Origin of the sequence: Bacillus sp. DX4.1 (genome assembly GCF_030348195.1) — a bacterium.
Classification (GTDB): Bacteria; Bacillota; Bacilli; order Bacillales; family Bacillaceae_G; genus Bacillus_A.
Genome location: NZ_JAUCFT010000007.1, coordinates 57,265 through 114,935 on the forward strand (window position 1 = coordinate 57,265; position 57,671 = coordinate 114,935).

At 35.2% G+C, this 57,671-nt stretch carries 54 protein-coding genes and 11 pseudogenes (1 of these 65 running past the window's edge); 50 read left to right on the forward strand and 15 right to left on the reverse strand.

What is annotated here, in order from left to right; genetic code table 11:
* Positions 1-167 precede the first annotated feature (167 nt).
* Positions 168-653 carry a hypothetical protein gene (locus QUF99_RS02335; protein WP_289368474.1) on the reverse strand — a complete coding sequence of 162 codons (486 nt, stop codon included), beginning with the start codon at positions 651-653 and terminating at the stop codon, positions 168-170.
* A 398-nt stretch (positions 654-1,051) separates the two neighbouring features.
* On the opposite strand from QUF99_RS02335, the pseudogene QUF99_RS02340 reads away from it, so the two are divergent.
* The 24 genes and pseudogenes from QUF99_RS02340 to QUF99_RS02465 all read left to right on the forward strand — a co-directional run.
* A pseudogene (locus QUF99_RS02340) lies at positions 1,052-1,171 on the forward strand (IS6 family transposase); the annotation flags it as partial.
* A pseudogene (locus QUF99_RS28670) lies at positions 1,154-1,336 on the forward strand (hypothetical protein); the annotation flags it as partial. The pseudogenes QUF99_RS02340 and QUF99_RS28670, both read left to right, overlap by 18 nt.
* Positions 1,337-1,563: 227 nt before the next feature.
* Positions 1,564-2,073, forward strand: a complete 510-nt coding sequence (locus tag QUF99_RS02345) for an ankyrin repeat domain-containing protein (protein ID WP_289368475.1) — start codon at positions 1,564-1,566, stop codon at positions 2,071-2,073.
* Between the two features lie 232 nt (positions 2,074-2,305).
* Positions 2,306-2,824, forward strand: a complete 519-nt coding sequence (locus QUF99_RS02350; RefSeq protein ID WP_289368476.1) for an Imm6 family immunity protein — start codon at positions 2,306-2,308, stop codon at positions 2,822-2,824.
* Between the two features lie 347 nt (positions 2,825-3,171).
* On the forward strand, positions 3,172-3,639 hold the full coding sequence (locus tag QUF99_RS02355; protein ID WP_289368478.1) for a DUF6985 domain-containing protein: 468 nt from the start codon (positions 3,172-3,174) through the stop codon (positions 3,637-3,639).
* A gap of 160 nt (positions 3,640-3,799) precedes the next feature.
* Positions 3,800-4,450 carry an SMI1/KNR4 family protein gene (locus QUF99_RS02360; protein ID WP_353958381.1) on the forward strand — a complete coding sequence of 217 codons (651 nt, stop codon included), beginning with the start codon at positions 3,800-3,802 and terminating at the stop codon, positions 4,448-4,450.
* A 162-nt stretch (positions 4,451-4,612) separates the two neighbouring features.
* Positions 4,613-5,058 (forward strand): annotated as a pseudogene (locus QUF99_RS02365) (SMI1/KNR4 family protein).
* A 374-nt stretch (positions 5,059-5,432) separates the two neighbouring features.
* The gene (locus QUF99_RS02370; RefSeq protein ID WP_289368482.1) at positions 5,433-5,939 is read left to right on the forward strand and encodes an ankyrin repeat domain-containing protein; all 507 of its coding nucleotides are present in this window, start codon (positions 5,433-5,435) and stop codon (positions 5,937-5,939) included.
* Positions 5,940-6,167: 228 nt separating this feature from the next.
* Positions 6,168-6,674 (forward strand): hypothetical protein, encoded by a 507-nt coding sequence (locus tag QUF99_RS02375; protein ID WP_289368483.1) that lies wholly within the window; start codon positions 6,168-6,170, stop codon positions 6,672-6,674.
* A 93-nt stretch (positions 6,675-6,767) separates the two neighbouring features.
* Positions 6,768-7,123, forward strand: a pseudogene (locus QUF99_RS28445) (hypothetical protein).
* A 295-nt stretch (positions 7,124-7,418) separates the two neighbouring features.
* Positions 7,419-7,886 carry a DUF6985 domain-containing protein gene (locus QUF99_RS02390; protein ID WP_289368486.1) on the forward strand — a complete coding sequence of 156 codons (468 nt, stop codon included), beginning with the start codon at positions 7,419-7,421 and terminating at the stop codon, positions 7,884-7,886.
* A gap of 84 nt (positions 7,887-7,970) precedes the next feature.
* On the forward strand, positions 7,971-8,399 hold the full coding sequence (locus QUF99_RS02395) for an SMI1/KNR4 family protein (protein ID WP_289368487.1): 429 nt from the start codon (positions 7,971-7,973) through the stop codon (positions 8,397-8,399).
* A gap of 383 nt (positions 8,400-8,782) precedes the next feature.
* Positions 8,783-12,211, forward strand: a complete 3,429-nt coding sequence (locus QUF99_RS02400; protein WP_289368488.1) for a DUF4132 domain-containing protein — start codon at positions 8,783-8,785, stop codon at positions 12,209-12,211.
* Positions 12,212-12,226: 15 nt separating this feature from the next.
* Positions 12,227-13,333, forward strand: a complete 1,107-nt coding sequence (locus QUF99_RS02405; RefSeq protein WP_289368489.1) for an ATP-binding protein — start codon at positions 12,227-12,229, stop codon at positions 13,331-13,333.
* The gene (locus tag QUF99_RS02410) at positions 13,294-15,600 is read left to right on the forward strand and encodes a DUF5682 family protein (protein WP_289368490.1); all 2,307 of its coding nucleotides are present in this window, start codon (positions 13,294-13,296) and stop codon (positions 15,598-15,600) included. Before QUF99_RS02405 ends, QUF99_RS02410 begins: the two co-directional genes overlap by 40 nt.
* Positions 15,590-16,696 (forward strand): VWA domain-containing protein, encoded by a 1,107-nt coding sequence (locus QUF99_RS02415; protein ID WP_289368491.1) that lies wholly within the window; start codon positions 15,590-15,592, stop codon positions 16,694-16,696. Before QUF99_RS02410 ends, QUF99_RS02415 begins: the two co-directional genes overlap by 11 nt.
* Positions 16,672-18,309 (forward strand): SWIM zinc finger family protein, encoded by a 1,638-nt coding sequence (locus QUF99_RS02420; RefSeq protein WP_289368492.1) that lies wholly within the window; start codon positions 16,672-16,674, stop codon positions 18,307-18,309. The genes QUF99_RS02415 and QUF99_RS02420 overlap by 25 nt, the downstream gene beginning before the upstream one ends.
* A complete protein-coding gene (locus QUF99_RS02425) occupies positions 18,281-18,559 on the forward strand; it encodes a hypothetical protein (protein WP_289368493.1) in 279 nt (92 codons plus the stop codon). Before QUF99_RS02420 ends, QUF99_RS02425 begins: the two co-directional genes overlap by 29 nt.
* Before the next feature lie 353 nt (positions 18,560-18,912).
* Complete coding sequence (locus QUF99_RS02435) at positions 18,913-19,353, forward strand: hypothetical protein (protein ID WP_289368494.1); 441 nt, start codon at positions 18,913-18,915, stop codon at positions 19,351-19,353.
* A 379-nt stretch (positions 19,354-19,732) separates the two neighbouring features.
* Positions 19,733-20,134 carry a PH domain-containing protein gene (locus QUF99_RS02440; protein ID WP_289368495.1) on the forward strand — a complete coding sequence of 134 codons (402 nt, stop codon included), beginning with the start codon at positions 19,733-19,735 and terminating at the stop codon, positions 20,132-20,134.
* A gap of 406 nt (positions 20,135-20,540) precedes the next feature.
* Entirely contained in the window at positions 20,541-21,236 is a 696-nt protein-coding gene (locus QUF99_RS02450) for an endonuclease V (protein ID WP_289368497.1), read from the forward strand.
* Between the two features lie 78 nt (positions 21,237-21,314).
* A complete protein-coding gene (locus tag QUF99_RS02455) occupies positions 21,315-21,530 on the forward strand; it encodes a hypothetical protein (RefSeq protein ID WP_289368498.1) in 216 nt (71 codons plus the stop codon).
* 202 nt (positions 21,531-21,732) lie between these two features.
* Positions 21,733-21,951, forward strand: a complete 219-nt coding sequence (locus QUF99_RS02460; protein ID WP_483298584.1) for an SMI1/KNR4 family protein — start codon at positions 21,733-21,735, stop codon at positions 21,949-21,951.
* A gap of 19 nt (positions 21,952-21,970) precedes the next feature.
* The gene (locus QUF99_RS02465; RefSeq protein WP_289368499.1) at positions 21,971-22,441 is read left to right on the forward strand and encodes an SMI1/KNR4 family protein; all 471 of its coding nucleotides are present in this window, start codon (positions 21,971-21,973) and stop codon (positions 22,439-22,441) included.
* Between the two features lie 799 nt (positions 22,442-23,240).
* Here QUF99_RS02465 and QUF99_RS02470 read toward each other — a convergent pair.
* Complete coding sequence (locus tag QUF99_RS02470; protein WP_289368500.1) at positions 23,241-23,669, reverse strand: hypothetical protein; 429 nt, start codon at positions 23,667-23,669, stop codon at positions 23,241-23,243.
* Between the two features lie 1,008 nt (positions 23,670-24,677).
* Between QUF99_RS02470 and QUF99_RS02475 the strand changes: the two genes are divergently transcribed.
* The 4 genes and pseudogenes from QUF99_RS02475 to QUF99_RS02495 all read left to right on the forward strand — a co-directional run.
* Entirely contained in the window at positions 24,678-26,147 is a 1,470-nt protein-coding gene (locus QUF99_RS02475) for a TROVE domain-containing protein (RefSeq protein ID WP_289368501.1), read from the forward strand.
* 449 nt (positions 26,148-26,596) lie between these two features.
* On the forward strand, positions 26,597-27,466 hold the full coding sequence (locus QUF99_RS02480; protein ID WP_289368502.1) for a DnaD domain-containing protein: 870 nt from the start codon (positions 26,597-26,599) through the stop codon (positions 27,464-27,466).
* Positions 27,463-27,618: pseudogene (locus tag QUF99_RS02485) on the forward strand (DnaB-like helicase N-terminal domain-containing protein); the annotation flags it as partial. The gene QUF99_RS02480 and the pseudogene QUF99_RS02485, both read left to right, overlap by 4 nt.
* A 136-nt stretch (positions 27,619-27,754) precedes the next feature.
* Positions 27,755-28,036, forward strand: a pseudogene (locus QUF99_RS02495) (DUF6985 domain-containing protein); the annotation flags it as partial.
* A gap of 87 nt (positions 28,037-28,123) precedes the next feature.
* Here QUF99_RS02495 and iscB read toward each other — a convergent pair.
* A complete protein-coding gene (gene iscB, locus QUF99_RS02500) occupies positions 28,124-29,371 on the reverse strand; it encodes an RNA-guided endonuclease IscB (protein ID WP_289368503.1) in 1,248 nt (415 codons plus the stop codon).
* A gap of 258 nt (positions 29,372-29,629) precedes the next feature.
* On the opposite strand from iscB, the pseudogene QUF99_RS02505 reads away from it, so the two are divergent.
* The 6 genes and pseudogenes from QUF99_RS02505 to QUF99_RS02530 form a co-directional block, all read left to right on the forward strand.
* Positions 29,630-29,818: pseudogene (locus QUF99_RS02505) on the forward strand (DUF6985 domain-containing protein); the annotation flags it as partial.
* Positions 29,819-29,965: 147 nt separating this feature from the next.
* The gene (locus QUF99_RS02510; protein ID WP_289368504.1) at positions 29,966-30,379 is read left to right on the forward strand and encodes a hypothetical protein; all 414 of its coding nucleotides are present in this window, start codon (positions 29,966-29,968) and stop codon (positions 30,377-30,379) included.
* A gap of 482 nt (positions 30,380-30,861) precedes the next feature.
* On the forward strand, positions 30,862-31,650 hold the full coding sequence (gene imm47, locus QUF99_RS02515) for an Imm47 family immunity protein (RefSeq protein ID WP_289368505.1): 789 nt from the start codon (positions 30,862-30,864) through the stop codon (positions 31,648-31,650).
* Between the two features lie 185 nt (positions 31,651-31,835).
* Positions 31,836-32,144, forward strand: a complete 309-nt coding sequence (locus QUF99_RS02520; protein WP_483298585.1) for a DUF6985 domain-containing protein — start codon at positions 31,836-31,838, stop codon at positions 32,142-32,144.
* A 70-nt stretch (positions 32,145-32,214) separates the two neighbouring features.
* Entirely contained in the window at positions 32,215-32,529 is a 315-nt protein-coding gene (locus tag QUF99_RS02525; RefSeq protein ID WP_289368507.1) for a hypothetical protein, read from the forward strand.
* Positions 32,530-33,200: 671 nt separating this feature from the next.
* The gene (locus tag QUF99_RS02530) at positions 33,201-33,857 is read left to right on the forward strand and encodes a DUF7018 domain-containing (lipo)protein (protein ID WP_289368508.1); all 657 of its coding nucleotides are present in this window, start codon (positions 33,201-33,203) and stop codon (positions 33,855-33,857) included.
* Here QUF99_RS02530 and QUF99_RS02535 read toward each other — a convergent pair.
* The 4 genes and pseudogenes from QUF99_RS02535 to QUF99_RS02550 all read right to left on the reverse strand — a co-directional run.
* Positions 33,846-33,989, reverse strand: a pseudogene (locus QUF99_RS02535) (transposase domain-containing protein); the annotation flags it as partial. The gene QUF99_RS02530 and the pseudogene QUF99_RS02535 overlap by 12 nt on opposite strands.
* Positions 33,990-34,604: 615 nt before the next feature.
* Positions 34,605-34,754: a hypothetical protein gene (locus QUF99_RS02540; RefSeq protein WP_289368510.1), complete on the reverse strand. Its 150-nt coding sequence runs from the start codon at positions 34,752-34,754 to the stop codon at positions 34,605-34,607.
* Positions 34,738-35,139, reverse strand: a pseudogene (locus QUF99_RS02545) (transposase); the annotation flags it as partial. The pseudogene QUF99_RS02545 and the gene QUF99_RS02540, both read right to left, overlap by 17 nt.
* Entirely contained in the window at positions 35,067-36,029 is a 963-nt protein-coding gene (locus QUF99_RS02550) for a helix-turn-helix transcriptional regulator (RefSeq protein ID WP_289368511.1), read from the reverse strand. The pseudogene QUF99_RS02545 and the gene QUF99_RS02550, both read right to left, overlap by 73 nt.
* 110 nt (positions 36,030-36,139) lie before the next feature.
* Between QUF99_RS02550 and QUF99_RS02555 the strand changes: the two genes are divergently transcribed.
* From QUF99_RS02555 to ppsA (QUF99_RS02565), 3 genes are all read left to right on the forward strand, one after another.
* The gene (locus QUF99_RS02555; protein ID WP_289368512.1) at positions 36,140-36,619 is read left to right on the forward strand and encodes a GyrI-like domain-containing protein; all 480 of its coding nucleotides are present in this window, start codon (positions 36,140-36,142) and stop codon (positions 36,617-36,619) included.
* A gap of 22 nt (positions 36,620-36,641) precedes the next feature.
* Positions 36,642-37,106: a phage tail protein gene (locus QUF99_RS02560; protein WP_289368513.1), complete on the forward strand. Its 465-nt coding sequence runs from the start codon at positions 36,642-36,644 to the stop codon at positions 37,104-37,106.
* A gap of 1,152 nt (positions 37,107-38,258) precedes the next feature.
* Positions 38,259-40,874, forward strand: a complete 2,616-nt coding sequence (ppsA, locus tag QUF99_RS02565) for a phosphoenolpyruvate synthase (RefSeq protein WP_289368514.1) — start codon at positions 38,259-38,261, stop codon at positions 40,872-40,874.
* Positions 40,875-41,297: 423 nt separating this feature from the next.
* On the opposite strand, the gene QUF99_RS02570 is transcribed toward ppsA (QUF99_RS02565), so the two are convergent.
* Positions 41,298-41,738, reverse strand: a complete 441-nt coding sequence (locus tag QUF99_RS02570) for a YaiI/YqxD family protein (RefSeq protein ID WP_098183962.1) — start codon at positions 41,736-41,738, stop codon at positions 41,298-41,300.
* Positions 41,739-42,251: 513 nt separating this feature from the next.
* Between QUF99_RS02570 and QUF99_RS02575 the strand changes: the two genes are divergently transcribed.
* The 5 genes from QUF99_RS02575 to QUF99_RS02595 all read left to right on the forward strand — a co-directional run bounded on the left by QUF99_RS02575 (position 42,252) and on the right by QUF99_RS02595 (position 46,732).
* Positions 42,252-42,959 (forward strand): DNA alkylation repair protein, encoded by a 708-nt coding sequence (locus QUF99_RS02575; protein ID WP_289368515.1) that lies wholly within the window; start codon positions 42,252-42,254, stop codon positions 42,957-42,959.
* 301 nt (positions 42,960-43,260) lie between these two features.
* Entirely contained in the window at positions 43,261-43,575 is a 315-nt protein-coding gene (locus tag QUF99_RS02580; RefSeq protein ID WP_289368516.1) for a DUF3892 domain-containing protein, read from the forward strand.
* A gap of 285 nt (positions 43,576-43,860) precedes the next feature.
* Positions 43,861-44,187: a hypothetical protein gene (locus QUF99_RS02585; protein ID WP_289368517.1), complete on the forward strand. Its 327-nt coding sequence runs from the start codon at positions 43,861-43,863 to the stop codon at positions 44,185-44,187.
* Between the two features lie 1,201 nt (positions 44,188-45,388).
* Positions 45,389-46,000, forward strand: a complete 612-nt coding sequence (locus tag QUF99_RS02590; protein WP_289368518.1) for a recombinase family protein — start codon at positions 45,389-45,391, stop codon at positions 45,998-46,000.
* Between the two features lie 72 nt (positions 46,001-46,072).
* Positions 46,073-46,732 carry a protein kinase family protein gene (locus QUF99_RS02595; protein ID WP_141497420.1) on the forward strand — a complete coding sequence of 220 codons (660 nt, stop codon included), beginning with the start codon at positions 46,073-46,075 and terminating at the stop codon, positions 46,730-46,732.
* 210 nt (positions 46,733-46,942) lie between these two features.
* Here QUF99_RS02595 and QUF99_RS02600 read toward each other — a convergent pair whose 3' ends face one another.
* The 3 genes from QUF99_RS02600 to QUF99_RS02610 form a co-directional block, all read right to left on the reverse strand.
* Entirely contained in the window at positions 46,943-47,116 is a 174-nt protein-coding gene (locus QUF99_RS02600; RefSeq protein WP_289368519.1) for a hypothetical protein, read from the reverse strand.
* Positions 47,079-47,678 carry an undecaprenyl-diphosphatase gene (locus QUF99_RS02605; protein WP_242274723.1) on the reverse strand — a complete coding sequence of 200 codons (600 nt, stop codon included), beginning with the start codon at positions 47,676-47,678 and terminating at the stop codon, positions 47,079-47,081. The genes QUF99_RS02600 and QUF99_RS02605 overlap by 38 nt, the downstream gene beginning before the upstream one ends.
* Positions 47,679-48,122: 444 nt before the next feature.
* A complete protein-coding gene (locus QUF99_RS02610; protein WP_033708081.1) occupies positions 48,123-48,290 on the reverse strand; it encodes a type 2 periplasmic-binding domain-containing protein in 168 nt (55 codons plus the stop codon).
* Positions 48,291-48,658: 368 nt separating this feature from the next.
* Between QUF99_RS02610 and QUF99_RS02615 the strand changes: the two genes are divergently transcribed.
* The 5 genes from QUF99_RS02615 to QUF99_RS02635 all read left to right on the forward strand — a co-directional run bounded on the left by QUF99_RS02615 (position 48,659) and on the right by QUF99_RS02635 (position 51,519).
* On the forward strand, positions 48,659-49,075 hold the full coding sequence (locus QUF99_RS02615) for a YkvA family protein (RefSeq protein WP_289368520.1): 417 nt from the start codon (positions 48,659-48,661) through the stop codon (positions 49,073-49,075).
* A 112-nt stretch (positions 49,076-49,187) separates the two neighbouring features.
* Positions 49,188-49,811, forward strand: a complete 624-nt coding sequence (locus QUF99_RS02620; RefSeq protein WP_289368521.1) for a recombinase family protein — start codon at positions 49,188-49,190, stop codon at positions 49,809-49,811.
* Positions 49,812-50,369: 558 nt separating this feature from the next.
* Positions 50,370-50,732 (forward strand): hypothetical protein, encoded by a 363-nt coding sequence (locus QUF99_RS02625; RefSeq protein WP_289368522.1) that lies wholly within the window; start codon positions 50,370-50,372, stop codon positions 50,730-50,732.
* 282 nt (positions 50,733-51,014) lie between these two features.
* A complete protein-coding gene (locus tag QUF99_RS02630) occupies positions 51,015-51,191 on the forward strand; it encodes a D-alanyl-D-alanine carboxypeptidase (protein WP_289368523.1) in 177 nt (58 codons plus the stop codon).
* 112 nt (positions 51,192-51,303) lie between these two features.
* A complete protein-coding gene (locus QUF99_RS02635; protein WP_289368524.1) occupies positions 51,304-51,519 on the forward strand; it encodes a hypothetical protein in 216 nt (71 codons plus the stop codon).
* Positions 51,520-51,711: 192 nt separating this feature from the next.
* Here the strand turns inward: QUF99_RS02635 and QUF99_RS02640 are convergent, their stop codons facing one another.
* From QUF99_RS02640 to QUF99_RS02650, 4 genes and pseudogenes are all read right to left on the reverse strand, one after another.
* Complete coding sequence (locus tag QUF99_RS02640) at positions 51,712-52,020, reverse strand: IS3 family transposase (protein ID WP_289368337.1); 309 nt, start codon at positions 52,018-52,020, stop codon at positions 51,712-51,714.
* A 25-nt stretch (positions 52,021-52,045) separates the two neighbouring features.
* Positions 52,046-52,648: pseudogene (locus QUF99_RS28450) on the reverse strand (IS3 family transposase); the annotation flags it as partial.
* Positions 52,591-52,914 (reverse strand): helix-turn-helix domain-containing protein, encoded by a 324-nt coding sequence (locus QUF99_RS02645; protein ID WP_286125494.1) that lies wholly within the window; start codon positions 52,912-52,914, stop codon positions 52,591-52,593. The gene QUF99_RS02645 and the pseudogene QUF99_RS28450, both read right to left, overlap by 58 nt.
* A gap of 67 nt (positions 52,915-52,981) precedes the next feature.
* Positions 52,982-53,650 carry an IS6 family transposase gene (locus QUF99_RS02650; RefSeq protein WP_289368525.1) on the reverse strand — a complete coding sequence of 223 codons (669 nt, stop codon included), beginning with the start codon at positions 53,648-53,650 and terminating at the stop codon, positions 52,982-52,984.
* 175 nt (positions 53,651-53,825) lie between these two features.
* On the opposite strand from QUF99_RS02650, the gene QUF99_RS02655 reads away from it, so the two are divergent.
* The 3 genes and pseudogenes from QUF99_RS02655 to ppsA (QUF99_RS02665) all read left to right on the forward strand — a co-directional run.
* On the forward strand, positions 53,826-55,778 hold the full coding sequence (locus tag QUF99_RS02655; RefSeq protein ID WP_289368526.1) for a bifunctional metallophosphatase/5'-nucleotidase: 1,953 nt from the start codon (positions 53,826-53,828) through the stop codon (positions 55,776-55,778).
* 43 nt (positions 55,779-55,821) lie between these two features.
* A pseudogene (locus QUF99_RS02660) lies at positions 55,822-56,304 on the forward strand (IS6 family transposase); the annotation flags it as partial.
* A gap of 537 nt (positions 56,305-56,841) precedes the next feature.
* Positions 56,842-57,671 carry the 5' end (the start) of a phosphoenolpyruvate synthase gene (gene ppsA, locus QUF99_RS02665; protein WP_289368527.1) on the forward strand. Its footprint extends 1,786 nt past the window's final position, so the window shows 830 of its 2,616 coding nt (coding positions 1-830); its start codon is at positions 56,842-56,844; its stop codon lies beyond the right edge, outside the window.

Here is a 57,671-nt window from a genome sequence, read left to right on the forward strand (position 1 = left end):
GCTTTTTTAATGTAAAAGAAAAGGCACTCGAAATGAGTGCCTTTCTCCGACTTGAACCATCTTAATTTTAAGAATATGTATTTGGACTCCCATCCAATTACTATTTTACCATATTTATCTATATTGTTGATTGATAAATATGATTCAAATCAGTAAATAGAGAAATTTTATTGTATGCTAACATTTGATAGTTTTGTAAACAGACTATCTATACTCTCTGTGTCCGTCTTAAAAATATTAAGTATGCGTGCCATAACATAATAATTTTCTCCACCACGCTCAGCTACAAGAGCATTCTTTTCATTTTCTTTTACAACTTCATTTTCTAATACAGAGTAAGCTTGTTTGAAATCACCTTTTTCAAATGCTATACAACATGTAAGCAATGAAATGCCATAATAATAGCCTATTGCGTCATACATGCTAAAACAACTATTCGGCATCAGTTTTAATTCGTAAGATTGTATTACATCGGCAACAAGTCTCGTTACCTCTTCGGATTCAATAAAAGGTTTCATACGTAAACAGTGCTTTCTATTTAGTGGTGTATGAGCGAACGATTTCAATTTGCTAATCAACTTCTTTAATACTTTTTGATCGTCTTCATTTAACGTATCTATTTTAGATAATAAAATATCTCTTATCTTTTCCATTTCTAATCTCCTTCAACAATTAGTAGGCTATAGCTGCATCTTCATTATAGCAAGGTTCTACACGCTTCCCTATGATATATTTCTTATTTAGGGAATCTTGACGAAGAACTTGTGAATCCTTATAAGAAATGAGGGAACTAAAATGACAATATAACAACTTTAATTATGTAAAAAATACACAACTAAAAACAACGACACTGAAGTAATACAAGATTGAATGATCGAGCGAAAAAATTAAAATTCATCATCAGAAATTAAATTTCCAGCATCATTATCTTTCGTCAATCTTTGTTTTAAGTAGTTTTCTGGTTCTGGTGCAAAAACTCCAAGATTCCTGCAAGCAATCTCCTAAACTTGGACATACTGATAGTATGACTCTAAAAAGGTGTGTGATCAGTATGGAAAAACAACATGTATTTAAGTGGAAACATTATCAGCCGGACATTATTTTGTTAACAGTAAGATGGTACTTACGGCACAATTTGAGTTTTCGTGATTTGGTGGAAATGATGGATAAGGTTGTATGTGATATTACATATAAGCCATATATAAGTTCATTTGTTTTAACTTTTGGCGATGATGAGGATGAATTCGATTTTTTACTATACCTAAGTAATTTGATGTTAAGTAAAGATTCCATTTTAAGTTTTATTAAAGGAATGAATAGATTAAAAAACTCTTAAGAAGTTTTAACATCAGGAGTATAATTTTACCATAAAACTATAAATTATCTGAATTCCTAAATTAAAATTTAAACATGGATTTGAGTCAATATCTTGGACACAAAAAAATTAAATCAATTGAAAGCAGTTGATGCGGTAGGTGGAGACTTAGATGATATTGTTGAAATACTAGAAGACCTTGGAAAACAAGCTGCTTCTAGAAGATAAAAATTAAAGGAGAAACTAAAATGGATAAGACTCAAATTGCGAAAGACATTAGAGGTGCCATAAAAGGTGGCCAATTGGATACGTTAAGAGATTTACTTGAGAAAGAACCAGAAATGTTAACATGGATGACACCCTTTGGTACATGGTTACATGTAGCCGCAGCTTATGGGCATTTAGAAATAATAGAATATCTTATTAATGCTGGGATAGATATTCATGCACAGGGTGGAACTTTTTCTACAAATGCCCTTGAAAGAGCGGCTACAAAAGGGCATTTAGATATTGCAGAATATCTCATTAACCATAATGTTGAGATTGATACTAGTGAACCAGATAGAAATCCTCTGTTTGCTGCAATATATGGCGGTCATTTTGAGATTGTTAAATTGTTGGTTGAGAATAATATAGATATATCTATAAAAAACTCTGGTGACAACATGAAAGATATGGATGCTTATGCATTCGCCATTGAAAGAGGACAAACAGAAATTGCTGCATATTTAAAGCAAAAGATGGATGAAAAAGAATAGAAAAAGAGACTTTTTATTTAATAGTATTTGCTATAGAGAAGACAAATATAACCAATCTAAGTTTTATACAATATAAGGTCTATGTGAAATATAATGCACACGACAAAAGAATTTTTTATGAGCATAGCCAATAGAAAAATGGTTTGTCACAGTGACGCCCTATGTGTTGTCGAAGGTTCATAGATTGGAAGTGTGGTAGGAGCTATTTAAAATTAAGGGAGTGATATTTATATTGAATTTCATAGAAAATCTAAATGAAGAAGCTAAAGTTGTAATAGGTTTGATAATAGCTGAAAGAATGTTTAACTTGATACATATAAGTGAAGATGGCCATAAAACTGGTAGGGGGGCATTAGATAGTTGTTGGCAGTGGCTTGAAGGCGAAGAGATAGAAGTTGCTGATTTATATGGTTACATTGATAGCGAAGATTATATAGATGTAGTTGAATTTGCTCATCTTGAGAAAGATGATAAAAAACAATATGCTTGGTATGCTGTTTTAGATGCAGTTTCATATACTATTTGGCAAGCTTATAAAAAAGAAAATAGGAAATTTGTTCCCCAAGCAATAGAAGGAATTGATGACGAAACATTAATAATATTAGTTGAAAATTCCGTTGAATCTAAATTCTTTAAACTTGAAAGTATTGATAAAGTAAAAAAATGCTTATTAGAAAATTATTCTATTAGCAGTGAGATTCAAAGTAATACAATTATTAAAAAAGATATTATGAAAATGGTAGATAATTAAAATTGTATAAATTTAACATAGGATAGTGGATTTGAGTCAATTTCTTGGACGCAAAAAGGTTAAATCTAAGCGACTTATATGTATTATGGAAGTATAAATATCTAGGAATAATACCAGAACAGGAAGAAAAACAAAGGTTATTGAATCAATATTCAAAATAATACCCTAATAATACAACCTAATATTATTTACTATTCTGAAAAATAGAGTGATCCAAACTCCTCTTAAACAGGCTCACTTGTTTAGGGGGAGTGTTATGAAAAGCAGGAGAAAGCTAGTTATGAATTAATGATTAGGATTAGACAATAGGAGGTGTAATTGCAAATAAGTAATAAGGAGATTGTAAAATGACAATAAATGATGAAGTTTTTGGAGAACTTGATTATCAGTATAAATGGGTAGGATACAGAACTGTAAAGTTTTTAGGAAAGGACATCGAGATAGCATTATTGGTAGGTGGTTCAGAAGATGGTGGATTTGATGAAGGGCAATATGCAGCATACAACTCATTAATGAATAATTGGGAACAAATCCAACATAGCATACTACATTCAATTTTAGATTATTATAAACAAAAAAGGCATGAAATAGGTTATGATGTTGCGTTTAATGAAGACTATCCATTAATTGAGACAGTTGATCAATTAATAGAACATATAACATTAGTAGGTATTTCTGTTCCATATGACTTTCTTCGCGAAGGACGTGATATAGGAATATCATTTGACTGTTCGTGGGATGAAGAAAATGGTTTAGGAGTTCGTCTTATAAATGAAAAAGTAGATGAAATAGGCTATCAAGATGTTGCGGTTTAAATATCACTATTTGCTAGGAATGAAGGATTTAATACAGATATAGTATACGAATTTAATATTAGTTATAAAGAAGTGATTGAGGCAGCTGGTGTAGATTCCAAAGTGGTAAAAAAGTAATAAGAGAAGTATATAGATATTTTGATGGGTTAGGAGGGTTCAAATAATAGATGTTCAAAAATTGTCGACTTATGAACTATATTCTCCGGTCGATGAAAATGAGATTAAAAAAGTTGAAGAGGAAATGGGATTAATATTACCAAATGTTTATAAACACTTGCTGCAGCATATGAATGGATTTGTAACTGAGAATGGAGTCGTTATATTTGGAGTTGATATAATAAATGAAAGAAACACAACATATGAGGTTCGTGAATATGCAAAAGGCTATGTTGCTGTGGGAAGTAATGGGGGAGGAAAGTTTTTATTAATGGCTGCAAATGAAAACGCAACAGAGTTAATACAAGTTGATCCGGGAGTTATGGATCCGACGTATGCTACTCTAGTAAGTGGGAATTTTGTACAGTGGATAAATGACGGAGCGATAGATGTTGAATTTGTAGGTGAAAAGCAAGAAATACATAAAGAAAAGCTTTGCAATCTTATACTAATAAGTTTACCAGTAGGAGGGGTCATGGATTTAAAGAAAATACAAGAGGTATTTAACATTAAAAAGGGATTGTTTGATTTATTAAAGGGATCAAAGCAATTACCATTCGTGTTAATGAAAGACATACCTGTTGAATTTGCTTTGAAAAATATAAAACAGTTAGGTGAAATAGGCAAGATATTAAAAATATCTAGTGTAGATTAATCCGTTTTATGAGTTAAATATGGGTATTAATTCAGAACAATACTGTTGAAAAATGTGCTGATGATTCCGTAGTTGTCCTATATAATCAATAAACTAAATATTTAATAACTTAAAAAAACTTTAAATTAAACACTAACAAAAAGAAAAGTAGGTGGAATTTTGGTGATACAATTTGAGTATTCATATAAACCATTAGTAAGTGAAGATATTAGGAATTTTGAAAATAAGTATGGTGTAATATTACCAGTGGACTATAAAATTTTTTTATTACATAATAATGGTGGCAAACCTGTTAAAAGAAGGTTTAAAACAGCTGATGGGACTATTACAACTTCAATAATGTTATTTTTGCCAATATCAGAAGAAACAGAGTCAAATTTGCAAAGCTTTTATAACCAATATAATTTAGGTGAAATAGTTCCATCTAATCTGCTTCCTATAGGTATTGACCCAGCTGATAGTTTGATAGCTTAGACATTGATGGGGATGGTAAAGTGTACTTTTGTGACATGGATTACTTTGAGGAAGATAATGAATTAAGAGATGAGTATGTTAAATTAGTTTCAGAGAGCTTTTTGATGTTTCTTAATAACTTATATAAATCATAAATTAACAAATATGATAGTGATTTCTTGATAGGAACCCAATTCCATGGATATGATGATATTGATAATTTGGGAATACAAATATTAAAATGAGAAGCCACAAGATGAAAAATCACAAGAACAGAGGATTTAACAACTCTATTCTAGCTATTTTATTTCATTTAGTTGTACATATAATAGTGTTTACTATAAAAAATAGAGTAATCTAAAATCCCTCTAAACAAGTGAATTTGTTTAGGGGATTTTTATGAAAAGCAGGAAAAGTAAATGATGAATCAATAGATAAAATCTATAATTAGGGCTATGCAAATAAAGGGTGTTGAAGTTCTTGAAGAATTAGCTAGTAGAAGATAAATTGAAATGAAGGGGGACTTGTTTTGGATAAAAAAAGTGTAAACAAAGCAATAAGGAATGCAATTAAACTTGGTGATGCTCATGAAGTGAAACGATTAATAGGTAATGAAAAAGAAATTTTGAACACAATGACTTCATTTGGTACATGGTTACATGTAGCGGTAAAGAAGGGGCACCTTGAAATAGTTAAGTATCTCATTGGAAAAGGGATAGATATTGATGCTAGAGGTGGTACATTCGATGCTTCTGCGTTAAATGTGGCAGCAGGAGCGGGGCAATTGGAGATAGTAAAATATCTAATAGAGGTTGGCGCAGAATTAGATGTGAGCTTAGCAAAAAGAAATCCATTATTTGGAGCAATTTATGGTGGGCATAAAGAAGTAGCCGAGTTTCTAGTTGAAAAGGGTATAGAAATTTCAATTAGATATACTGGTGAAAGTATTAAGAATATGGATGCCTATGAATATGCTAGAGAATTTGGCCAAACAGAAATTGCTGAATATCTAAAGAAAAAATTAGAAGAGAAGTAGTACTAGTTAGTAATTCTCAGTTGGAACTTGTGCACAGCTCTGTCAGTTTAATATAGATTCTTCTTTTTCTTAAAAAGGAATGAATTTTATTTTAATTGGTTGATGTAATTTAAACTCCTCATCAAATGATTTGCTTGACGATGTTTTTCCAATGGATAAATCTAAACCTGTATGGAATCGAGGCGGACGAGCGACAATGGATCTTTCGGAAAGGTTGTTTAATAAATAATGACTTATGGCATTCATAGTATAGAAGTAGAAGAGGTAATTCAATTTTCCAGGATGTTTCAATTTTCTGGTTTAACGCAGGAATTATTAAAAGATATTAAAGTGATAAAAGACATTGATAAAGCGACATTTTTGGCTTATGAAGCAACTTTTGGTGACGATGAATATACTTGGAATGATATTAGAGAATTAGAAATGAGTGAAGTTTGGGGTGATTACTACAATTTAAATGAAGATGAAAGATCGGTAGGATTAGATGCTCTTACAGATTTGATAGATGAACATGTAAGAAAGAGTGATAATGGACTAAGTGATTTTTTTCATGATGTTGTAGCTGATTTGAGAAATTGTGCAATAAATCGTGCAATAAATGGAAAAAGTAATAATTTTTTCGAGAAAATTTTGGAGATTTATAAAATTGGTGGATTTCCATGTGGATGGGATGAAGAGTATTCTGAAGGGAATCCAAAAGGGAATTTTATTGTTTATATGGCTGAGATGGAATAGATAATAGTTATGAAAACTATATGAAATTAACATTAGATAGTTTGAATGAGAACATAAATTGAGCGAGAGAATATATGGAAAGGAGAATAATAGATGAGTAAAATAGCAATTAAAATAAGCCCGAATGGTTCACTTAATAAATATATAGTACTTTTGAGAAAGTATACTAGTTTAGGAATTACAGAAATAAAAAATAAAATTGAAAACAAAGATTTTTTGCCGAAACTGATGCGAATGATACCGATGAAATGGAGAATTTAAAAGAATTAGTTGATAATTTGTTGAAGTTAGGTGCAGAAGTAGAAATATTTGATAGTGATGAATATGGCAAGGGGGTTTTCGATTATCAAGAAATTTCTCACCAAGAATTTATGAATAATATTGACCAATTAAAAGAAATTATAGAAGAATTACAGAATTACGATGACGCTTTGGCTGACGAGGTTTAATTTGAAAAGATTAAATGCTATGGAGTAGTTTTAATAACTGGTATTGTAAAAAACATATGTTAACAGCTTGTGTTAGAGTCATACAGCTCAGGGTTCTAAAATTAAAAACACAAAAGTACATAAGACAAGTGAATGAATATCGACGTAAAGACAAATTAACATAGCATGAATTAAATGATGTAAAGATGCGGCTTGTACCGATAGAGATAAACAGTAAATTTGGGCGGAGTAGGTGAAATTAATGCACTTGTGTTTATGTATGGGGATTTGCCAATAAATAAAAAGGAGAATTTAAATGACAATAAATGATGCGGTTTTCGGTAAACTTGAATACGATTATGTTTGGTCTAAGGATACTACCATTCATTTTTTTGTAAATGCAGTCGAAATAGCGTTGGTGGTTAAAGGTGATGAGGATGGTAAATTTGATGAAGAACAATATAAAGCATATACCTCACTTATGAAAAATTGGGAACACTTACAACAAAGTTTTTTGCAACCAATATTAGACTACTACAAACAAGAGCGACATGAACTAGGTTATGATATTGAAGTAAATGAAAATTATCCATTCGTTGAAACAACGGATCAAATACTAGAAATGATAAGTTTAGACGGAATTGTTGTTCCGTATGCGAGTATTTTTGAAGGTCGAGATATCGGAATTACATTTAATTGTACTTGGGGTATAGAAAATGGACTAGGAATTCGTCTATTAAATGAAAAAGTAACTGAAGTAGGTTACCAGGATGTGGCAATTTAAATTTATACGATTTCATTATCCATACTTTCTATTACTTGAGGCTTCCCTTGCGAAGAGGAAAGGAAACTCTAGGAGGAACTTAAAGTGAATATTTTACCTAATAAATTAGACCAAGTTCTTAGAGAAGACATATATAAACGTGAAGATAAGGAAAAAGTGAAAGAGGTCTTAACTAGACTAGGTGTAGAAGTATCTGATACATTCAGTGAATTTTATCATCGGTATGCTGGACCTTTTTGGGAAGGGTACGTTCCCTACGAGTTGCTAGATATTGTAGATGAAGAGAACGATATTGAATCAAACACAATTATAGCTCGAAATGAGCATGGATTTCCTAAAAAGTATCTAGTTTTAAGTGAGATGTCAGCAAATGCTGTACTGGTGCTAGATAGTGTAACTGATAAAGTTTACTCGGTTCATTTTGAAGGCGGAGATGAGCTACTTTTAAGTGGAGAGTTAAAGGAAACTTGGTCAACATTTTATGCGTTTTTAAAAGAATATTTTAACTGTTAATGTTAGCATCCCATAAGTATTATAACTTTTAAACTTTACAAATACATATAACAATATATAACGGAACATATAGTTATATATTGCAAGTATAGAAATCTGATGATGTTATACATAATATATTTTTGAAAATCTTCGAGAAACATAAATCTCTAAAACATACAATATGGAACTTTTTACAAGAAACGTATGTTCGTGTATGGGTTAATATGGTATACTAGTAATGTAAATATATTCCGCATCTTGTATAAAACGGTTTATTACAATTAAGTGTTTTGGAATGAGAAATTTCAGATATATGAAAAAATAAGCGTTATCATATTTATTATGTAACCAAATATAAGTTGCAGTGATGAACTTATAAAAGAACTAGGGAGGAAGAGAAGATGGCAGTCAGTACATATCAGTTATTTCAACATCTTAATATGACAGGAGCGCAAGAGGAAGTAGCAATACGTTACTTGCAGACGAGAGATGAAGAAGTTTTAAAACATATAGAACAAACGACCATTCGTGAAAATAAGCGAAGTGAGTTTGCTTGGCAGTTCATGAATGATTTTAGGAAAACGTATAAGCAAGATCCAGTTTATTTTCGGTTGTTTTATCATTTGCTTGAGGATCAACTGTTGAATGTTCTTCTCGTACGTTTTACACATGTGAGTTTTCCAGATATGAAGGTTTATTTCGAAAAAAGCGGCCTTTCGTTCGATAGGCTTGTAGCAACTGCTTGTAAGTATTTAACAAATCTTTCGCGTTCTGTAAATGAAGCGGATGTTTTTCTTAGACAATTAATACAGGAGAATCCGAATTATATAGAAGAACAGTTGCAAGTACTGACAGGTCAGCAAAAGCTGCTTTTGCTTCTAGTTATGTTCGACGCAGATTATGAAAGATTTCTTACTTATAGTTCCTTATTGGAGGAAGAATTGCAAGAGCATGCGGAGTTTATACTGAAACTAAGCGGAGCAGAAGAGAAGATAGAAGCGGCAAAAAGGTACGTTCGAGGTGAATCTGTCAGCGAAGTTTCTGTCGGTTCGTCTTTACCCGATTTTACTTGGTTGCTATTATTTCGTGTTTATAAGTATTCGAATGTCGCAAAACGATATATAGACTTGTTAGCGAAACGTTCTGTTAAAAATTTTATGAATTATGCGATTTCTCATGCGTGCCATACTCTTGATCAATCTGGAAATTACAGAAAAACAAAGAGTTTTGATACACAAGTGTATGAAACAACCCGAAATTTGTGTGAGCAATTTGGTATTTCAGAGGAAAGGCTTTTCGCATATCGTCTTACGCAGCATCGTTTAGGTTTCGTTGACTTCGATCGAATATATGAATACCAATTGTTGTTTCGCATGTTGGAAGAGCAGCCGGAATTTGTCCAACGTACACTGCAATATTTAAGTCAAGGTCACTATCTTTTCGTTTCAATGCTTTTAGCGGAGAAAGGATACGAGTTACATAGAAACAAAGTACGTGAAGAGTTTTTAACGGTTGTTCTTCAAACGAAATCATCTGACATACGTGGTACATATCGTGACTATTTATTGGGAAATTTATCATTTGAGGATATGAAGCAGGCACTCGAAAGTCCGAAACATAAAAATAATTACTGGAGAATGCCTGTCTTAGAAATTGCGCTCCTGTGGGATACAGAGGAAGTGGCAAAGAGGGAAGCGGCGCTCGCGCTTCAACTCGGGAATAATTATAATTCTAGTTTATATGAACTTCTGCATCGGTATTCTGCTGTGGAAAATTCGCCTGAACAAATGTTGGAAGAACTTCTTTCCTACGGTTTATCGAGGGAAAAGCTCATTTATTATTCTGTTGAACAAGCTTCCGAGCGTAATGAAAAAGGAAGTAGGGCAAGAGAAGCACTCATTCGTTTGTTTGTAAAAGAACGGGCATATGTAACAGAGAAATTTGCTGAGTATTCTGTGGATGAACGAATTTTCATTTTGGATGAGCTGGCAAGGGATAACGCAGTTCAGACGCGTGATCTTCTCATTCAAAGCCTTGGGGATTCCTCCAAAAAGGTACGTACGGCTGCAGTAGAACTTCTTACAAAAGATGCGGAAGCTGCAGAGGATGTAGCAAAGGAATTAGATCATAGAAAGAAAGTTGTGCGCGAAAATGTGATGCAAACACTTTTATACTATAAATCTGAAAAATATACACAGCTTGTACAAGAAGCTTTGCAGGAAAAGAAAAATGCTTCTTTGATGGAGAAGTTTGCTCCATTGCTTGGCGATGGGGACTTAGGAGGAGCATCTGGAAGTATAGAAGCTCTTTGCACGCGTATTTTAACGCCGCAAAAAAGAAATGCACTTGTGCAGTGGCTCGGATTTGAACCGCAAATCCGTCTGCGCGATTCCGATACAATTGCAGATGCAATGATTCCTCTTGCCTATTTTCAGCAGTATGTATCAGATTCTGTAATTGAGAAAAAGGAAGCGGCGAAAGCAATAGGTACTGCTCTTAACGAACAAGATTTGAAAGAAAATATACAAGCGATATATCAACTTTGGATTTCTCAAGGCGCGGAAGCGAAGAAACGCGGCATTCTTTCGCTGTACGGCATTCATAGCGATGATGCAATGGCGCTGCTGCTCAAAAAGCAGATTGATGAGTGGGCACTTGGTATGCGCGGAGCTATTGCTGCTGCAGCTGTTCAAGCGTTGGCGTTGTCCTCATCGCATCTTGGACTTATGTCTATTCATTCGATGGCATTTAAGTATAAACATAAGCAGGTGCGTAATGCTGCGAAAGAAGCGTTGAGTCTCGCTGCTAAAACGCGTGGTATAACAGAAGAAGAACTAGAAGATCAGCTTGTCCCGGACCTTGGTTTTAATAAACGCGGTGAAAAGACAATTGATTACGGAAGCAGGACGTTTACTGCTTATTTAACTCCAAACTTGAAAATCGAGCTAAAAACGGGAGAAGGAAAACGAATTAAGTCGCTTCCAAAACCAAATGCAAAAGATCATACGGAAAAAGCCGAAGAGGCTAAGGCGGAGTTATCATCTATAAAGAAGCAGCTCCGAAGTATTATCACTATGCAAACGCAGCGTCTTGAAACAGCGCTTTCTCTCAATCGTTATTGGTCGCAAAATACATGGAAGTCTCTGTTTGTGGAAAATCCAATTATGCAGCAATTTGCCATCTCGCTCATTTGGGGCGAGTATAAGGAAGGAAAGTTGCTTGCCATGTTCCGTTATATGGAGGACGGCACGTTCAATACGATTGAAGAAGAAGAGCATGAACTTACGCCAGACACTGTTATCGGTCTAATCCATCCGCTAGAATTGTCGGAAGAGGAACGGGAATTATGGAAGGAACAGCTAGAAGATTATGAGGTTGTCCAGCCATTTCCGCAAATTGCCCGTGAAGTATTTCAGGTGAAGGACGATGAGAAAGTAATTGTGGAAAGGTTTGCCGGTATTCAAATCAATGGTCGTTCGCTGTTTGGTAAGATGACGAAGTACGGCTGGAGCCGTGGATCAGTTCAAGATGCCGGTGTGTATTATACGTTCTATAAGGAAGACACTCGCACAGGATTAGGGGCGGAGCTTGCGTTTGAAGGTGCACCGGTTGGATATGAAGGAGAGGAAGATGTGTGCTTATTTGAAATTCAATTTTATAAAGCAGGCACAGTGAGACGCGGTTCATACGACTACGACGAAATTGATCATGAGAGACGCGTTTTACCAAAACAAGTATCTGAACGATTTTTCAGTGAAATTTTATATGATATAAAACGGACAACAGAATCGAATCTCGGCCGTGATGAAAATTGGCGCAGCAAGCGATAAGAAAGGAAATGACATATGCAGTCTATTAAACCGTTAATGGAAGAATTATATGAAATAGAATTGAATGCTTTAGAAGCGAATGATTCGTTTCCAAAACCACCTAACTGGCGGTTGTCACCACGTGCAGTTCGTACGTTTATCATCGGACAAGAAGAGCCGCTTCTTTGGCAGGGGAAAGAAGTAGAAATTAGTCGTAAATTTTACGGTAATGATGCGCTTGTGGAACGAGCTATTGTCACATTAGCAGGGAATCGCGGACTGATGCTAATCGGAGAGCCAGGAACAGCAAAGACGATGCTAAGCGAGCTGCTTTCTGCTGCGATATGCAGAAATAGTCGTAACACTGTGCAAGGAACAGCCGCTACGATGGAAGATACGATTAAGTACTCGTGGAACTATGCACTTCTTCTTGCGAAAGGACCTGTAAGAGAGGCGCTTGTGCCGGGCCCCCTTTTCGTTGGTATGGAACAAGGGATATTAACTAGATTTGAAGAGTTGACGCGCTGCCCGCAGGAAGTACAGGATTCATTAATCAGCGTTCTGAGCGATAAGGTGCTGAACATTCCAGAGTTTGGGGAGCAAGGAATTCTTACGGCAAAACCTGGATTCAATATTATTGCGACTGCCAACACACGCGATCGTGGTGTGAATGAAATGAGCAGTGCATTGAAGCGTCGTTTTAATTTTGAAACAGTGCATCCAATTAAGGATGTAAAGCTTGAAGCAAAAATAATAGAGTCACAAGTAACGCGTTTATTAGGAGCCTCAGGCATCACGCCAGAAGTGGACCGGACGGTTGTTCAGCTATTGGCGACTGTTTTTCATGAACTGCGAGAAGGCGTGACTGCTGAAGGTAAACGAATTGATCAGCCTTCTTCCGTAATGAGTACCGCAGAAGCAGTATCGGTATATTATCAAAGTGCAATGGACGCGTACTATTATGGAAGCGGACAGGTGAAGATGGATGCACTTGTTCGATACTTATCCGGAACGATTGCGAAAGAAAACAAGGATGATTTAGAAAAACTGCGCAGTTACTTTACAAGCATCGTTAGGGCGCGAGGTCAAGTAGGAGGAGAGGCATGGAAGTCGTTTTTCGAAGCTCGCAATCAGCTGAAGTAAACTCATTGTTTCAAAGAGCTTACAATTTAAGCAACAACGTCGTATACGTGCCTATTCGCCATCATAGTCCTGCATGCTCTTTTCATGTACAAAAAATAGTTGAATTATATAAACCGGATGCGATTCTTATAGAGGGACCGATAGATTGTAACCCCCTTATTCCGCATATTGTGAGTGCAGAGAGCGAGGCTCCGATTTGTATATATTGCAGTTATGATGATAAAACGGATGTGCTTGAAAAAGGAGAGAGCGGAAAGTACCGTGCGTACTATCCCTTTCTCGACTATTCACCGGAGCTAGTCGCACTTCGGGAAGGAGCTGCACATGGCATTCCGGTTTCATTTATTGATCTTCCCTTTAAGGAATATTTGTTTGTAACGAAAAACGAGGAAGAGCGCGGGAAACATGGCGAACAATACTTCCGGCACAGTCAATATGTCCGTATGCTCTCAGAAAGAACGGGTTGCCGAAGCTTTCATGAATTTTGGGAGAAATACTTTGAATTGCAAGGTTTTCATATGACGAGCGAGGAGTTTATCCGGCAGCTCTTCGATTATTGTTATTACACGCGCGCGGACTATACGCAGGAGATGTTGATAGAAGACGGCTGCGTGGCCAGGGAGATACACATGGCAAAGGAAATTGAAAAAGCACGTAAAGTATATGATAAGGTGCTCGTAGTTACCGGAGGCTTTCATGTGAAGGGACTTCTTGAATTGGAAGGAGAAAAGAAAAAACTGTCCAAAAGTCCGTTGTCTGCGGCATATGCAAAAACGTATCTTATGCCGTACTCGTTTTTGGAAAGCGACCAGACGCGCGGTTATGAGAGCGGTATGCCTGCACCTGCTTTTTATCAACATATTTGGGAGAACAGGGATGAAGCGACAGCAGAGCAATTTATGATACGAGTTGCTAGACAGTTAAAAACAGAAGGGATATCAATGGCAGATGAGATTGAGGCTGCGCGAATGATACGTGAACTTGCGCTGCTTCGGGGAAAGATGCAGCCTGGATTGTATGAGTTGATGGATGCGGTGCGCAGCGCATTTGTTAAAGGAGAGATATCTTCGGTAGATAAACCTTTGACGCTGCTTCAGACGAGTCTGCAAGGGACGAAGCGAGGCAAATTGTCAAAAGAAACGGATGTGCCGCCGCTCGTGCATGATTTTCGTGCTTCTGTTCGTTCGTTTCGTCTTCCTGCCCGTTCTACTGTACCACATGAAACGATTCTTGACATATACAAGAAAGAACGGCACCAGCATTTAAGCCAATTCTTTCATTGTCTCGCTTTTTTAGGGGTTCCGTTTTGTGAGAAGCTGCGCGGTCCAAACCTTGCTAGAAAGCAGAACATCAATCTTATGCGAGAAACTTGGAAATATCGTTTCTCAGCGCAGGTGGAAAGTGCTCTCATTGACTTATCTGTGTATGGCGGAACGGTGAGAGAAGCCGCGCAGGAAGTGCTACGAGCAAAGCTGTATAAGGCGAAAGGTCGTGCTGGAGAGGTGTCCCTTTTATTGATGGAAGCCTACTTAAGCGGGTTATTTTCCGATTTTGCCATGTACACCCCTTTCATAGATGAGGCAATACAAGAGGATGGGGACTTTGTGTCTATGGCAGATTGCGCTTACTATTTATCACAAATAGAGAAAGCAAATCAGCAGGCAGATAGCGCCCGAAGCAAAGCGCTTTCGCTATTCTCTATTTTAGATGGCGGCGAACCGGGAATTATTGCGGAAAAGCTTATCGATTTGTATACATTGCAGCCTGCAGATCAGCAGTTTATTGAAGCGTTGGAGCTTTATTTGCAAAAAGAGAAACGGGAAAGTCAGGTAGAAGGAGCAGTATTTGGGCTGTTAACTTCCTTAGCCAAGAGGACGGTTGATGATGTAATGCAAGCGGCAGAAGGATACTTTTATGGGAGTGGCAATATGCAGAAGCAAGCCCCTCTATTTTTGAATGGTTTGTTTGCTGGTGCAAAAGATATTTTTCTATATAACGAGTCGCTGCTTGACGGGATGTCTCATGTCCTGCAAGAACTTGATGAAGAGACATTTTTGCAAGTGCTGCCGCATTTGCGCCTCTTGTTCAGTCAATTCACTCCGCTTGAGGTTGATACGATCGCCAGACAGATTGCTCGGTTATATGACACAACGGAAGAAGCGATAAAAGAAGAAGTGATTTCAGAAGCTGTGCTAACGTATGCAATGCAGTTAGATCGGAAGGCACGGGAGATTCTGATTAGACGGGGGCTAGAAGATGGAGAATAAGATCTCTTTGAATCGATGGCGTCTTGTTCTTGGAAAATATGCGGATGATCAAATAACATTTCAGGAAGAAAGCCCTGTATATAGGGAGATGGACGAGGCGCTGGAGTTTTTGTACGAACGGGAACGGGGGGAAGAACGCGGCGGGTCGCTGGATCCTTCGCAGCTAACAGTGCCCACTTGGGTTTCTAAAGTGCGCGAGTTATTTCCGAAAGAAACAATTGAAATTATGGAAAAACATGCGCTGGAAAAGTATGAATTAACTGCTTTACTACAGGATAAGCAAACGCTTGAAAAAATGGAGCCAAATATGAATTTGTTAAAATGCATCTTACAATTTAAGGATCATGTAAAGCCGGATGTATTGGACACCGCTAAGCGTATTGTAGCCAAAGTAGCTGAGGAGTTACGTCGTAATTTAGAGCAGGAAGTGAAGCCTGCTTTAAGTGGTAGACCGGATCGAAACCGTTCTAGCCGTGTACGTACGATGCGCAACTTTGATTTTAAGAAAACGATTCGAAAAAACATGAAGCATTTTGACAAGGAAACGAACACCATCCATATTGAAAAACCGTACTTCTATGCTGCAACGAAACACGTTAACCCATGGCGTGTGATTCTCGCAGTAGACGAGAGCGGAAGCATGATTGATTCTGTTATTCATAGTGCAGTTATGGCTGGCATTTTTGCAAGTTTACCGACGATTAAGACAGATTTGTTCATCTTTGATACATCCGTTGTCGATTTAACAGATCGTATTGACGATCCAGTGGAAACGCTTATGAGTGTACAGCTTGGAGGAGGAACATATATTGCCCAAGCGCTGCGCTATGCAACGAATAAAATAGAGATGCCGTACAAAACAATTGTCGTACTTGTAACGGATTTATATGAAGGTGGCAGTTACGCTGAAATGTACCGAGAAGCGATGAAGATTGTGGAATCAGGAGCAAAGCTTATCGTGCTTACTTCTCTTGATCCGACTGCACAGCCTTTTTATGATAAACAGGCGGCAAAAAAAATGGTAGCGCTCGGTGCTCATGTAGCGGCGCTAACACCAGGGAGGTTGGCACAGTGGATCGCAGCAATCATTTCTTAAATGTTCTTTCCTCTATTGATGAAACGTACTTGATCGCGATGTCCAACAAAGGAACATACAAGAGAGCGATCAAGGATTTGGCTGCTGTATCAAATGTCAAAATGGACGTAGAAGAGGGTGCAGCTCAAATACATCTTGATGACGAAATTACTGTAACGTTTACAGGTGATATACGTAGTTACTCATGTACTTGTGATGCCCGCTCCATTTGCAAGCATGTAATTATGGCTCTGTTGGAAGCTAAGAAGATGTACGAAGGAGAAGAGAAAACGAAGGTTGATTTCTCTTCTCTTTTGAATGTGGACGTACGCAGCATTGTTTCTGAAAAGATGTGGGCTGAAATGATGTTCCGCGAAACATTTCAGCCGAAGTTTGTTTTGGAAGAAGAGGCAGCTTTAATTGCGTCCTTCCCAGAAGAGAATATAACTGTTCGCTTTCTGACAGCTGAATCGGTAGCTGATGCGATCTGTACGTGCAAAGCAGAGGAAATATGCCGTCATAAGGCGGAAGCGGTATATTGGTATCAAAAAGAGAAAGGGGTTTTGCATGAAACGAAACAGATGCGTCCACTTATCATTGCTCCGGAAAAGCTATCCATTTTCAAAGAGATGATCGAGCAAGTTGTTCATTTTGGATTAACGCGGCTTACTGAAAACACAATCTATGAAATAGAACAACTTTCTGTAAAAGCTCGTTCTTTGAAACTAGCAAAGTTAGAGAACTTATTTCGTAAGCTAGCGACGGATATTGGGCTATATCGGATGAAACATGGGTCTTTTCAAATGGCATCCTATCGGCAAACGCTATCCGCGATTTATGAACACATTGTGTTGTTAGAGCGGCATTGCCTGCAAGAGAGTCCGTATCGTTCGGAATATTATGAAGTTCCACCGCTTATTTTGTACGCTTTCGGCGCATCCGGCTGGCAAACGAAGTCCGGTTATGTTGGTGTGACGTATTATTTCTATAATCGAGAGCAGGAAAAGTGGATTACATACACGCAGTCGCGTCCGATGTTTTATGAAGGAAGCAGCACAACTCCTGAAGTACTCCATGAAAAGCAAGCTCCATGGGAGATTGCGGGGAAAGGATACGAACTGTCTCGTTCATCTTTCCGATTGAAGCAGGTAAAACTTAACGCTGATTTTCAATTGTCATCTAGCTCACACACGGTAGGAGAAGTGGAAGGGAAAACAAATGTGGTAGAGTGGCAATCTCTCTTTTTAACCTCATGGGAAGAACTACTAAAAAAAGTAAAAGAGCACAGGTTAGAGACAAATAAGCAAGGAGTATTTTGTATCGAAGTTGCTGAAATAGGAGAATGGCTGTTTCAGCAGCAGGAACAAAAATGGATCATTCCTCTTATCGATAAGACCGGTAAAACATTGCAAATGCAAATGATGAAACGACCAGAAAACGAACGGATGATTAGACTTGTAAAAATGTATATGGACTCGTTGAACGTAAAGCGAATGCTTGTCCATTCTTATCAGGAAGGTACAAAGCTCGTTGTCACACCTGTCATCTTATATACAGAAGCAGGAGAGATTTTAAATATTACACTCAATGAAGGAGAAACGTTCTATGATAGAGTTAGTGCGCATAATCGATGAATTGGAACAAGTTCTAGATGAGATGCTTGTCTCGGGAGCAGGTGCTATACCCCTTTCTTTTTTTCAGGATATAAAACGAGAATGCGAAAAGTACGGTCTCTCTTATGCTACCGCACAGCTACTTGTCATAGAGGAAGAGCGAAACAAGGCACGCTTTCTTCATAAAGAAGAAACAAGCAGGCTGACAGAAGCGTTTTGTAAGTTGCAGGAATATATTCAAGTTGTAAAGGCTGAAATGCTGCATTTATAGATATGTAATTGGGAATTTAGATAAGATAGAAGATGTTGTGGTGGATAGACCGCCATAGGAGAGATTTTAATTACTCATGACAAAGTTTTCGTTGGTACTGTTGAAAGGATAACAAAGTGTTTAAGTATGTTTAACCGGTTAGATGCGGCGGAGGTGTCGGTTTGAAACAAAGATGTACCGTTTATAAGAAAGTCGTACCGTTTTGAAAAAAGTTTAACCGTTTATAAAAGAGATGAATCGGAATTATCTACACTTTGGTTTTTCTTATTGCACTAACGGGCAAGTCTAACTAGCTATCAAAGATATGTGTTAACATTTAGCTGAAGAATCTTTAAATTTAGGGAGATTTAAATATGGAAATGATAAATAAAATTTTAAGTGATTTTGCTAAAGTTAATGCGGGACAGCAAGTGAGTAATTATTATGAGCTTATTCTTTTATCGGAAAATAAGCAGGAAGGTATATATGAACTTGCAAAAAAGGCTACACACGCTATTAATAATGACACAATAGAACTCATACAGTTGAAAGAATGGGAAAAAGATTTCCTTATTTGCCAATACCCTGATGGGGAAGCAGCTTGGTTTGGAACAATACCACATGGATATGATTTAAATGGATTGACATCGAAGGAATATATAATAGAACAGTTATTGAATGAATTCGAACAAGAAATAGAAGAAGTTTATTGGGTTAAATTAGATACAGAAAATTATTATGCATGCTGTTATGAAGAATATATATTTAAAACGAATAGGGGCATTTATTTTTTTAGTATGCAAGTACACGATTAAAAACATAAAATATTTTACATACATAAAGACGAGACTTCTACATAAGTTTTAAGCAAACTTTTATATAAAAAATATATCTTAATCTGTTGTAGAGGAATCCATTTTGATCAATCCTTTTTCAAAATGGGTTCTTTTTATGTGTCATAAAATAAGGATTTATAAACTATTTTCAGTCAGGTTTTAATTCAAAGCTACAAAAGCAACAATTGTGACTTTCAAACAAACTCGTACCATTTATAAAAAAGGTAAATCAAAATATTGGTTTATTGTGGAAGAGTGAGATTGTAGATGGTATGTTTATAATTGGGACAGAAAAGATGTGTTCCTATAAAAGACTTCTAATGTAACGGTTAGGCCTATATAAGAGAGGGGTATTAAGATGTTAACAAACCAGTACTTAGACAATTTATTCGAAGAATTAAAAATAGAAGGTGAAACTTACTTTTACTATTTCTACTCCTATGTAACACCATCATCGTCAGAATATTTCAAATATGGTCTTGGAGCATTGTTAGACCTTAAGCATCTAATCATATGTTTTACCAATAAAAGACTTATGGTATTAGAAATAACAATGGGTGGTAAGTTTACTGGTAATATAAAGTGTATAGACATGAAGGATATAGAAAGTGTGAAAGTTAAGAAAGGTTTGATTAGGACTAAGATAACTGTCACTTCAACAGGTAACAGGGGAGATATAGTAATTAAAGCAAATAGTTTTACAATAGGTTTATCGAATCAGAAGAAAAACCTATTAAAATTAGAAGAGAAGTATAGTTAAAGGTAAGAAACAAATAAGAGTGTGTTTTATTCAAACTTTTTTATAAAGAAGTTAATCGATCATATTAAATAAGAGCCTGTTTTGATTAATCTTTTTTCAAAATGGAGTTTTTTTAGTTGCTGCTAAATAAGGATTGAAGGTAACTTTTTATTCAAACTTTATTTTAATCCTACAGGAGGAGTTAACTAAAGAGGAAATCGCAGATTTATCTAATAGAATAAAAAAAGTATTAGAAGGTCTAAAAAGTGGAAATTGATAATCATTCATATGCTGAATAGTTTGGAGAAACGGCTTCTCAAAAGGAGAAATACAGTATAGGATTTGGGATAAAAATGGTCAAATTGTTGAAGAAAAAAGAGCTAACTAAATTAGATTTGAACTATGTGAAAAATTTGGGTGAAAAATTATGAAAAAACACGATATAAATGAGCTAGAGAAGCTGCAAAAACAATTATCACGTAACATTTCTTTAAAAAATACATTTAAACTAGAAGATATAAAATTAGTAGCGGGAATAGATATTGCTTATTGGTCTAATGAGGGAATTGACTATGGAGTCTGCTGTATTGTTGTGTTCGATTATCTTACAAAGGCAATTATTGAAGAAGTTCATTATATAGATAAAATTGAGTTTCCTTATATTTCTGGTTATCTAGCATTTAGGGAATTATCATTAGTGCTTGATACAGTTAAAAAATTAAAAAGTTTTCCAGACTTATATATGTTTGATGGAAATGGTTATTTACATAATCGTCATATGGGGATCGCAACGCATGCGTCTTTCTATTTAAAAAAGCCAACTATTGGAGTAGCCAAAACGTATTTAAAGATAAATAATGTTGATTTTATCAAACCTGAAAACGAAGTAGGTTCGTATACTGAGATCGTTGTAAATGAAGAAGTTTATGGAAGAACACTAAGAACTAGGGAAAATGTAAAACCAATTTTTGTTTCTTGCGGTAATTGGATTGATTTAGATACTGCTACCCATGTCGTTTTGCATTTTGTAGAAAAAAATAGTCGTTTACCTATTACAACAAGATACGCAGATTTAGCCACTCATGAAGTAAGAAAAGAGGAACTTTTGAAGATAAAAAAGTAAATACAGTTTAAAAATCTAATAGAGAAAGACATTTTCCTATATAAATACAAATTGAAAACTTTAAAGGGGAATAAAGACATGTCAGAAGAAGGAAAATTAGTTATCTTAAATGAAACTTTTAAGAAAGAGGGAAGTCAAGAGGATATAGAAGGTTTGACGATTATGGTTGACGGTGTTATAAAACAAGTTTTTGATAAGATAAAGTCTGATAGAGAATATACAAGTTATAATGAAGTATTAAGAGATGTTATTTTTGAAGGGATAAATGACATTATCAAAAACTCTGAAGTTTAGTTATGTAAAAACTGCTAGTGAAGGAATAAAAATGATTACACTACAAGAGTTTTTAAATAATTGGGGCAACGAAACTCGTGGTTTAGTTAAACTATGATGAAATAAAAATTAATTTATATTCCTTATCTCAAGAAACTAAAGATTTTCTAATTAAAGTAGGTTTATCTGGGGTTTCTCCTCCATTTTTAAAGGTAATTTTAGTATAGAAGCAGTTTATGAATTTTCTAAAGAGTCTTTGCCAAAAGGTATTATTCCTTTTGCTAGAGACCCTTTTGGAAATTTAATTTGTTTTGATTATCGGCAGAATAATAATGAACCAAATATTGTTTTTTTTGATCATGAAGAACAAGACGAGAATTCAATTGAGTTAATTTGCAATACATTTACGGAATTACTTAATAAGTTGTATTCTTTAGATTAATATAACAAGGATGAAAACAATGGTTATTAATTTTGAATATTCCTTTAAATCTATAAATGAACAAGATATGAAAGATTTTGAAATGAAATGTAATATTGCACTTCCAGATGATTATAAAAACTTTTTGTTACTAAACAATGGTGGAAAGACGGATCGTAGAAGATTTACAATTTGTGATAATAAAGGGGCTACCATTACTTCATCAATTATGCTGTTTTTTCCGCTTTTTCAAGAAACAGAAAATAACCTTGAAAAGATGTATTTTTTATATAATAGAGGAAATATAGTTCCAAACAACTTTTTTCCTATAGGAATTGATCCAGTTGGTAGCTTAATATGTTTGTCGATTGAGGAAAAAGATGCAGGTTACGTGTATTTCTGTGATCTAGATTATTTTGAAGAAGATAATGAATTAAAGGAAGAGTGTATTATACTGATGGCAAAAAAATTTGGGGATTTTGTGAATACTTTGTTTTTTCCTTCAGCATAATAAAATTGTAAACACGCATCTAAGGTTGGTTAAAGTGACCACATTTTAACAACTTAATTTCTTTTGTATATGAAAAAAGAAAAGAAATTAGAGATGTACATATTATATCAAAGAATGATGAACTATTATCATATGCACTTCCAGATAATATGAATGGAATTTACTAGATAACACCTAATATATGTGATGAATGGTATGTAGTTATATATGAATCAAGGTCGTCCGATTATTAGAGATATAATATGGGGTTAGCTGAGTTCTTGTATAAAAAGAAGTGGAATATTTAACTTTTCCAGAAGAAAAAATATGAATTCATAAGCTGTAATTAAAAGATGAATATATATTATGACAATGATAAGAGCTAATGTTTCAAATAAGAAACATTAGCTCTTTTTTTGATGTAAAGAAATTGAAGGTAAGCATCAAACGCTAAGTACTTCGGTTAATGATAATAATTTTAGAGGTGTATGATGTACACGGGGTTCGAGGAATTTAATTTATCCCGCATTAACGGGCAATAAGACTCCCACCTCAAGATATAGAGAGGAGCGAGGAAGATAGATAGGAGATTAACTGCCCGTAAAAGCCTGATTGGTTCAACTAATAATCAGTGGGGAATGAAGCCCCCCACTGATTAAAGTTCCACTTTATTCACCATCATATTAGTGGTGGAGGGCAAGTAGTCGGAATACCCAAGCCTCTACATCCTGACTTTGAAGAAACTTTCTAAACACCTAATCAGTATTTATCGGAAGTCCTTTAGGATAAGAAATCTGTTGATTTGTCATAAAAGCTATTATTAAGCCGTTGTAAACCAATATACGGCAAAATAACTTTCTTCTGTTTCCATAACAAAAAATTCATCATTCCATTCTGGTTCATAAGCATAAGCAATTCTGATTCCTTCAATAGGGAACTCGATAGGTTTAATAAGGGGAGCATATCTGTTTCTCAATTCTTTGAATTCTTCTTGGGATATTGTTTTCAGTTCTTCTTGTTCAGCCCTAAATTTTTTTTCAAATTCCCACATAGGCATATCTTCAACGTGTTTTCCTTTATACCAAAACCAATGCATATCTCTTCGTTCAATGAATTGGCATCTTGCTGCAAAATCTTCCAAGGTTTTAATCGTGTCGTAACTTCTTTTTCCCTTGCTATGTTCAAAAACATATATTGTCTCTTCACTACAGTTTGATAATTCATCATCTTCTATTACAAAATATTTCATATCTAATATCTCCTAGCTCCTTGTCTTGTAAATAATCAATTTCTTTTCAAAGGACTATATTGATTAAGGATGAAAACTTTTTCTTTTTTGAAATTTTCATGCAAGAATGGATACATTTTAGTTTTATCACTTATATTTTGTTGGGGTTTTCTCTGTTTTCTGTATAAAATTGTATATATGCTAGTTAGTCTAACACATTATTTTCATACAATCTAATTTAATTAAATTGTGAAATACAGAAGCTTTAAGATCAATAGATAAAAAAAGATAAAATTTTTCAAAAGTACTAATAATTGCCAAAAATTTGATTAACGAGTATAATGAAGTCAATAAGTAACAAAAAGAAAAGGGCAGTGTAGGAAAGAATTTCTTCGCATTCCACGCCGTAGGTCGCAGGTTCGAATCCTTGCCTTCCCTGTCGTTTTATAAACATAGGGGAGTAGCTCAGTTTGGTAGAGCAACGTATTGAGTCTTTCCGCCTCTCTCTCTTTTCTTATAATTCATATTTTATAGATTTGGGCAGTGTAGAAAAGGATTTCTTCGCCTGCTAAGCCGTAGGTCGTGGGTTCGACTCCCACCTTCCCAAACTTGGGAGGTAGCTCAGTGGTAGAGTAACGTAATGAGCCTTTTCGCTTATCTCCCAAATCTTTAAACATTACATATAATAGGAACAGTGTAGATAGCTCATACTTCGTTTGCTAATATTAAACGCTATAGGTTCGATCCTCATTGATACGGGAAGGTCCGCGCTGAGTTAGTACTTTTCTTTGATTCATAACACTAAGGTAGGGGTTACTTTATCATATAGGGACTGTGTTTGGGGGGCGACTCTTGTTTCTCCTTCGTCTGAACTCAGGTAGTAGGTAAATTAGTCAAGCAGCTTAAAAGTTCCTGTTTCGAATATTTCTTAAGTGTTAGGAATGAGTGAAAAGAGCAACGTATATACGTTGCCTTTTTTAATTGCATTTCAACCAGTCGTGTCAAAAAACATCTGGGGGGTAGATAATAATGTCGAAGTTTAATCATTCTTCTCAAGGAAGCCGTCAAACGTATACAAAAGAGGGCGGAAAAGCTTATAAAATGTATGATAAAGATAAATTAGTTACGATGGTATTAACATCTTTTTTTAATGAGTCTAAATTTTATGGAGACAACAGCGAAGAATTAGTTACTATTGCAAAACAAATCATGGACAGAGATCCTAAATTTGTTGCGAGTTTAGCGGTGTATGCACGTGAAGTGTTCTATATGCGTTCTGTTACACATGTATTAGCAGTGGAACTCGCAAACCACCCTGAAGGTCGTAAATATGCTCGTCAAACGGTTTCTCGTATTGCACAGCGTCCTGATGATGTAACAGAAATGATAGCATATCAACTAGGGGTATATGGTCGGAAAAATCCAATTCCAAACTCTTTGAAAAAAGGGTTAGCAGATGCCTTTTCTACATTTGATGAATATCAATTAGCAAAATACAATCGCACAGGAAAAGACGTTACATTGAAAGATGTATTCCGTTTAGTCAGCCCATCTGCTAAAAAAGGAACAGAACGTTACGAACTTTATCAACGTTTGTTAGAAAACACACTACAAGTACCATACACATGGGAAACACAGCTTTCTCAAAAAGGAAACAAAAAAGAAGTATGGGAAGAATTAATTGATAGCGGGAAAGTGGGTTATATGGCCTTACTTCGTAATCTTCGCAATATCGTAAATTCAGGTGCATCTAATATTGATACAGTATATAACATTTTTCGCGATCCTGAGAGAGTAAAAAAATCAAAACAATTACCATTTCGCTTTTTCTCAGCCCATCGCGTAGTGCAAGGAAAATTACCGCAAGCAGGAAGCAAATTGTTAGATGTATTGAATGACGCAATTGAAGCATCTGTTACAAACATGCCGAGATTATCAGGAACAACATTTATGACAGCAGATATCTCAGGCTCTATGACATATTGTTCTGTCTCAAAAGATGGAACTGTTAAATGTGCAGATATTGCTACACTTATGATGGCAATGGCACACTCCTTCTGTGATAATTCTATTACATCTGTATTCGCAACTGATTTCAAAATGATAAATGTTTCTACTCGTTCTGGCATTTTAGAGAACATGAACACATTTTTATCTGAAGTTAATAAACATGGATATGGAACAAACTTACATCTTTCTATCAAATATTTATTAGATAACAAAATCAAAGTTGACCGCATCCTTGTCTTCTCGGATGAGCAAGTGTACGGAGATAGATATGAAGGTAATTCTTCGCAAATTCTGCTTGAAAAATATCGTCGTGAAATTAATCCTGATGCTTGGGTTCACTCTTTCAATTTAAATAGTTACGGTAACCAACAATTCGTAGGAGAGAAAACAAATTTAATCGGTGGTTGGAGTGAAAAATGTTTGGACTTCATTCATTATGCAGAAGAAGGAACAGGTTCTCTTATCTCAGCTATCGAAAATTATCAATAAATTTTTTACAACATCTTTATCCTGCTATTTGCGGGCAGTTACCCCATCTATCTTCCTCGTTTTTCTCTGAATCTTGAGGTGGGGGTCTTACTGCCCGTTAATGCGGGATAAAAAAATAAGGAGGCTGTTGATCTTCTCTACATAAGCAACTAAGGTTTATCGATTATGGTGATTTTTAAATTGAATTTTGAAGAGAAATAGGCTCTCTGTAACATATGCTTGTGAAAAAGAGCCCTTATAAGCCCCTTCCAACCCCCTTATAAGCCTATACCAAGTAATAAATCATTAAATAAACAAAAGAAAAAACAACTACAAGAACGACTTCAAAAAATAACATTCTAGTAATTTTAAAAATATAAAATAAATTTGCCAAATTCCCTCCTGCATTCCTATATATGTTAAGGAATCACCAATTCTATATTTACCACTAAAAGGCGGGAGGAATAAACATGGCAGTATACCGGAATGTACAGGTGAATTTTTGGCAAGATGATTTTGTTTTGGATTTAACGCCGGAAGAGCGATACTTTTATATTTATTTGCTGACATGTTCGAAAACGACGCAATGCGGTATTTATCCATTACCGAAGCGTTTGGCGGAGATGGAAACAGGTTACAACAGGGAGACTGTTGAGAAGTTGCTGCAGCGGTTTATCGAATATGGAAAGATACTATATGATGCAGAAACGAAGGAGTTATACATACAAAATTGGTTGCGCTATAATCCAGTTACGAATACGAATGTGGAGAAATGCGTGTTACGTGAATTAAAGACTGTGAAAAGTAAAGAGTTTGTACATATGTTTCTTCGAAAATGTTTGGAGGAAGAGCTAAATATTCCGCTACTGCTAGAGCATTTCGGTATGCCGTTTGATGTGTCTGATATTATTCCTCAAGAACCTATTGCAAGTTATGAAGCGGATGAAGGAGTAGAAGAAGTAGAAGAAGTGGATTCAGGAAGCAATGTATTCACGTTTTATGAACAAAACTTCGGTAGTTTGTCGTCTTATGCAGCGGAGGAATTAAGTGAATGGATTGCGGATTTGTCAGAGGAGCTTGTACTAAAGGCACTTCAGATTGCCTATGAAAATAATAAGCGAACGCTAGCTTATGTGAAGGGAATTTTACGAGATTGGCATGGAAAGGGATATACGAAGCTTAGTGAAATAGAGGAAGCGGCAGTGAAGTTCCGAAAGAAGGAGCCGTCTGCTATGCATGAGACGGAGAAGCTTCTGGAGGAGTGTGAGGAGTGGGAGAAAAATGTACCGTCTGAAGAAGAGTTACAGAAGTTCTTGGAGGAACATGGGTGGCGGCCATAAGTATTCAACATGTCGAGGTTGAACAAATGGTATTAGGATCTTTGCTTCTTAATGGTGAACTGATTAAGAAGTGTCATCTGACCGAGCAGCACTTTTCTGCGGCTGTGTATCAAGCTATATTCAAGTTGATACGAAAAATAGAGGAAGACGGGTAGCAGCTAGACGAGCTAATTTTGTTCAAGCAGATCAAAAATTGGCTAATCAGCTTAATAAATCGCCTGAATTAGCACGCTAGTTTGGGATGGAACCTGGAGGATTTGCTACAAAATAGAAAAAGGATATTTTAAAATGACAATAAACGATGCCGTTTTTGGTGAACTTGAATATGATTATGCTTGGTCTAAGGATACTACCATTAATTTTTTTGGAAATGAAGTCGAAATAGCATTAATGGTAGATGGTGAAGAAGATGGTAAGTTTGATAAAGAACAATATGAATCATATGCTTCATTAATGCAAAATTGGGAGCAACTACAACAAAGTTTTTTGCAACCAATATTAGACTATTACAAACAAAAACGCCATGAACTCGGTTATAATGTTGCGATTAATGAAAATTACCCTTTAATGTACTTCCCGAAAGAAGTCCCCATCTTCAAGCGCGTGACGGGCGATAGCCAAGCGATAAGGTGGGGATGAATTTCGGTTAGGCATCGCCTAACTGACTTGTAAGAATAACCAATTATGATTGTGGTGCATACATTCAATATCCGATATATTCACTTGTTTATAAGATTTAGCAGGATTTTGTATATAATGGCCGTCCAAATCTTGCACATACACCATCTTCCCTGTAAATCCTGTCACGAATCCTATTTGTCCAAACGCTTTCACCTTATCACCTAGATACATTGTGCCTACGTACGGTGTATTTTTATTATTTCTTTTCGATGTTCTATTTTTCGTTTTTCTTCCTTTTCTTGCAGTTGCTTCATGTAGAGATCGTTTTTTCTTTCTAAATTGTTTGATGCGAAACTCACCACTTTGCTGATATTCTTGTAATTGTTTCGGATTGGTAATCGCAATGGCATCGTTATAGTGTGTTTTTGATAATCTTAATTCTTTTCGCTTCGGTGTTGTGTAACTGCCATACGTGATCTCACAATCTAAACGCTCCATGATTTGAAGTCGCAAAATATTCATAAAGGCGGTCTCTTTATACTGTTTTGGTTCCTTAAAAACGTGCTTAATTTTTCCTTGATGGAATTTTTCATGGCAATCTTCATGTACTGTCACGAGGTTATCTGCCATATTTGAACCACCCTTATGTCGCTCAATTATATGGTGCGTGTGCAAAATGTCACCTTTTTTCTTACAAATTTGACATGTATAATGGTCTCTCGCAAACACATAGTATCTTGTGTTCCAAAAGCCAAATGCGTCTCCTTGTTGATACGCTTTCCCTTGTATATCAGGGTTCTTTAGTTTTTGTACATCAAACTTGCCACCTTCTACAATGACTTTTGGAGAAGGTAATAGTAATTTGAATGTTTCAATCCAATGAATGATGTTATCGGTTCGGCTTTGAATCGATGGGGGAAGCCAGCCATCTTTCTTTTTTCGATTGAGAAAGCGCGCTTTTCGGTAACGGGTTTTACGTTGTCTTCTGCTTCTACGTAATGTGGCTCTAAGAGTAAGGTTCTCTTTCACATCCTGACGTAATTCAATGGTTCCTTTCGCTAGCACTTTTTCCTCTGTTGTAATGGCGATCCCCACATATTTCGCACCGCTATCGACACCGATTGTAACAGGTTGTACTGTTTCACCAGTCACATATTGCAATTGAATGGTAAACGGTGTGTAACCTATAATCTTAGCTTTTTCTTGTTTGAGAAGAAGCCGTGCCTTACGAGTACTACAAGGCATGAGCGGTTCTCCTCGTAAATTCTTGACAAATACACGCATGTTTTGTCCCTCCTAAGAGTTTGTTTCCCTTCGCCAATGTTTGTAGGTGTTAGCAACTTCTTATGAAAGATGGCTTGTGGTTGACCGTTCCTTCCCAACCAGAACTGTTACAGCGCCACCATAGAGCCAAAAACTAGGGAATTATTCTTGGGTATGCAACCTACGAACGTAGTCTACAAAAGGCTGAGGCTAGACAACCAGGGCTTTTTACAAGCCCCCACTTCAAAATGCGTTAGCGTTTAAGTGGTGGGTAGTTGACTTGAAACAACTAATCAAATACTAGAAATGATAAGTTTAGATGGAATTGTTGTTCCATATGCGGGTATTTTTGAAGGTCGAGATATCGGAATTACATTTAATTGTACATGGGATATAGAAAATGGACTAGGGCTTCGTCTTATAAATGAAAAAGTAACCGAAGTAGGCTATCAGGATGTTGCGATTTGAATATTGGGGAGCGATATAAATAGTGGAGTTGAGATTGATGCCATCAAAATTGGTGATGATGTAACTAGTGTTTTCCCAACAGGGACAGTAAATACACCTCGCTCATCAGGCTTTTAAGATATATTTAAACTGAAAAGTGGTGAAAAAATGTATAGGGAATTGGATGATTTTATATCTGCTGAAACAACTGAGGACGCATGGTACGACGATGGTTGTATAATTGCAAGTGAGATATTGACAGAGTTTAGTCCAAAAGATTGGGAGGAATTATCAAGTAAAGTACTTACTAAACCGTTAGAATGGCAGAAAAAACTGGCATACTGTATGGATAGTAACTGTAATATGTATGAATTGACAATATTACTATCACTGCTTAGTGTTGAAGATGAAGAACTATTCGAGATATGTATAGATACTCTAAGAAGCTTTACGACTCTAGAAAGTAAACAAATGATACTGGCCGATCCATCCATACTGCATCGAGTAAATAATCTATTGCCCAAAGCAAGCTTACCAGTAAAGAAAATACTTGAAGATTTTCTTGTGAGGATTCATTCTTAAAAAATGTAAATCTATTGTTTACAACCAATAATACAAACACTAAAATCTTTAGCAAATAATTGCTAATCTTTTTGCATTGAACTAGCTTCGTACGAGATTGGTTGCTGTGACAAAGAAATAAAAGCTTACCACACTTACTACTCGATTTACATTTTATACAGGAGAGCGACAAATTTTGTGATTAAATAAAATAGTAACACGAAAGGTCCCTAAACAAGTGAATTTGTTTAGGGGCATTTTTATACAAAATAAGAGAAAGTTAGCAGTAAATTAGCAGACAAATCAAAGAATTACATTATAGAATTAAAAGTGTACTTGTAAAAGTACTAGATAGCACGAAAGAAGCATTTGCACATGATGGATTTTTGTTTTAATACTAGGATAGTGTGACAAGAACGATAATTAAGCGAGATAAAATTTTACTGGGTGACAAAGTGACAGAGAGAAATGGTTTGAGAGAATAATTACAAAGGAGAGGGATTATGAATTTGGAAAGTATGGTAAAAGATATTTGGTATGGTGATATCTCAAATGATAGAATCGAAAATTTAAAATTTAAGCTAAAAGATGTTACGACTGAGAAAGGATGCTTTCTCTTAATTAATGAATTGCTAAAATTAGGTGATTTCTCTGTAAAAGGATTACTCATACAACTTATGAATAGTACTCAAGATGAGGTTATTCTTAATTTATGTACAAGACTTTTTTGCTCAATCGCTACTCATGATGACTTATTAGACACAAATAACTTGAAATTCCTTTCAAATGCTTCGGAGGATGGTGTTCATAATTTTGTGGCAAGTGCTAGTGAGACTCTTTCATTTAATGTGATTCCGTATCTTTTTACTTTGCTAGAAGAATGGGAAGATACTTTTATTGAGAAGTCAATCAGAAATACACTTGCATTAATGCTTGGAATTTATGATGACTGTTATGAACGATCAATAGAAGAATTAGGAGAAATATATTTTGAGTTCGTTAAAAATAGTGATACCACCAAATATTACTATCATAATGATCTGTCATTTCCTGGGGACTTGGTAAAGGAATTAATTCCGAGAGTAATGATTTCTTTAAGAGACAAAAAACCATTTGATATGGTTATAATTCCATCTATTTTATCCATTTGGAGTGGGGCTAAATGTCCTGTACAATATGGAACAATAATAACTGATGAAAAATATAGAGAGTTGATGTTATATATTGATTCTTTAACAAAAAAAGAATGGAAGATTGGTGAAAAGTATTTTTATGGACATGTAGTTGTGTGAATATACATGGTGTGAATTTAACGATGGAACTACAATGCAATTGGTTCCTAGTATTAATGATAAATCTGGACAACTTGGTGGCGTAAGTGAAGCTAAAAGAGAAAGGTTGATAATCTTTGAAAATGAAAAAAGATGAGTTGTTTGGAGAAATTGTTTATGAAGATTTGTAGACAGGCACAACAGATATAAACATGTTTGGAAAAACTCAAAACGTACATTTGAATATTTATGGTGAAAAGGATGAGGAAATTACTTCACACCAAAGGAAGGCTTTTTTACAATTTAGGATAAATATGTCTAAAATAGTGAAGGAAGCTGAGACTGAGATTTTCAAATATTACTTAGAGAACTTTGAAGATGATCGAGCGATGCAAAGTGATAGTGAAGAAAGTGGAAAAATTGATCCAAGAATGTCTTCGATAGAAGAATTAAGAAAGCTTGTAACTCCTACAAGGATGTTAATAAAGTATATGAAAATGAAGTTAGAGTTATAAAGAAACTAGAATAATAGAAAATCATATTTCCTGATGCTACGAAACAACCATAAGAGAAGGAAGATAAATTATGAATTTAAAAGGAAAAATGGATTTCATATTAAGTAAAAGAAGAAAATTAGATATGAATGATGATTATGGTATAGAGCAAAGTTGGAATGAAATAGTAGAGACTCTTTCAGAAAATGAAAGTGATACTATTGAATATCTACAGGGATGTAATAAAGATGATTTATATTGGATAAGCGAAGTTTTTGAAGATGTATCAGAAAAATTGCAAAGTAAGAAATATATAGAATGCTTAAGGGAATTGGATAAGAAATTTCCAAAATTAGATATGACAAAAGACATCGATATTGCAGAAAGTTATATAGCTAATTTTTAAAGTAAGTGTAAAAAGGGGCATCCTTAAATCCAATGTCACTTTAAAGTTAAAAGAGGACAAAGGGATACTAGAAATGAAACCGAACAGTTTCACAGTTGGTTTATCAAATCACAAAAAGGGCTTAGTTGAGTTAGAAAAATTGTATGGTCAATAAAAAGTGTGGAGTTAGTATCGTCATATGGACACAACTTATATAAATCCATTTTAATTGTTTGACATATAAGTCGTTGTTATGCAGAATACAACATCAACTGTGTTTGCTTGCTCCCTTTGTTTTAAACTTCGCATGTGACAGGAAAAGGCCCTGGCCGCTTCTATGCACGGCCAGATGCTCTCGTCCTCCTCTAAAAAGAAAGGGGTTTTTATGTCATTTTTTCACTTATATATAAAAAATATAATAGATAGTAATAAGGATGGTTTTATTGATAAAGATACTAACTTATATTATGAATAGTTAACAAGTATGAACTCTATATTTGTTAACTATTTTATTATGAAAGCGGATTCACTCTCTAATCTTGGACACATACTATCCTTAACTCATTGTTTCATAGAATTGCTCTTTCTTTCGGCAAGTTACTTCTTTTTTCCATAGGAGCTTTTGACGGTGAAGAAGGCGAATGATACGATGAATAAAGCGGAAAATAAACACAGAAAAGGTAGGTGCATCCATGAAGGTAAATAAACTATTATGTGTTGCAATCCTTATTATGTTATTAGGCGGTTGTGGAGTAGATAAAGCACCGACAGAAAAACAAGATAAAACAGTTGAAACACAAAAATCTATTAAAAAGGAAAAGGTTTCAAAAGAAGACTATCCTAATAAAATCAATGACTTATGTGTAGAGTTTGATTCAAAGTTTGCAGACTTTAATAAAACACTGAGAGACGCATTAGATGGTAAGGGTGGTACGAAAAAGGATATCGTAAACAAACTAAATGAAGCAAATAAGGTAATTGACAAGTTTTTAGCAATAGATCCACCTAGTGAGTATGCAGAAACACAAAAAGACGTTGAAAAAGCTATGGAACATTATACAAAGGCATTTAAACTAAATAATGAAGTGTTCACTCGAACAAAACAAGGTTCAAAAACAGATAAAGAATTAATGGAAGAAGCTGAATCTGAACTGAAAAAGGGTGACGAGTATTGGTTTAAATTCTATAAAAATCTTGAAGATAAGATAAAAATCGGCACTGATGGTACAGTAACCGCTAAAACTTTAAGAGAATTAGATAAGAAATCTGGTATCGACTCAGAAGCAGTAAGAACTAACTTATCTAAAGAAGGGAAAGAACTAGTAGGTAAGTGGGGATTAAGATGGTAAATCCATTGACCACGGCAAGACTTTATCAATTTCCTCTTTATTGTTTAACTCGATATTGGGGAGCGTTTCAAACAAATAACGAAGATAATGATAAGGACTTAAATTGTTCTCTTTTGCGATTTCAACGATTGCTAAGTAGTACATACTATATTTATGTAAATATTTCTCAATATTATATTATAGATATATAAGCTATAATAATAAGTAATTCTTTTTATTGTTATATATTTGTTATTCTCTGTTGCAGAATCCTTATAAATAGGGTTCTTTTTTTATTCTAAAAATTCACACAATATTCAAAATATCAATTATAAACATGTTAATATCTGTTATACAATAAAGGTGTCCTATTAGTTTCAAGATAGTGATCCCTAGTGTTTCTGTTAAGATAGTTTGTTTTTCCTACAAACAAAAGCGAATGTGAACTTTAGTATATTTGTTTACATTCAAATCCCCGAAAGCATTGATTTTATAGCGATTACCTTGATATCCTCAAAATTATTAAGAATATACATTCAAAACACTGTAAATAAAGAAGTTAGAACATCCATAAACAAAAAAGCTAGATCCATACTAGTTTTTTACATAAGTTTCGTTATCCGTAGTCAACATATCTAAAAGCTTATAAAGATACGCTCCAGATTGCTTAACTGGAGCGTATTCAAGTTCACATAATTCCCGAAAGAAGAAATCAAAATGCAACTTGCTTAAGATTAGCAGCCGTTACTTTAACAACCAAGCTTAGTTTTATTTTTCTTTTTTAAAAAAGAATCCTGTCCCTTCTTTTTGTGGTACAAATCCTTCTTCAGCTGACATATTTTCTATCATGTCTTGTTCTTCTTTTGTTACAACTGTGGTATAATCCCTATCTTCTAAATTTAATTTCAGGAATTTCATATGTTTCACCTGGTTGTAATTGATCAATAAATTTCTCCATATCTAATTGAATGTACTCAGAATGTTTTTTTATTGTTCCATTTTGAAAGTATTCAGGTTCTTTATTTTTCTGATATATACGAGTATTGAGCTTAAGTCGTGAGATGAAATAAGCACCGTGCTCGTCTATAGTATGTAAATCCTTTAAGTCAAAGTACCCTAAGTCGCGTATACATACATCCTGCGGTTGGAGAGATTTTAGACAAGTAGAACCATATGTTTTATCATTGTGCTTTCCAGCACCCACATAAACATGTAGAAACTGGCCACGGCTTATGGGCTGTATAAGCATAATCTCTCTTGTAAACTTTCTAAGACTTCTTCTGGCACTTCCCTGACCTTGATATCCCCACCTAGGAAAAGTAGCCAATTTGTTATTTCGGTCAATTCTTCGGGCTTATTAACATTGATAAAAGCCTTTAGAATGGCTGTGGTTTGGTAAGGATTCGTATAGGAAATTGAAACTTTTAAAGGATGGTATTTTTTGAACTGGGCAATCGCTTTTGGACCAAGTTCAAGGACAAGGTTGATTACTTCTTCCTGCTTACTTAGTTTTTCTAAAATCTTTTTCTTACTTAATCTTTTTTTCATCGGGTAGGGTTTGACATTGGTGAGATGGTCGACAGGAAAAATCTGCTTCTTTTCTTCCTTTAAGTCAAAGCCTTCAATCAGCCAAAGGCCTTTTTCATGATAAAGGTGCAAGAGATAAATTGGATGAGACTTTATTACCTTCTCTTCTTTGATGGTAATCAATAAATAGCTATCCAAAAGAAGGATTTGGATGAGTTTTTCTAACATGGGATGGGGGAGGTCTGAAAGTTCAAGTAGGTCGGAATTATTGGGGTTGGTCCCTTCAAAAAGCAAGATTTGATTTAAAAGAACAAGGTCATCTTGCTGGTTTTCTGAGATGAGGCCTAGTAATTTTTCAGCTAAAGACTGACGACTCTTTAGATAGGGGAGTTGTTGATTTCTTGTGGCCATAAAGGCAATAAAAAGAGCTTTGACCTCATTATCGGTAAAGTGAACATCAGGCAGGACAGAGTTGTGCATGACAAAATAACCCCCATCCCTTCCAACTTCAGCGACAAGTGGCATTCCCATGGCCTCAATTTCTCTGATATCTCTAATAGCTGTCGAACGAGAGATGTTAAATTCTCGCATGATTTCAGAAATTGTAAAGTGGGCGCGGTTGTTGATATACCGCATGATGATATTAATCCGTTCAACTTTTTTCATCTGGACTCCTAAACAGTATCATTTTTTGACATGATTTAAGGCTATCATATACCCATCAAGTGAAGAAGACAAGTCATTTGATTAATTTAAAAAAGAGGAAGGTTTTGAATATGGAAGATTATACGCTAAAAGAAAAAGACAGCTTTACCGTTTTAGGTTTTGGAACTGAGCTTAAGAGCGATTACACAGACTTTGCTGGCTTAAACAAGGAAAAGTCAGACTTTTGGCAGGCCGTCAGCCAAGATGGAAGGCTTGACACTTTAAAAGCCATAGCCACAAATGACTACGTTTTTGCCGTGAACGAAGCGGTGAATAACAAGATGATGCATTATGCTGGCGTCATGACAGAGGCATCGGCACCAGAAGAAGCCAGAGTTATCCAATTTCCTAAGGGGGAATACCTAGTTGTTAAAGGGGAAGGGAAGACGGCTGATGAATTGAATAATAAGCTTGCTGGCCTTGCCTTTGGTCAGGTCTTGCCAGAAGCAAAGAATTTTGCCTATGTTGGTGGGCCAAATGCAACGGTTGAGATGGGGCAGCGAAACGGCTTAGTTTTTGGTGAAATGTGGATTCCTGTTGTTAGGAAATAAAGAGATAAAAGGAGAGATGGAAATGTCCTATATCGTTGATTTTAAAAATGTGTCTACGGTTGGTTTAGAGTCTTCACCTGTAGTAGAAGCGCTTGCTGGTTTACGTGCTAATGAAGCCCGTTACTTTATGAACAAATACAAGCATGAATTTACAGTTGTACCAGCTAGCGAAAGCCAGGAGACCCTTGATTATGTGAACCGAGTTTTGAAAGAAGAACGTGATATTGAGTTTGCGGCCAAATCTTTAGAAACGTCGCGTTTTCAAGTGGAAAATATCAAAATTGCCTACGTCTTTTATGAGGATGGTCTTGCGGTCAACGTCATGTATACGGTTGATGACCCTAAGAAGCGGGCCGTTGGTTTTAAGCTTTCTGAGGGGATGGAGGTACCAAAGGAGCTAGAAGGGAAGTTTAAGTTTGCTAGGCAGAAGTCTAAACTAGCTGGAACAATTCGGGGTTCGTTTTTTGTAATTAAAGGAGAATATTAAAGTAAGCAAAAGCGCAACTGGAGGGGATAAGATGAAACGCTCAACCAAACGAATCATAGAAGTGTTCCCGGAATTTAGAGGTAAATAAGCGATTTTAGGACTAAACCCATATTTTGGTTATTCCTTTAAAGGGCGCGATTGTGGAAGGAAATTTATATTTTTAACACTCTATCCGAAAGAATTCTCCTTCCTCAAGCGTGTGCAGGGCGATAGCCCAACGCTAGGTGGGAGATGAATTTCGGTTTGGCACAACCAAAAGATTTTTGATAAACTAGACACATGAAGTTCTTTGATAACTTGATATATAAGGTTGCAGGAAGAAAACACAGTGCGAAAACCAAGCCGTTCGGTTCCTGCGTAAAATATCAACCGTAAAAAAGAACGTCCAAGCGTTGGACATCTAGGGGTGGAATAACCCGAAGTAACGCTCAGGGAGACGAAAGGTTGCTTTCGTCGTGGAACTGAGAAGCTCCCACTTCAAAATTCATTAGAATTTAAGTGGGGGTAGTTCACACGACTGTACTGCTAAGGCATCCTTATAAAAAATTTACAATTTTATTTTACCCCCATCCAAAACAGGACGGGGGTATGCGTGTTAAAAGTATTAAACTTAACCAACTTATTGTAATCTTGACATTTCCTTACTGCGGGTGGTGACAGCTTCGCTGGTACTACCCCAACTCCCTAATAAATAAAAACATTATTATCTATGTATATGGATACGCAATGAATTCTTTTTTCGTTTTGGGGATACTTCAAAATATTAGCTTGATGGGCATGGGGACCCCTATATGCGTTCTTTTTTTTGCTTTTTTTTGATAAATCCCTGTTTATCCGCTCTTTAATAAGTAAGAGGACAAGTTAAGCATGGTGGCATAGCCAAGTGGTAAGGCAAAGGTCTTTTGGGGAAAATAAACAGATTAAATGGAAAAAGTTGATTTTAACCATATTCATTGTGGGCTAAAAGGCATATGAGCTACTTTCGAGTGGATGAACCGAGGCATCAGTTTACTACTGTATGGTAAGGTTTAGCTATTTTTTGAACTCTTCCTAATTTAATTATAGCATTTAAATTATGATTAATATAGACTGTTTATTCTCATTTACTACTGCTAAAATCAATAACACATTAATGATTAGGAGAGATGTAGAATGAGTTCTTTGGTTCTCGGTTTTCAGGAAATGGAAAAAACGCAGCTTTTGCTCGTTGGTGGAAAAGGGTTCAATTTAGGGGCATTATCAAAAATTCAAGGAATACAAGTACCAGAAGGTTTTTGTATTACAACAGTAGGGTATCAAAAAGCCATCGAACAAAACGAAACGTTTCAAGCTTTGTTGAATCAACTAACAATGCTAAAAATAGAGGATCGAGGTCAAATTGGTGAAATCAGCAGGAAGATTAGAGAAACCATTATGGAAGTAGAAATCCCTTCCGATGTTGTGAAAGCAGTTGCTCACTACCTCTCCCAGTTTGGAGATGAACATGCTTATGCAGTGCGTTCTAGTGCTACTGCTGAAGATTTACCACATGCCTCTTTTGCTGGTCAACAAGACACCTATTTAAATATCATCGGAAAAGAAGCCATCTTGCAGCATATCAGAAAATGTTGGGCTTCTCTATTTACGGATCGAGCGGTAATATACCGAATACAAAATAGATTTGACCACAGACAAGTTTATTTATCCGTTATCGTTCAAAGGATGGTTTTCCCACAGGCTTCAGGGATTTTATTTACCGCTGATCCGATTACCTCTAACCGAAAGTTACTATCAATCGATGCCAGTTTTGGGCTTGGAGAAGCACTGGTCTCTGGATTGGTATCTGCCGATTGTTATAAAGTACAGGAAGATAAAATCGTCGATAAGATGATAGCGACCAAAAAATTGGCTATCTATGCACTAAAAGAAGGCGGAACAGAGACACAGCAGATTGATCCTGATCAGCAAAAGACTCAAACACTTACTGAACAACAAATTTTACAACTAGCACGCACAGGAAGACAGATCGAAGCTTATTTTGGTTACCCACAAGATATCGAATGGTGTTTGGTTGATGATACATTTTATATTGTCCAGAGTCGGCCAATCACTACTTTATACCCGATCCCTGAAGCGAATGATCAAGAAAATCACGTTTATGTATCTGTCGGTCATCAACAAATGATGACCGATCCCATGAAACCACTGGGATTGTCTTTTTTCCTGTTAACGACTAATGCACCCATGCGTAAAGCTGGTGGAAGGTTGTTTGTTGATGTCACACATATGCTGGCTTCACCTGACAGCAGAAAAATGTTATTAGATGCCATGGGACAACACGATCCGCTCATGAAAGACGCACTTATGACCATAATAGAGCGAGGAGATTTCATAAAATCTTTACCAAATGATAAGCAAGAACAGAGTTCCGGTAAAAGCAATAAAAGTGTGTCGTCTACGGATTCTAGGGCACAAATCGAAGACGACCCGACAATCGTTTCTGATTTGATTAAGAGTAGTCAAACATCGATAGAAGAGTTAAAACAAAACATCCAAACGAAATTAGGATCGGATTTATTTGACTTTATTCTGGAAGATATCCAGATATTAAAGAAGATTTTATTTGACCCACAAAGTTCAGCTGTGTTTATGGCTGCTATGGATGCTTCATCATGGATCAATGAAAAAATGAACAAGTGGTTAGGTGAAAAAAACGTAGCAGATACGCTTTCTCAATCTGTACCAAACAATATTACTTCGGAAATGGGTCTGGCGCTATTGGATGTCGCAGATGTGATTCGTCCTTATCCAGAAGTAATTGATTATTTACAACATGTAAAAGATGATAACTTTTTGGATGAACTGATTAAGTTTGATGGTGGACAGGAAACCCAAGACGCTATCTATGCTTATCTCAGCAAATACGGAATGCGATGTACCGGAGAAATCGATATTACTAAAACTCGTTGGAGCGAAAAACCAACTACACTTGTTCCCATGATTCTCAGTAACATCAAAAACTTTGAGCCTAATGCTAGCAATCGGAGATTTGAGCAAGGGCGACAGGAAGCTTTGAAAAAAGAACAAGAGTTATTAGATCGATTGAAGCAATTACCGGATGGTGAACAAAAAGCCAAAGAAACAAAACGAATGATCGACCTAATCCGGAATTTCATCGGTTATCGGGAATATCCAAAATACGGCATGGTTAATCGCTACTTCGTTTATAAGCAGGCTTTACTGAAAGAAGCCGAACAACTCGTACAAGCCAACGTTATTCATGAAAAAGAAGATATATACTATCTCACTTTTGAAGAACTTCACGAAGTCGTGCGCACAAATAAACTGGATTACCAGATCATCAGCAAACGAAAAGACGAGTACAAATTATATGAAAAACTAACTCCACCACGTGTTATCACGTCTGATGGTGAAATCATTGTAGGTGAGTACAAGCGAGAAAATCTCCCAGCCGAAGCTATTGTAGGTCTACCTGTTTCTTCCGGAGTTATAGAGGGACGCGCTCGTGTCATCTTAAACATGGAAGATGCTGATCTAGAAGATGGAGATATATTAGTCACCTCCTTTACTGACCCTAGCTGGACACCATTGTTTGTATCCATAAAAGGCCTAGTCACCGAAGTTGGTGGACTGATGACACATGGAGCAGTTATCGCACGTGAATATGGCTTACCAGCAGTTGTCGGAGTGGAGAATGCTACCAAACTGATAAAAGATGGGCAACGAATTCGCGTGCATGGAACAGAAGGGTATATCGAAATATTGTAATTGCTGAATACGTCCAGATTTAATTAGTAGCACCGCTCCAGTGGATAACAGAGCGGTGTCTCACAATCTTTCCATTGGGACAAAAAGTTGAAGCCAACTTTATCGGTGGTGCATACTTAAAAATGATAGTTACCGATCCAACTCCACTCAATACATCAATATGGCCGACTTTCCAAATGTGGAGATCGGCTTTTTTTATATAAATTTGTGAATGCTATCACTTAAACTATAGGGCGCGTTTATTTAGAAACGCGTCTTTTTTTGTATATTAAGTCATTTGATAGAATATGGTACCATTAATATGATACATCAAATAATTATAATGTTTATTCATGTGAGTGTAGTGTAAGGCTTAAAAAAGAACTGAAATACTTGTCACAATATTATTTTTCTTGGTTTTCCTTAAAAATGGACGGTTCTTTTTTAAAGTGAAATCGCTCTTTTAAAAAGCTCCCTAAATTTCTCCCTATCTTCTGATGTAAATGGTTTTGGCCCCTTTGTACGCTTTCCGCTTTTTCGAGCCATTGCACTCAAATAACGTGTTTGTAATAATTGGTCAATGTTTTCATTTGTATAGCTATACCCATTATGGTGAAGAACCGTACACCCTTTTGCTAAACCTAGCGAAGCAAGACCATAATCTTGCGTAACGATAATATCTCCTTTTTCTGCTAACTTCATAATCCGATAATCCGCAGCATCTGCTCCAGAATCAACATAAATTTTTTCCACTCCTGATGGTTGTTCCGCATTAGAAAAATGAGAAAAGCTAGTAACAAGGATAACAGGAATTTCAGCATTCGTACCTTCAGAGATAATAATATCTTTTACCGGACAAGCATCTGCATCAACATAAATTTTCATCTTTATCACTCCCATAAATAAGTTCGAGTTGATGATAATGGCAGATTTAGCTTTTGTCAAACGAAGATGCTTTACCAAAAATCATTAAAAAAACAGATATTCTATTAAAGGGCGCTTTCGTTGAAGAGCGCTGAGCTGTTTATGCAGCTCTTTTTTATTTAATAAACGAGCAGGATAACGGAATTAAGTTCAAGAATTTGTGAAGATGGAAATGTTGAAAAGAGGTAGTAATAATATGGGATGACCTTTCTGTTTTCCTGGATCAGATCCAGAATAAAGAGTCGTTCTCGGTAATGAAAATTGTTTACTCGTTCAAAAACCTCAAGAAGTCTTATTAGGTTCAGGTTTAATTGTACCAAGAGTATACAGGGAAAACGTATTTGATCTAACTTCTCTGGATTGGCAAGCTACTTTTGATCTTTTACATCAAGTTAAAGCATTGCTTGATAAAGAATATAAGCTAGATGGTAACAATGAAGTGGGTATGATTATAAAGGAGGGAAGTGCAAAACGATGGATTTCGAAATGGTTATGCAGGAACTGGAAGCGCTCGGTAAGGAACGAATCAAAAAGACTTACATAAGCAATGGTGCACACGAGCCGCTTTTTGGCGTGGCTACAGGTGGAATGAAGCCGCTTGCAAAGAAAATCAAGAAAAATCAGCTTTTGTCCGAGCAACTTTACGCCTCCGGGAACTACGATGCCATGTATTTTGCCGGCATCATTGCGGACCCAATGACAATGACTGAGGCGGATTTTGAGCGTTGGATGGATGCGGCGTATTTTTATATGCTGTCCGATTATGTGGTTGCAGTGACTTTGGCAGAAACCGATTTTGCGCAAGTTGTTGCCGATAAATGGATCGCAAGCGGTGAAGAACTTAGAATGTCGGCAGGCTGGAGCTGTTACTGCTGGCTTTTGGGTAATCGCCCGGACGGTGAATTTAGCACAAGCAAGATTGCCAGTATGCTTGATCAGGTGGAAAATACGATTCACGATTCTCCAGATCGAACGAAATCCGCTATGAATAATTTTATCTACACAGTCGGGATTTCATATTTGCCGCTCCATGATAAGGCGGTTGAAACCGCGAAGGCAGTAGGCCCAGTCGAAGTCAGGCGGGGCAAGAAAAAAAGCAGTATCCTGCTTGCTTCCGAAAATATTCAAAAGGATGTAGATAGAGGGCAGCTTGGTTTCAAACGCAAAAATGTAAGGTGTTAGCATAATTTGTAGTGTAACTACACTAACGGGAACGAGAGCTCAATACATCATTCGAAGGTTGCTGACAAGTAAGGATCGGTGGCTATTCAGCAATCAGGCGCAATTCTGTAGCAAGAATTGTGCTCGATCTTTATGTATTGGGCCACTATGTTGAATAAGAGCTGAAAAGCTGGATTAGGTTCGCATTTATGGAATTGAAGTATGAAAAACTGTAAAAATAATACATTTTTTGTTAAGGGTCATAGTACATAAAACTAATAGCTTCCGAACATACTAATAAAATGTTTTGGAGGTGAGTTTTATGGATAAAAAAGACTTTCAAAAAGTTTATAATGAATACTTACAACAAGGGGAAGACCAAGCTCAATTGGAAGTAGTTGAGGAAGTCGATTCAGGAGTAGAACAAATTGTTGCAGTTCGTAAAAATGATGAGGATGATATTATTACTTTTAAAACAAGTAGTGGAAGAGAATTAGATTATATTACTGCTCTTGATGAAGCAAAATCAGGGAAGTTAGCTCATGTGGACGTATTTCATAAGTATGGTAGGGATATTATACGTAGTGAACCTGATGGTATTAAAGAAAATAACTTAGATAACTTACCTTCTTTTTAAACGGGTAAACCTAAAGAAGAGAATGTTAATTTGGATATTCTCTTCTTTACTTTACTAATTTACTGTGATCTTCGTAAACTTGCTGTAAGAAAACCATCAGTTATTCAATTATAGGGCGCTATTCTTTTATAGAGAAAGCGTCTTTTTCTTGTATTTCAAGTGTTCTCATGGTTAAGTAATTTTTTGTTTTCTACGATTGTTGAATGACTAGCGTATAAAAGAGACTCTCCTTGAACATAATAGAATCTAGATTAATTGATTTATAGAATGGGAGCATGAAGAATAATGTTATTATCTGAGGCCTGGGAACAGTATCAATTAGATAAAAAAATTGAGGGATATTCACCTCTGACTTTAAAAACATATTTTTTTCAATATAATCTCTTATTACGTTATTTCGGTGACATTAACATGAGTGAATTTACTACAGAAAAACTAAAGGGTTACTTAATTGAAATGAAGTTTGAAATAAAAGAAGTAAAAGAACAAATGGAACAGATGCGAAAATCTCTGGAAAACATAGAGAAACAAAGCCTAACTAAAAAAAGTGAAACCTCTTCGACTGTTTCTAAAGGAAATCGCGATTGGAAATATCCCTCTAAAATGAAATGAAATTGTTACCTGTTAAAATACAAATTAAGTATTAAAGCAACTATCTGGAATCTAATTGTAATTCAGCTTTGTCGTTTGTCAGTGTATTAGCAGAATTACAATTTCCAGAGTAGATAGCTCTTGCTTCATCACACGAATCAGATTTTTCACATCCTATAAGCATTCCTAATGTTATAAACGATAATAAAATCTTTTTCATTATAATACACGCTCCATACTATTTAGAATGTTATGATGTTCTTAGACTAAGTGAAATTTATAACATATATTCCCATGACAAAAAACATATGTATTGAATTAAAGAAACTGAGGAAGGTCAGTTTTTGACCAATTTATATAATAGACTTCACCATACATGCCCGTCGACTTAAGAAGTGGGTTGTTCCCCAAACCGAAAAAAACGAGTTGAATTCTCATAAATAACTGTAAAATAATAAAATTTTCGTTTAGGGGCTACTTTAAAATCTTAAGTTGATGGGCATGCGGCGGCACCCCTATGTGTAAAAAACTTTGCAACAGAACCCAAAAACCTAAAACAATTGCAAGTAATCTCTAAATCTCGGACATACCCCTAATCCTTTCAATAGCAAAAAAACAAAAAGGTCAACTCCTTTGTAAAAAAGAATTGACCTTTTATTTTTCTAAATTTGAATAAGTGCAAAAAAATGAATTTACATTACTGCTTTTAAAAGTTCTGCTACGAATGGGATGATTCCACCTAAAAATTTTAAAACTGCCATTGCGATTGCCATAATCATTTCCTCCTTTTTAATATTAAGATGTTATGAATCTTTATACTCTCATTATAGTAAGCGCATGTATTAATATCAATATATTTTAATATGCAATATTACATCTTAAAATCATGTTTTATACTGTTATAATAGAATAGGTAAATTCTACAGCATTCCTCGAGGAACTAAACAGCTAATGAGCATGAAATTTTTCGTAAATAAACATTACTTATCCATCTTGAGAAGGTACACGTATACGATTATTGGTTCTGGGACAAATGTGTTGCGCCTTTAAAAAATTCATACAGATTCCTAACCAAAGTGTTTGTAAAGGTATACCTTTACAGATACATAGAAAACTATAAAAACCCACGTCTATAAATGTCTGTTTCGAACTTTACAGACATCTGTTTATTTTATATACTTTTACAGACATAATTGGTAAAATTACCAGTGAGGTGTAGTATATGAAACATAAAAAATTTGGTTATGTACGAGTTTCAAGTAAAGATCAAAACGAAGAACGACAAATTCAGAATATGAAGGATTTAGGGATAGAAGATCGGGATATTTTCATTGATAAAGAATCTGGAAAAAATATGGAGCGAGAGAACTATCAAATGCTAAAACGTCTTGTTCGTGCGGAAGATACCATTGTATTTGATTCCTTAACAAGACTTGGGAGAAATATGAATGATACATTAGAAGAATTTAGGTACTATGAAAAGCATAGAGTAAATTTACAATTTATAAAGGAACCATATATTAACGTCAATTACACTGGAGAAAGTACAAATGATGTCATTCAGAGTGCAATTCAAAAAGCAACTCTTACAATATTATCAGCCTTTGCAGAAAAAGAGCGAATTGATATTAAACAACGTCAAGCTGAAGGAATTGCTCTTGCCAGGAAGCAAGGTAAACGTTTAGGACGTCCGCCTGTCGAAATAACAGAAGAATTTATGGATGCTTACAAGGAATGGAAATCTGGTTCAATTACAGCCGTAGGAGCTATGAAAAAGTATGGCATCAAACGTTCCTCATTTTATAAACTTGCCAAACAGTATGAGGAAAATTAAAATGTATATGTTTTGACATATTCATTTTAAAATGTGGGTGGGACCCCTTTTAGCAAAATCGGAGTGGAAATGATGAGTATAAATAGTTTTGTGGGATTGATAAAGGACGAATTATTAAAAGAGGTAAGCATAAGAAGTGAGGATGAATTCGAGCCTGTAGTAGTTAAAGATATTCCTAGACTTTGGAAGTGTTTAGGGACAGGTAATTATGCCGCAGTATTTATGCACAAAGAATACAAAGATTGGGTAGTGAAAGTTTACGCGCGAGAAGGAGAAGGAATTGAAAAAGAGTCAGAAGTATACCGAAGAATCGGAAATCATCCTTCTTATTCGAAGCTTATATATAAAGGAGAAAATTTCATAGTATTGAAACGTTTAAAAGAAATTACCTTATACGATGCTATTCATAAGGGGATTAAAATTCCTAAGCAGGTAATCCTCGATATCAATGAAGCTTTAGAGTATGCAAGGGAACAAGGATTAACTCCTTGTGATGTTCACGGGAAAAATGTGATGATGGAAAACGGAAGGGGATATGTAGTCGATGTATCTGATTTCTTAAAAACAAAAGAAGATAGTAAGTGGAGAGACCTAGAAAAGGCATATTTTACATTTTACTTGCCTTTCATTTATAAATTGCCTTTCCCTGTTAAAATACCGTATTTCATGTTAAACATTGTTAGGCGTTCATATAGAAAATATAAGAAGCTTAAAAAGAAATTCAAATTGTAAAAGGACCACATACTTATCTTTAGGTTAGATAAGTGAACCACTAGTAAACAAGGCATATGAGTGCCGAAAAAAAGTGAAGCAAACAAAAAATAACTCCAAAATCAACTTTTATTGTATATTTTGGAGTTACTTGACGTTTACTTTGCAACGAAAGAGAACCGCAACACTGCCTAAAACCTGGGCGCTTATCACATCCACAAACACACAAAATTAAGAAGCCTTCTTCATTCGTTGTTGCTCTTTAGTTTGTTCAGCAATAGCTGAAGCAACAGCTGCAACATGAATACATTCCATATATAGGTCGTCAGCATCTGTATCTTTCACGCTAACTTTTATACTTGTATACTCAAAATCCCTTTGATTTGTTTTTGGATGGTAAAACATGTTTCTCTACTCTTTCATATAGAGTAAGCAATTGCTTGATAAAAGAAAATTTCGGTACTAACCAATACGAAAATAACGCTGAAACACATCCTATTAAAGCCCCTATTGCAACATCAAAAGGATAATGAACCCCTACCCAAATACGAGAGATCGCTACACAAAATGCAAGTATAAGCCATAACCATCCAGTCTTTTTACGAACAAGCCAAAACGAAAAACAAATCGAAAAAAAGAGAATCGTATGGTCACTAGGAAATGAATTATCTACAGCATGGTCGACAAGTTTATTAACATCAGGCAATACTGCAAACGGTTGATAATTCAAATGAAATTTCCCTGCTATTTTTCCAATCACCTCAGCAATCACAAAAGCAACCATCGCTTGAATAACCATCATCCTACTTTTTCTGGACCCGGTAAACCAATAAGCTATAATAATTAAACCAAAAATATATACCATATATTCTGCCAAAAATACCATGGCTGAGTTTAGGAATGAATATTGTTTACCTAAATCATTAATTGCTCGAAAAATATCAATATTGAATTGAGAAAAAGACATTTTCAAATCCCTCCTTTATAGTAAGGTGTTTAACTGATTGCCATATACCTTCATTACATGAATAGTTTTGATTATTGTACTCATCTAAAAATACCAACCTTCTTGTACACTTATAATTTTATTATGGGAAAAAAGGTTTAAATGGGACTTAACTACTTCTTAACTATGTGAATGTACTGTTTCTTCCTCTAACATGACGTTTTCACTTAAAAAATAAGCGGCATACGTACGTATATTTCGACTAACGTTTTTAAACGCGAGCTGAGAAAACGTCATCTTCCTTCCCCTCCCACGCTTTTTTTACTTTCGTAAAAATAGGTATCACCATGAGTATGACATCTCCTTCTTCTTTCTTCTTTTTCACTATAATAAAAAAAGAAAAAGGAAAACATCGAACTTTCTTACAAACATTCGTGCATTCTTACAGTTTTGTCATTTTTCTCGTCATTTTGTAAATGTGTTCATCGCCTTGCCTTTCGCTATTTTCAAAAACTCTTGTAACTCTGGGTTTATATTCGTCTTTCGGTATGCAACGGCTAGTTCCGCAACAATTTTAGAATCACATATTTCTTTGTAGACAACTTCTGATTGATATAATTTATTTGCAGACACCTATCCGCTGTTAATTAAATAAGAAAAATTATATGTTTCTAATACATGTTTTTGATCGAGCTTTAATTTAAACCTACAAAGAATTAAGGAAAGTACCCAAAACGACCATTTTAGAGACTTTTTTGTACTGGTTAGTCCAACTTTAAGGTCAATAACTATAAGGTTTCTAAGACAAACTAATGAATCAAACCTATTTGTCGGTTCATCTAAACGTACGAAATCCGCGAAATGTTGGTGCTACCCCTTTTAAGAAGTGTCCCAGGGTATGTCTGCTTAAACCTGTATATTATTTGGACTACTATATTTACTTAGTGTTATTTAGTACAATTTGATTGGATACCATTATTTATAGATTGGGGGATTGGCTTATGGATTATTCAAAAGATCAATTAGAAGAGGAATTAACGAGATCTAGTAAACATTATTCAGATTCAAAGTTTTGGGATAAAGTAAAGAAGTATGGTAAAAAAGCAGGAGCTAATGTGGTTTATGCGGTTTTATTATTGTATTACACTCTTCAAAAAGATACCGTTCCAATGAAGACAAAAGGGATTATCCTTGGTGCTTTAGGTTATTTTATTCTTCCGTTAGATTTGATTCCAGATGCTATTCCAGTGGTTGGTTATGCAGATGATTTAGGCGCATTAGGAATTGCTCTTATGCAAGTTGTTATGTATATTGATCAAGATATTAAGGATTTAGCTAAAAACAAGTTATGTGATTGGTTCGGAGAAGGTGTAGATACTTCAGAAATAGATAATAAATTAGCAGGAAAAGAGAGCTAAAGAGAATAATTCTTTAGTTCTTTTTTTATGAAAATCAGTTAGAATTTTCTTTATTTCAAATCCACACTTGCTATTCCCCCATTCCGAGGGGATGGGCAAAGAAACCCATTTTATGAAATATAAAAAATTTGGATATGTGCGAGTTTCCAGTAAAGATCAAAATGAAGAACGTCAAATTCAGAATATGAAAACGCTTGGGATAGGGGAACGAGATATTTTTGTTGATAAACAATCTGGCAGTAATATGAAACGTGAAAATTACCAGATGTTAAAACGTATTGTCCGTACAGGCGATACCATCGTATTTGATTCTTTAACACGACTTGGTCGAAGTATGAATGATGTATTAGAAGAATTCAGGTATTATGAAAAACATCAAATTAATTTACAATTTATTAAAGAGCCCTTCATCAATGTGAATTACACTGGCGAGAGTACAAATGATGTGATTCAAATTGCGGTTCAGAAAGCTACTCTCACTATTCTATCTGCTTTTGCGGAAAAAGAGAGACAAGATATTAAGCAACGTCAAGCTGAAGGGATTGCCGTGGCAAAAAAGAAGGGTAAACATTTAGGTCGTCCACCTGTTGAAATCACTGAGGAATTTATTGCGGGCTATAAAGAATGGAAATCAGGCTCTCTTACAGCTGTAGCGGCAATGGAAAAGTCTGGGGTTAAGCGATCATCATTTTATAAACTTGCGAAGAAATATGAAAAAAATCTGAAGGGCAAATAACTAATTTATTGAAAAATTCATTCAATTAATGTTATAATAAGATATATAGTATATCTATTAAACTTATGTAAAGTAACTCAACCTTGCTCTATGAAAGTTTACCGCAAAAAAGTCAACTCAAACTAGGAGTTGACTTTTTTATTTCCTTTTCAATTATTTGTTAGGCTAGTTTTATTTATAAAATAAGATATCAATAAGATGTTTTTTTGTTCAGGTGTGTTAATACCTCTTTATTTATAGGGGTACCCATATTAGTAATTTATCAAGGTTGTTAGCAAAAATTTGATCAAACTTTAATTTAAGTCAACAAATTTCTCAACAAACGATATTAGACATGTAGGTTATAACATATGTCTATATAGATATTATTAAAATTAAAGTGATTTCAAGTCAGAGAGAGGTATTCATTTGAGTGTCTTTTATTTTGTCAAAAAAATTCAGCTAAAAAAGTGTATTCTTTCTGTGTTTGCGACATACAAAATACAGCAAAATTGGCATTCTTCATTTGATATCCTAAGTTGGTGACTAACCGGATAGTGAATGAGGAGGAATTCTTTCATGTTAAAACGATTTTCTACACTTATTATTTTTGGAGCATTACTTATATGTTTAACTTCTTGTACATCAAATGATAAAAAAGTCTCAGCAGAAAATAAGACTACATATACCTCATATACCACTCAAGATTTACAAGAAGCATTTCCTATCGGAATGCTACTGGATAAGTACATAAGCAAAAAAAATGAGATGCATATTGAACATCCTACTAGCATTCCACTTCCGAACGGAAATGTAGGCAGGGTACTACAAGCCAAAAACGGATTTATCATTATTTGTGGTGATGAAAAAGAAATTTTTGGTGTGAAAACATTCAAAACAATGGACGATGTAAAAAATTACGAAAAGAGTTTAAAAAAATAAAACATCTGTATTCATTTACTTTTTATTTTGTCAAAAAATTATGTTATAGAGGTAGGACAATAAAAAAGCTGGAATTTCTTCAAATAACTTGCTCCTTTAGTTGAAAAAATAAATTAAAGAACTTTATTGTCACACAACACGAGTAGTTATTAGAAAAATAAAACTACCGATAATGATAGGTTATGTTAACTTGGTAAAAACACGTTATATAAAAGGGATTCCTTACTTTTATCGAGAATATACTTATGTTCTTGATTTGTTAATTAAAAGGGAGCGTTAATGATGAAATTTAATCAATTATTTTTATTTATTATTGGGGTATTTGTATGTAGTTTAGTATTTAATTTTGTTACAGGTAAATCTGATTGGAGTGTTTTTTTCTTATTGATACTAGGGGCGATTTCAGGTTATCAAATTGGTAAAAATGAAATTAAAAAACAGGTAAACAATATAAATTAAATTACTACCGTTAACGAGAATTATGTTAATAATACCTCATGATGTGGTAAAATTTAGGTGTTGTATTAATATGAATATACATGAAGTTTAGAAAAGAAAGAGGAGGATTTTTATGGTCGATAATTATATAAATGAAAAAGATCATCTTTTTTATAAAAAACGTTTTTATAATGTTTTAGCTTCAATTCCTCTTGTAGTTATCTCGCTAATAGTAACATATTTATTAGATTTGGGATTAACTTTTTTTGTAACCTTAACTGGCATTGCAGTAATAACTTTATTAATTCAGTTCATTTATTATTATTCAAAGTGGAAAAAAATTTCTTAAGTAACTTTTCTAATAGTTTTATGAATAAAAAGGGTTCTGGTGCAAAAATAAAATAAAAGAGAATAAAGCGCATATATTCCTAACGGAATCGTATCTTATGCTGCAAGTCCAAACAATTGATGGATGAATTCTTTCTGATTTTGGACAGACTGGTTGGTCTTACCCCCGTCAAGTAGACAACTGTAAAAAAGACTATGCAGCCATCGAAATTCGATATTCAATTGGAGCTCGATGGTTGAGTCTTTTTTGAAATCGTTTGTAATTATAGTGATAGATGTAGGTTTCAATTGTTTGAATGAGTTCTTTCTCGTTTTGATAAGAATTAAGATTAAACATTTCAGATTTAAAATGAGAGAAGAATGATTCAATGCAAGCATTATCATGGCAGTTTCCTTTGCGAGAGTGGCTGCCGATGGCACCTAGTTGTTGAAGCGCATGATAATAAGCACGAGATGTATATTGGAATCCTTGATCCTTGATCTGAGTGGATGATGGTTCCATACACATCTCTTTTTTGTGCTGCTAAACCTAATGTTTTTAGAACAAGTTGTAAATCATTGCGATGCGAGAGTTTCCAAGCTACGATTTCATTGTTATAAATGTCTTGAACGACTGATAAATAGAGAAATTTATCTTTGAATGACAAATAAGTGATATCTGTAACAAGTACCTCATTTGGCTTTCGATTTCGGAATTGTTGTTCTACTACATTTGGAAAAACCTTTGAGGATTTACCTTTGAAAAAGCGTCGCTTTTTACGGATGATTGATTGAATTTGGAGTTCTCGCATAAGTCTGTATACCTTTTTGTGGCTCACTAAAAATCCAGCATCTCGCAAGGCAACTTTCATGCGAGGATAACCGTATTCCTTGTGTTTTATATGAATGGCCTGAATCTGTTCACGCAGTGTATAATCTTTTGAAAGGCGTAATTGTCTTTGTATACATGTTGAGCGCCACTTATAGTAACTAGAGCGATTTAACTGCGCAATGATGACAAGCCATGTTACTTTATATTGAGAACGTAGTTCTTCAATAATCTCATACTTAGCTGTTTGGGCAAGAACACCTCCTATAGATTTGGATACCGCTTTTTTAAATACGCTACCTGAGCCTTGTAATATTCTAATTCCTCTTCAACACTATTGAATTTCGTACGAAGACGACCTTTCAAGGGGTTTTTTAAACCACTATTACCACCGTTGTTTCTTCGTAAATCTGAAATGTCGCCTGTTTCTTGATATTTCCGAACCCAATTCATTAACTGTGTTCTACTTTTCAGCTTATATTTCTTAGCTATAGCTGATTGGCTACCCTCACCATTTAAATAACTTTTTACAACTTGTATCTTTAATTCATTTGAATACGTTTGAAATGTATCTACTTTTTTAACCATAATAAAATCCCCTCCAAGTAAAAGTGTAACACCCATGTCTATTCATGGTCTTTTTACACTGTCTACCTTAAGGGGATAATATCAGATCCCGTAAATCACTCTGTTCTTTTTTGATCATATGCATGGCTTCTACTCCCGAAAGAATGAATGTAGCTGTGTCAAAAGACTTGAATCCCAACATAGAACGCACACGTTTCTTAATAAAACGGTGGTCTTGTTCTACTATATTATTGAGATATCTAACTTGCCTTAGTTGTATACCTTCAGGCATATGTTTCTCTTCTTTTAACTCTTGAATCGCTACAGGGTAGGCAGGGTTCTTATCCACTGTTATCACGCGAGGTTTAGAAACGTACGAAAAAGCCAAGGCTTTCTTGAAAAAGCGCTTGGCTGCTTGTTTATTTCTTGATTCACATAGATAAAAATCAATCGTATTCCCTTCTGAATCGACTGCACGATATAAGTACATCCATTGTCCTTTTACTTTAATATAGGTTTCATCGACTCTCCAAGAGTCATTAGTTAGCTTAAGGTGACGTCGTACTCTTGCATCTAATTCAGGTCCATATTGATGAATCCAACGCATAATGGTTGTGTGGGCAACGGACAAACCTCGTTCCTCCATCATTTCCACCAAATCACGAAAGCTCAAGTTGTACCGTAGATACCATCTCACCGTTAATAAAATAATGTCAGGCTGATAATGTTTCCATTTGAACAAATTTTGGTTTTCCATACCGATTACACCCTTTTTTAGAGTAATAGTATCAGTATATCCAAGTTTAAGAGATTTTTTTGCACCAGAACCTCCAAAATTATCTTTTGTAGTTGAAGTTTTCCAAATAATAAGTTACATTTTTAAAGTTCAAGCAACTTTATGACAGTACAAAAAGGGGAGAAATATTGTTATTATGCCAAAAATGAAATGGAAGAACTATGTATGTTATTTTGTTATTCTTATACTTCTTGGAACAGCAGTAACAGTCAAACCAGCTATCTCTAAAGCTGAGGAATCTGATGTTAATATCACATTATTGGGTACTGCAGATATTCATGGTAGATTTATGCCTTGGGATTATGCGCTTGATGGTGCAAATATGAGTGGAAGTTTAACGCAGCTTTATACGGTTATAAAGAAGGTACGTCAAGAAAATCCAAATACCATATTATTAGATGCCGGGGATACAATTCAAGGAAACTCAGTAGAATTATTCAATGATAAGCCACAATCTCCAATGATGGTAGCGATGAACGCAATGGGATATGATGCTTGGGCATTTGGAAATCATGAATTCAACTTTGGATTAGATACATTGAAAAAAGTTAGTGAGCAATATAAGGGAAAGACGTTAGCAGGAAATATTTATAAGGAGAATGGAGAGCGTTTTCTTCCTGCATATACGATTGTTGAAAAAGGTGGAATTAAAGTTGGGATTATTGGCATGAATACACCAATGATTAGTGATTTTGAAAAAGGGACAGATCATTTGGCTGGTTTAGTGGTGAAAAATCCAGTAGAAGAGACAAAAAAGGTAATTAAAGAATTAGAAGGTAAAGTAGATGTAATGGTAGGGGTTATGCATATGGGACTAGAAAATGAGAATGGAATCCCTGGTACTGGGGTTCAAGATATTGCGAATGCTTGTCCGGAAATAAGCGCTATTTTTGCAGCTCATATGCATAAACTTGTTAAAAAAGAAGTTGTAAATGGTGTTATTATTACAGAACCAGATAAATATGGAACGCATATCTCACGTATTGACCTTACTTTTACAAAGAAAGATGGCAAGCTGGTTTTAAAAGATAAAACAGCTACCGCTTTACCTGTAAAAAATGCTGATGGAACAACGGTATTATCTGATCCTACACTTGAAGCAACACTAACACCTTTTCACGAGTATGCGAGAGGAGATGCAAATGTTGTAGTCGCTCAATTAAAGGGTAGAAATCTTGTTCCTGAAAATGAAATAAAGGGTATTCCAAGTGTACAAATTCAAGAGACACCTTTATCAGATTTTTTTCATGAAGTCATGCTCTATTACAGCAAAGCAGATGTAGTAGCCCATCAAATTGATAACGATTATGCCCGTTTGGATGTAGGTCCTATTAAGAAGAAAGATATTGCGTATAATTACCAATATGCTTTGGGAGAAATTACAGTATATAAGATAACTGGGAAAGATTTAAAAGACTACATGGAATGGGCGGCAGGGTATTTTAACTCATCTCGTGCCGGAGATGTAACAGTTAGCTTTGATAAAACCCGCCGTGCGTCTAAATACAGTACGAACGATTTCTTTGGAGGCGTAAAATACGAAATTGACTTAACAAAACCATATGGAAGTAGAATTACAAATTTACGATCTATTCGTACAAATAAACCAATTAAAATGAGCGATTTTATGACGCTGGGAATGAATGCATATAGAATGGAGGCTCTTCAGGCAAAAGGGGGAGCTTTAGAGGGACGTAAGTTTGAACAAATTTGGTCATCTAAACAAGAGAATGCATTCGGAGAAACAGGTGGAACCATTCGTAACCTTGCTATTACATATTTAAAAGAGGTAAAGAATGGTGTATACACGCCAAAAGTTATGCATAATTGGAAAATTATCGGTGTAGATACACATTCTTCAGAGCATAAGGCTGTAGTGGATCTTGTAAATAAAGGAATTTTAGAAATTCCAAAAACAGAAGATGGAAAATATACAAATATAGCATCTATAAATACTAAAGATTCAATTACAAAAGAAGAGATTGTAGCACTCTCTCAAAAAGCTAATATTAATCCGAATCAGTTTAATCATGTAAAAACAAAAGGTGAATTTTACAAAAAACTTAATAGGATTATTAAAAAAATATAAGAAAAATCTGGTTCTGTTGCAAAGTTTTCGAAACTCAAGTACACTTTGGAAAAAGATGAACGTACACTTATCTTGGAAACTGGATGAAACCTATATAAAAGTCAAAGGGAAATGGTGTTATTTATATCGTACGATTGATAAAGAAGGCCATACGCTTGATATTCAACTTCGTAAAAAGCGAGATAATCAGGCGGCATATGCCCTTATGAAAAGATTGGTTAAAACTTTTGGGGAACCAACGATTCTGACAACAGATAAAGCGCCAGCGTTACTTTGTGCATTTAAAAAGTTAAAGGAGAAAGGATTTTACAAAAGCACCGTTCATTGTACCGTTAAACATATGAATAATCGTATAGAACAAGACCACCGACATGTGAAAAGTCGTTTTCAAACGCTCCAGCATGCTTCTCGTACAATAAAAGGCATTGAAACCATTCATGCCCTATACAAACAAAGGCGAAGTCTTCAAATAGGCTCCGCCTTTTCGGTGTATAACGAATTACAGGAATTATTAATGGTTGCATAACCATTTAACGATGCAACCCTAGATTCTCTATGTGTTGGGTAACTTTGCAACAGAACCGGTGCTTTAATGGGGTAACGAAAAAAGCCCAATTTCTTAATATTAATACTAAGAAATTGGGCTTTTTAATATTGGAATTTCTTAACGTTGTAAATCCGTATTTTCCTGACGCTACACTAAATGATTGGATATTTGGATATCATTTTTTGTGAGTCATTTATCTTGTAAAATGGGGTTTTTCTTCCTTTGAATTTGCAACAAGTATGGTCGTGTAAATACATTGATAAAAATGAGAAACTGTGGTAAATTTATATAGATACACCATTAATTGATTTTTGTGCAAATAATCCCTATTTTAATTATACATCATAAAATTCTTTTCAGTCAATCCCTATTTTTATTTTTTTAAAGGCGTGTTTGATATGAACATGGAACTTCGCCAGGAGCAAGAACGAGTGGACAGCGTAATTGGTTGATCAGATGAACAATTTTTGTCATATGATTCGTCTTGGTATTGAGCGATAAATGGGAGGGAAAGAAATGAAACCATATGTACTAGAGTTTCGGGAGATCGATAAAACGAGACAAATGGTGGTCGGTGGCAAAGGGATGAATTTGGGCGAATGTTCGAGGATTGAAGGAATACTTGTACCAGAGGGATTTTGTGTTACCACTGAGGCATATAAAAGAGTCATTGGGAAAAATGAGGAGCTTCATCAATTACTGGATCAACTAGCAGTTCAAAAAGTGGACGAACGAGAAAGAATTAGTGAAATTAGCAGGAAGATTCGTGAGCTGATTGAGGGGATCGAGATCGAGAAGGGGATCGAAGAAGATATCGATCGATGTCTCTTAACTTTTGGATTCGAGCATGCATATGCTGTTCGTTCAAGTGCTACAGCCGAGGATCTTCCATTTTCCTCCTTTGCTGGTCAACAGGACACCTATTTAAATATCATCGGAAAAGATGCATTATTGCGACATATCAGTAAATGTTGGGCTTCCCTATTTACTGATCGCGCAGTAATTTACCGAATCAAAAACGGATTTGATCACAGCCAAGTTTACCTATCCGTTATCATTCAACGGATGATTTTCCCACAGGCTTCAGGAATTTTATTTACTGCTGATCCGATTACTTCCAATCGAAAGCTACTATCGATCGATGCTAGCTTTGGACTAGGAGAGGCCCTTGTCTCCGGCTTGGTATCTGCGGATTGCTATAAGGTGCAAGAAGATAAAATCGTCAATAAGATGATAGCAACCAAAAAATTGGCTATCTATGGACGAAAAGAAGGCGGAACAGAGACACAGCAGATCGATCCTGATCAGCAAAAGACGCAAACACTTACTGAACAACAAATTTTACA

Bases quoted from the DNA above. Each gene is read 5' to 3' on its own strand.
- QUF99_RS02555 (WP_289368512.1), top strand. From the start codon at position 36,140: ATGGAAGATTATACGCTAAAAGAAAAAGACAGCTTTACCGTTTTAGGT.
- QUF99_RS02580 (WP_289368516.1), top strand. From the start codon at position 43,261: ATGGATAAAAAAGACTTTCAAAAAGTTTATAATGAATACTTACAACAA.
- imm47 (WP_289368505.1), top strand. From the start codon at position 30,862: ATGAATTTGGAAAGTATGGTAAAAGATATTTGGTATGGTGATATCTCA.
- QUF99_RS02570 (WP_098183962.1), bottom strand. From the start codon at position 41,738: ATGAAAATTTATGTTGATGCAGATGCTTGTCCGGTAAAAGATATTATT.
- QUF99_RS02345 (WP_289368475.1), top strand. From the start codon at position 1,564: ATGGATAAGACTCAAATTGCGAAAGACATTAGAGGTGCCATAAAAGGT.
- QUF99_RS02480 (WP_289368502.1), top strand. From the start codon at position 26,597: ATGGCAGTATACCGGAATGTACAGGTGAATTTTTGGCAAGATGATTTT.
- QUF99_RS02530 (WP_289368508.1), top strand. From the start codon at position 33,201: ATGAAGGTAAATAAACTATTATGTGTTGCAATCCTTATTATGTTATTA.
- QUF99_RS02475 (WP_289368501.1), top strand. From the start codon at position 24,678: ATGTCGAAGTTTAATCATTCTTCTCAAGGAAGCCGTCAAACGTATACA.
- QUF99_RS02525 (WP_289368507.1), top strand. From the start codon at position 32,215: ATGAATTTAAAAGGAAAAATGGATTTCATATTAAGTAAAAGAAGAAAA.
- QUF99_RS02640 (WP_289368337.1), bottom strand. From the start codon at position 52,020: ATGGAACCATCATCCACTCAGATCAAGGATCAAGGATTCCAATATACA.
- QUF99_RS02435 (WP_289368494.1), top strand. From the start codon at position 18,913: ATGGAAATGATAAATAAAATTTTAAGTGATTTTGCTAAAGTTAATGCG.
- QUF99_RS02400 (WP_289368488.1), top strand. From the start codon at position 8,783: ATGGCAGTCAGTACATATCAGTTATTTCAACATCTTAATATGACAGGA.
- QUF99_RS02450 (WP_289368497.1), top strand. From the start codon at position 20,541: ATGAAAAAACACGATATAAATGAGCTAGAGAAGCTGCAAAAACAATTA.
- QUF99_RS02390 (WP_289368486.1), top strand. From the start codon at position 7,419: ATGACAATAAATGATGCGGTTTTCGGTAAACTTGAATACGATTATGTT.
- QUF99_RS02600 (WP_289368519.1), bottom strand. From the start codon at position 47,116: ATGTTTTACCATCCAAAAACAAATCAAAGGGATTTTGAGTATACAAGT.
- QUF99_RS02540 (WP_289368510.1), bottom strand. From the start codon at position 34,754: ATGAAATTCCTGAAATTAAATTTAGAAGATAGGGATTATACCACAGTT.
- QUF99_RS02455 (WP_289368498.1), top strand. From the start codon at position 21,315: ATGTCAGAAGAAGGAAAATTAGTTATCTTAAATGAAACTTTTAAGAAA.
- QUF99_RS02635 (WP_289368524.1), top strand. From the start codon at position 51,304: ATGGTCGATAATTATATAAATGAAAAAGATCATCTTTTTTATAAAAAA.
- QUF99_RS02410 (WP_289368490.1), top strand. From the start codon at position 13,294: ATGGAAGTCGTTTTTCGAAGCTCGCAATCAGCTGAAGTAAACTCATTG.
- QUF99_RS02425 (WP_289368493.1), top strand. From the start codon at position 18,281: ATGATAGAGTTAGTGCGCATAATCGATGAATTGGAACAAGTTCTAGAT.
- QUF99_RS02470 (WP_289368500.1), bottom strand. From the start codon at position 23,669: ATGAAATATTTTGTAATAGAAGATGATGAATTATCAAACTGTAGTGAA.
- QUF99_RS02405 (WP_289368489.1), top strand. From the start codon at position 12,227: ATGCAGTCTATTAAACCGTTAATGGAAGAATTATATGAAATAGAATTG.
- QUF99_RS02560 (WP_289368513.1), top strand. From the start codon at position 36,642: ATGTCCTATATCGTTGATTTTAAAAATGTGTCTACGGTTGGTTTAGAG.
- QUF99_RS02550 (WP_289368511.1), bottom strand. From the start codon at position 36,029: ATGAAAAAAGTTGAACGGATTAATATCATCATGCGGTATATCAACAAC.
- ppsA (WP_289368514.1), top strand. From the start codon at position 38,259: ATGAGTTCTTTGGTTCTCGGTTTTCAGGAAATGGAAAAAACGCAGCTT.
- QUF99_RS02625 (WP_289368522.1), top strand. From the start codon at position 50,370: ATGTTAAAACGATTTTCTACACTTATTATTTTTGGAGCATTACTTATA.
- QUF99_RS02335 (WP_289368474.1), bottom strand. From the start codon at position 653: ATGGAAAAGATAAGAGATATTTTATTATCTAAAATAGATACGTTAAAT.
- QUF99_RS02375 (WP_289368483.1), top strand. From the start codon at position 6,168: ATGACTTATGGCATTCATAGTATAGAAGTAGAAGAGGTAATTCAATTT.
- QUF99_RS02590 (WP_289368518.1), top strand. From the start codon at position 45,389: ATGAAACATAAAAAATTTGGTTATGTACGAGTTTCAAGTAAAGATCAA.
- iscB (WP_289368503.1), bottom strand. From the start codon at position 29,371: ATGCGTGTATTTGTCAAGAATTTACGAGGAGAACCGCTCATGCCTTGT.
- QUF99_RS02630 (WP_289368523.1), top strand. From the start codon at position 51,015: ATGAAATTTAATCAATTATTTTTATTTATTATTGGGGTATTTGTATGT.
- QUF99_RS02575 (WP_289368515.1), top strand. From the start codon at position 42,252: ATGGATTTCGAAATGGTTATGCAGGAACTGGAAGCGCTCGGTAAGGAA.
- QUF99_RS02620 (WP_289368521.1), top strand. From the start codon at position 49,188: ATGAAATATAAAAAATTTGGATATGTGCGAGTTTCCAGTAAAGATCAA.
- QUF99_RS02615 (WP_289368520.1), top strand. From the start codon at position 48,659: ATGGATTATTCAAAAGATCAATTAGAAGAGGAATTAACGAGATCTAGT.
- QUF99_RS02605 (WP_242274723.1), bottom strand. From the start codon at position 47,678: ATGTCTTTTTCTCAATTCAATATTGATATTTTTCGAGCAATTAATGAT.
- QUF99_RS02465 (WP_289368499.1), top strand. From the start codon at position 21,971: ATGGTTATTAATTTTGAATATTCCTTTAAATCTATAAATGAACAAGAT.
- QUF99_RS02650 (WP_289368525.1), bottom strand. From the start codon at position 53,650: ATGGAAAACCAAAATTTGTTCAAATGGAAACATTATCAGCCTGACATT.
- QUF99_RS02655 (WP_289368526.1), top strand. From the start codon at position 53,826: ATGCCAAAAATGAAATGGAAGAACTATGTATGTTATTTTGTTATTCTT.
- QUF99_RS02415 (WP_289368491.1), top strand. From the start codon at position 15,590: ATGGAGAATAAGATCTCTTTGAATCGATGGCGTCTTGTTCTTGGAAAA.
- QUF99_RS02440 (WP_289368495.1), top strand. From the start codon at position 19,733: ATGTTAACAAACCAGTACTTAGACAATTTATTCGAAGAATTAAAAATA.
- QUF99_RS02355 (WP_289368478.1), top strand. From the start codon at position 3,172: ATGACAATAAATGATGAAGTTTTTGGAGAACTTGATTATCAGTATAAA.
- QUF99_RS02510 (WP_289368504.1), top strand. From the start codon at position 29,966: ATGTATAGGGAATTGGATGATTTTATATCTGCTGAAACAACTGAGGAC.
- QUF99_RS02585 (WP_289368517.1), top strand. From the start codon at position 43,861: ATGTTATTATCTGAGGCCTGGGAACAGTATCAATTAGATAAAAAAATT.
- QUF99_RS02645 (WP_286125494.1), bottom strand. From the start codon at position 52,914: ATGGTTAAAAAAGTAGATACATTTCAAACGTATTCAAATGAATTAAAG.
- QUF99_RS02595 (WP_141497420.1), top strand. From the start codon at position 46,073: ATGAGTATAAATAGTTTTGTGGGATTGATAAAGGACGAATTATTAAAA.